At 72.2% G+C, this 56632-nt stretch carries 54 protein-coding genes (2 of these 54 only partly in view); 21 read left to right on the forward strand and 33 right to left on the reverse strand.

The window, feature by feature from the left end:
• Positions 1-735 carry the 5' portion of a phospho-sugar mutase gene (locus AC57BS_RS15940; RefSeq protein ID WP_496412414.1) on the reverse strand. Its footprint begins 930 nt before the window's first position, so the window shows 735 of its 1665 coding nt (coding positions 1-735); its start codon is at positions 733-735; the stop codon falls past the left edge of the window.
• A gap of 51 nt (positions 736-786) precedes the next feature.
• Between AC57BS_RS15940 and AC57BS_RS15945 the strand changes: the two genes are divergently transcribed.
• A complete protein-coding gene (locus AC57BS_RS15945) occupies positions 787-1158 on the forward strand; it encodes a VOC family protein (RefSeq protein ID WP_496412415.1) in 372 nt (123 codons plus the stop codon).
• A gap of 15 nt (positions 1159-1173) precedes the next feature.
• Here the strand turns inward: AC57BS_RS15945 and AC57BS_RS15950 are convergent, their stop codons facing one another.
• Complete coding sequence (locus AC57BS_RS15950) at positions 1174-2079, reverse strand: NYN domain-containing protein (protein ID WP_496412416.1); 906 nt, start codon at positions 2077-2079, stop codon at positions 1174-1176.
• Positions 2080-2231: 152 nt separating this feature from the next.
• On the opposite strand from AC57BS_RS15950, the gene AC57BS_RS15955 reads away from it, so the two are divergent.
• A complete protein-coding gene (locus tag AC57BS_RS15955; protein WP_496412417.1) occupies positions 2232-2876 on the forward strand; it encodes an MOSC domain-containing protein in 645 nt (214 codons plus the stop codon).
• 43 nt (positions 2877-2919) lie between these two features.
• Here AC57BS_RS15955 and tpx read toward each other — a convergent pair whose 3' ends face one another.
• Positions 2920-3417: a thiol peroxidase gene (gene tpx / locus AC57BS_RS15960; protein WP_496412418.1), complete on the reverse strand. Its 498-nt coding sequence runs from the start codon at positions 3415-3417 to the stop codon at positions 2920-2922.
• A gap of 39 nt (positions 3418-3456) precedes the next feature.
• Between tpx and AC57BS_RS15965 the strand changes: the two genes are divergently transcribed.
• Entirely contained in the window at positions 3457-4776 is a 1320-nt protein-coding gene (locus tag AC57BS_RS15965) for a DUF2252 domain-containing protein (RefSeq protein ID WP_496412419.1), read from the forward strand.
• Between the two features lie 37 nt (positions 4777-4813).
• On the opposite strand, the gene AC57BS_RS15970 is transcribed toward AC57BS_RS15965, so the two are convergent.
• The 6 genes from AC57BS_RS15970 to AC57BS_RS15995 form a co-directional block, all read right to left on the reverse strand.
• Entirely contained in the window at positions 4814-5848 is a 1035-nt protein-coding gene (locus tag AC57BS_RS15970) for an aldo/keto reductase (RefSeq protein WP_496412420.1), read from the reverse strand.
• A 42-nt stretch (positions 5849-5890) separates the two neighbouring features.
• The gene (locus AC57BS_RS15975; protein ID WP_496412421.1) at positions 5891-6265 is read right to left on the reverse strand and encodes a MerR family transcriptional regulator; all 375 of its coding nucleotides are present in this window, start codon (positions 6263-6265) and stop codon (positions 5891-5893) included.
• 59 nt (positions 6266-6324) lie between these two features.
• Entirely contained in the window at positions 6325-7122 is a 798-nt protein-coding gene (locus tag AC57BS_RS15980) for an NAD-dependent epimerase/dehydratase family protein (RefSeq protein WP_496412422.1), read from the reverse strand.
• Positions 7123-7132: 10 nt separating this feature from the next.
• Entirely contained in the window at positions 7133-7945 is an 813-nt protein-coding gene (locus AC57BS_RS15985; RefSeq protein ID WP_496412423.1) for a purine-nucleoside phosphorylase, read from the reverse strand.
• 19 nt (positions 7946-7964) lie between these two features.
• Complete coding sequence (locus tag AC57BS_RS15990) at positions 7965-9338, reverse strand: YncE family protein (RefSeq protein WP_496412424.1); 1374 nt, start codon at positions 9336-9338, stop codon at positions 7965-7967.
• Positions 9339-9426: 88 nt separating this feature from the next.
• Entirely contained in the window at positions 9427-9879 is a 453-nt protein-coding gene (locus AC57BS_RS15995) for a gamma-glutamylcyclotransferase family protein (protein WP_496412425.1), read from the reverse strand.
• 67 nt (positions 9880-9946) lie between these two features.
• On the opposite strand from AC57BS_RS15995, the gene lpdA reads away from it, so the two are divergent.
• Positions 9947-11347: a dihydrolipoyl dehydrogenase gene (lpdA, locus tag AC57BS_RS16000; protein WP_496412426.1), complete on the forward strand. Its 1401-nt coding sequence runs from the start codon at positions 9947-9949 to the stop codon at positions 11345-11347.
• Entirely contained in the window at positions 11347-12738 is a 1392-nt protein-coding gene (locus AC57BS_RS16005) for an NAD(P)H-quinone dehydrogenase (protein WP_496412427.1), read from the forward strand. Before lpdA ends, AC57BS_RS16005 begins: the two co-directional genes overlap by 1 nt.
• Here the strand turns inward: AC57BS_RS16005 and AC57BS_RS16010 are convergent.
• From AC57BS_RS16010 to AC57BS_RS16020, 3 genes are read right to left on the reverse strand one after another with little or no spacing between them, the layout of a single operon-like run.
• Positions 12674-13582 (reverse strand): DNA-formamidopyrimidine glycosylase family protein, encoded by a 909-nt coding sequence (locus AC57BS_RS16010; protein ID WP_496412428.1) that lies wholly within the window; start codon positions 13580-13582, stop codon positions 12674-12676. The two genes, AC57BS_RS16005 and AC57BS_RS16010, sit on opposite strands and share 65 nt — an antisense overlap.
• A gap of 33 nt (positions 13583-13615) precedes the next feature.
• A complete protein-coding gene (locus AC57BS_RS16015) occupies positions 13616-14272 on the reverse strand; it encodes a hypothetical protein (protein ID WP_496412429.1) in 657 nt (218 codons plus the stop codon).
• Between the two features lie 37 nt (positions 14273-14309).
• Positions 14310-15104 carry a hypothetical protein gene (locus AC57BS_RS16020; RefSeq protein ID WP_496412430.1) on the reverse strand — a complete coding sequence of 265 codons (795 nt, stop codon included), beginning with the start codon at positions 15102-15104 and terminating at the stop codon, positions 14310-14312.
• Between the two features lie 123 nt (positions 15105-15227).
• On the opposite strand from AC57BS_RS16020, the gene AC57BS_RS16025 reads away from it, so the two are divergent.
• Complete coding sequence (locus AC57BS_RS16025) at positions 15228-16460, forward strand: SpoIID/LytB domain-containing protein (protein ID WP_496412431.1); 1233 nt, start codon at positions 15228-15230, stop codon at positions 16458-16460.
• Positions 16457-17398 (forward strand): SGNH/GDSL hydrolase family protein, encoded by a 942-nt coding sequence (locus AC57BS_RS16030; protein WP_496412432.1) that lies wholly within the window; start codon positions 16457-16459, stop codon positions 17396-17398. Before AC57BS_RS16025 ends, AC57BS_RS16030 begins: the two co-directional genes overlap by 4 nt.
• A gap of 25 nt (positions 17399-17423) precedes the next feature.
• Here the strand turns inward: AC57BS_RS16030 and AC57BS_RS16035 are convergent, their stop codons facing one another.
• Complete coding sequence (locus AC57BS_RS16035) at positions 17424-20828, reverse strand: pyruvate carboxylase (protein ID WP_496412433.1); 3405 nt, start codon at positions 20826-20828, stop codon at positions 17424-17426.
• A gap of 54 nt (positions 20829-20882) precedes the next feature.
• A complete protein-coding gene (locus tag AC57BS_RS16040; RefSeq protein WP_496412434.1) occupies positions 20883-21824 on the reverse strand; it encodes an NAD-dependent epimerase/dehydratase family protein in 942 nt (313 codons plus the stop codon).
• 125 nt (positions 21825-21949) lie between these two features.
• On the opposite strand from AC57BS_RS16040, the gene AC57BS_RS16045 reads away from it, so the two are divergent.
• The gene (locus tag AC57BS_RS16045; RefSeq protein ID WP_496412435.1) at positions 21950-22660 is read left to right on the forward strand and encodes a TetR/AcrR family transcriptional regulator; all 711 of its coding nucleotides are present in this window, start codon (positions 21950-21952) and stop codon (positions 22658-22660) included.
• A 132-nt stretch (positions 22661-22792) separates the two neighbouring features.
• On the opposite strand, the gene AC57BS_RS16050 is transcribed toward AC57BS_RS16045, so the two are convergent.
• Positions 22793-23188 carry a DUF6841 family protein gene (locus AC57BS_RS16050; protein ID WP_496412436.1) on the reverse strand — a complete coding sequence of 132 codons (396 nt, stop codon included), beginning with the start codon at positions 23186-23188 and terminating at the stop codon, positions 22793-22795.
• Between the two features lie 265 nt (positions 23189-23453).
• Here AC57BS_RS16050 and AC57BS_RS16055 point away from each other — a divergent pair, with 265 nt between their 5' ends.
• Complete coding sequence (locus tag AC57BS_RS16055) at positions 23454-24212, forward strand: HpcH/HpaI aldolase family protein (RefSeq protein WP_496412437.1); 759 nt, start codon at positions 23454-23456, stop codon at positions 24210-24212.
• Between the two features lie 10 nt (positions 24213-24222).
• Here AC57BS_RS16055 and AC57BS_RS16060 read toward each other — a convergent pair whose 3' ends face one another.
• The 8 genes from AC57BS_RS16060 to AC57BS_RS16095 form a co-directional block, all read right to left on the reverse strand.
• Positions 24223-25917 carry an FAD-binding dehydrogenase gene (locus AC57BS_RS16060; RefSeq protein WP_496412438.1) on the reverse strand — a complete coding sequence of 565 codons (1695 nt, stop codon included), beginning with the start codon at positions 25915-25917 and terminating at the stop codon, positions 24223-24225.
• A complete protein-coding gene (locus AC57BS_RS16065; protein ID WP_496412439.1) occupies positions 25914-26546 on the reverse strand; it encodes a TetR/AcrR family transcriptional regulator in 633 nt (210 codons plus the stop codon). The genes AC57BS_RS16060 and AC57BS_RS16065 overlap by 4 nt, the downstream gene beginning before the upstream one ends.
• Before the next feature lie 32 nt (positions 26547-26578).
• Positions 26579-28564 carry a hypothetical protein gene (locus AC57BS_RS16070; RefSeq protein WP_496412440.1) on the reverse strand — a complete coding sequence of 662 codons (1986 nt, stop codon included), beginning with the start codon at positions 28562-28564 and terminating at the stop codon, positions 26579-26581.
• Positions 28565-28636: 72 nt separating this feature from the next.
• Complete coding sequence (locus AC57BS_RS16075) at positions 28637-30421, reverse strand: acetyl/propionyl/methylcrotonyl-CoA carboxylase subunit alpha (protein WP_496412441.1); 1785 nt, start codon at positions 30419-30421, stop codon at positions 28637-28639.
• A gap of 67 nt (positions 30422-30488) precedes the next feature.
• Entirely contained in the window at positions 30489-33050 is a 2562-nt protein-coding gene (locus AC57BS_RS16080) for an AMP-binding protein (protein WP_496412442.1), read from the reverse strand.
• On the reverse strand, positions 33047-34111 hold the full coding sequence (locus tag AC57BS_RS16085) for an ABC transporter ATP-binding protein (RefSeq protein WP_496412443.1): 1065 nt from the start codon (positions 34109-34111) through the stop codon (positions 33047-33049). The genes AC57BS_RS16080 and AC57BS_RS16085 overlap by 4 nt, the downstream gene beginning before the upstream one ends.
• On the reverse strand, positions 34108-35601 hold the full coding sequence (locus AC57BS_RS16090; protein WP_496412444.1) for an ABC transporter permease: 1494 nt from the start codon (positions 35599-35601) through the stop codon (positions 34108-34110). The genes AC57BS_RS16085 and AC57BS_RS16090 overlap by 4 nt, the downstream gene beginning before the upstream one ends.
• Before the next feature lie 83 nt (positions 35602-35684).
• Positions 35685-36713, reverse strand: a complete 1029-nt coding sequence (locus AC57BS_RS16095; RefSeq protein ID WP_496412445.1) for an iron ABC transporter substrate-binding protein — start codon at positions 36711-36713, stop codon at positions 35685-35687.
• 130 nt (positions 36714-36843) lie between these two features.
• Between AC57BS_RS16095 and AC57BS_RS16100 the strand changes: the two genes are divergently transcribed.
• Positions 36844-38043, forward strand: coding sequence for an acyl-CoA dehydrogenase family protein (locus AC57BS_RS16100; RefSeq protein ID WP_496412446.1), 1200 nt, complete (start codon positions 36844-36846; stop codon positions 38041-38043).
• A gap of 19 nt (positions 38044-38062) precedes the next feature.
• On the opposite strand, the gene AC57BS_RS16105 is transcribed toward AC57BS_RS16100, so the two are convergent.
• Positions 38063-38779 (reverse strand): hypothetical protein, encoded by a 717-nt coding sequence (locus AC57BS_RS16105; RefSeq protein WP_496412447.1) that lies wholly within the window; start codon positions 38777-38779, stop codon positions 38063-38065.
• 267 nt (positions 38780-39046) lie between these two features.
• Here AC57BS_RS16105 and AC57BS_RS16110 point away from each other — a divergent pair, with 267 nt between their 5' ends.
• Positions 39047-39307: a hypothetical protein gene (locus tag AC57BS_RS16110; protein ID WP_496412448.1), complete on the forward strand. Its 261-nt coding sequence runs from the start codon at positions 39047-39049 to the stop codon at positions 39305-39307.
• 76 nt (positions 39308-39383) lie between these two features.
• Here AC57BS_RS16110 and AC57BS_RS16115 read toward each other — a convergent pair whose 3' ends face one another.
• Together AC57BS_RS16115 and AC57BS_RS16120 are read right to left on the reverse strand one after the other, a co-directional pair.
• On the reverse strand, positions 39384-39719 hold the full coding sequence (locus AC57BS_RS16115) for a YnfA family protein (RefSeq protein WP_496412449.1): 336 nt from the start codon (positions 39717-39719) through the stop codon (positions 39384-39386).
• A gap of 29 nt (positions 39720-39748) precedes the next feature.
• The gene (locus AC57BS_RS16120; RefSeq protein WP_496412450.1) at positions 39749-41095 is read right to left on the reverse strand and encodes an HNH endonuclease; all 1347 of its coding nucleotides are present in this window, start codon (positions 41093-41095) and stop codon (positions 39749-39751) included.
• Positions 41096-41310: 215 nt separating this feature from the next.
• Here AC57BS_RS16120 and AC57BS_RS16125 point away from each other — a divergent pair, with 215 nt between their 5' ends.
• From AC57BS_RS16125 to AC57BS_RS16140, 4 genes are all read left to right on the forward strand, one after another.
• Positions 41311-42639: a sensor histidine kinase gene (locus AC57BS_RS16125; RefSeq protein WP_496412451.1), complete on the forward strand. Its 1329-nt coding sequence runs from the start codon at positions 41311-41313 to the stop codon at positions 42637-42639.
• Positions 42639-43307 (forward strand): response regulator, encoded by a 669-nt coding sequence (locus tag AC57BS_RS16130; RefSeq protein WP_496412452.1) that lies wholly within the window; start codon positions 42639-42641, stop codon positions 43305-43307. The genes AC57BS_RS16125 and AC57BS_RS16130 overlap by 1 nt, the downstream gene beginning before the upstream one ends.
• A gap of 80 nt (positions 43308-43387) precedes the next feature.
• Positions 43388-44269: an ABC transporter ATP-binding protein gene (locus AC57BS_RS16135; protein WP_496412453.1), complete on the forward strand. Its 882-nt coding sequence runs from the start codon at positions 43388-43390 to the stop codon at positions 44267-44269.
• Positions 44266-45459 (forward strand): ABC transporter permease, encoded by a 1194-nt coding sequence (locus AC57BS_RS16140; protein ID WP_496412454.1) that lies wholly within the window; start codon positions 44266-44268, stop codon positions 45457-45459. The genes AC57BS_RS16135 and AC57BS_RS16140 overlap by 4 nt, the downstream gene beginning before the upstream one ends.
• Before the next feature lie 19 nt (positions 45460-45478).
• On the opposite strand, the gene AC57BS_RS16145 is transcribed toward AC57BS_RS16140, so the two are convergent.
• The 7 genes from AC57BS_RS16145 to AC57BS_RS16175 all read right to left on the reverse strand — a co-directional run bounded on the left by AC57BS_RS16145 (position 45479) and on the right by AC57BS_RS16175 (position 51970).
• Entirely contained in the window at positions 45479-45937 is a 459-nt protein-coding gene (locus AC57BS_RS16145) for a VTT domain-containing protein (RefSeq protein ID WP_496412455.1), read from the reverse strand.
• Positions 45937-46587, reverse strand: coding sequence for a CDP-alcohol phosphatidyltransferase family protein (locus AC57BS_RS16150; RefSeq protein WP_496412456.1), 651 nt, complete (start codon positions 46585-46587; stop codon positions 45937-45939). Before AC57BS_RS16150 ends, AC57BS_RS16145 begins: the two co-directional genes overlap by 1 nt.
• An 11-nt stretch (positions 46588-46598) precedes the next feature.
• Complete coding sequence (locus tag AC57BS_RS16155) at positions 46599-47204, reverse strand: Maf family protein (protein ID WP_496412457.1); 606 nt, start codon at positions 47202-47204, stop codon at positions 46599-46601.
• Entirely contained in the window at positions 47201-48916 is a 1716-nt protein-coding gene (locus AC57BS_RS16160) for a DUF885 domain-containing protein (protein WP_496412458.1), read from the reverse strand. The genes AC57BS_RS16155 and AC57BS_RS16160 overlap by 4 nt, the downstream gene beginning before the upstream one ends.
• Positions 48917-48975: 59 nt before the next feature.
• Positions 48976-49980: a hypothetical protein gene (locus AC57BS_RS16165; RefSeq protein WP_496412459.1), complete on the reverse strand. Its 1005-nt coding sequence runs from the start codon at positions 49978-49980 to the stop codon at positions 48976-48978.
• A gap of 134 nt (positions 49981-50114) precedes the next feature.
• Positions 50115-50309, reverse strand: a complete 195-nt coding sequence (locus AC57BS_RS16170) for an acyl-CoA carboxylase subunit epsilon (protein ID WP_496412460.1) — start codon at positions 50307-50309, stop codon at positions 50115-50117.
• A 77-nt stretch (positions 50310-50386) separates the two neighbouring features.
• Positions 50387-51970, reverse strand: a complete 1584-nt coding sequence (locus AC57BS_RS16175) for an acyl-CoA carboxylase subunit beta (RefSeq protein WP_496412755.1) — start codon at positions 51968-51970, stop codon at positions 50387-50389.
• Between the two features lie 123 nt (positions 51971-52093).
• On the opposite strand from AC57BS_RS16175, the gene AC57BS_RS16180 reads away from it, so the two are divergent.
• The 6 genes from AC57BS_RS16180 to purE all read left to right on the forward strand — a co-directional run.
• Entirely contained in the window at positions 52094-52891 is a 798-nt protein-coding gene (locus tag AC57BS_RS16180) for a biotin--[acetyl-CoA-carboxylase] ligase (RefSeq protein WP_496412461.1), read from the forward strand.
• A gap of 55 nt (positions 52892-52946) precedes the next feature.
• The gene (locus tag AC57BS_RS16185) at positions 52947-53450 is read left to right on the forward strand and encodes a PH domain-containing protein (RefSeq protein WP_496412462.1); all 504 of its coding nucleotides are present in this window, start codon (positions 52947-52949) and stop codon (positions 53448-53450) included.
• A complete protein-coding gene (locus tag AC57BS_RS16190) occupies positions 53440-54459 on the forward strand; it encodes an adenylate/guanylate cyclase domain-containing protein (RefSeq protein WP_496412463.1) in 1020 nt (339 codons plus the stop codon). Before AC57BS_RS16185 ends, AC57BS_RS16190 begins: the two co-directional genes overlap by 11 nt.
• A gap of 89 nt (positions 54460-54548) precedes the next feature.
• On the forward strand, positions 54549-54866 hold the full coding sequence (locus AC57BS_RS16195) for a winged helix-turn-helix domain-containing protein (RefSeq protein ID WP_496412464.1): 318 nt from the start codon (positions 54549-54551) through the stop codon (positions 54864-54866).
• A gap of 26 nt (positions 54867-54892) precedes the next feature.
• Positions 54893-56062 (forward strand): 5-(carboxyamino)imidazole ribonucleotide synthase, encoded by a 1170-nt coding sequence (locus AC57BS_RS16200; protein ID WP_496412465.1) that lies wholly within the window; start codon positions 54893-54895, stop codon positions 56060-56062.
• Positions 56063-56093: 31 nt separating this feature from the next.
• Positions 56094-56632: the 5' portion of a 5-(carboxyamino)imidazole ribonucleotide mutase gene (gene purE, locus AC57BS_RS16205; RefSeq protein WP_496412466.1), read on the forward strand. It continues 4 nt past the right edge of the window; 539 of the gene's 543 nt are visible here — the first part of the coding sequence; the start codon lies at positions 56094-56096; the stop codon falls past the right edge of the window.

Raw genomic sequence — 56632 nt, forward strand, 5'->3', positions numbered from 1 at the left:
GGTCTCCAGCACCTGCGCGACCGTCGTGCCGCCGACGCCGTGCAGCGGCGTGTAGACGATCCGGAGGTCGCGCGGCCCGTCCTCGGCCAGACCCGCGACGGTGTCGAGGTAGTTGTCGACGATGTCCTCGCCGACGACCTTGCCGGCGTTGCCCCGGGGCAGGTCCGCGAGCGCGCCCACGGCGGCGATCCGCTCGGCGATCTCGACGTCGGCCGGCGGCACGATCTGGCTGCCGTCGCCGAGGTAGACCTTGTAGCCGTTGTCCTGGGGCGGGTTGTGGCTCGCGGTGACCATGACACCGGCGGCGCAGCCGAGCTCGCGGATCGCGAAGGCGAGCAGCGGCGTGGGGAGCGTGCGCGGCATGACGAGGGCCTTGAAGCCGGCGCCCGTCATGATCTCGGCGGTGTCGCGGGCGAACACGTCGGAGTTGTGGCGGGCGTCGAAGCCGATCACGACCGATCCACCGCTGTGGCCGGTGTCCTTCAGGTACGCCGCGAGCCCGGCCGCCGCGCGGGTGACCACGACGCGGTTCATCCGGTTCGGGCCCGCGCCCAAGGCGCCGCGCAGGCCCGCCGTGCCGAACTCGAGCGTCCCGGCGAACCGGTCGGCGAGGTCGGTGCCCTCGCCGCGCTCGGCGGCGGCGACGACCGCCTCCAGCTCGGCGCGGGTCTGGTCGTCGGGGTCCTCGGCTGCCCACGCGCGGGCGCGCTCCAGCAGCTGGTGGTCGGCGGTCATGGGCGCACGCTATCGGGCTCCACTGTCGGTGGGCGCTGTCAGGATCTGCCCATGATCGATCACCTGGGCATCAACTGCACCGACCTGCCGCGGGCCGCGGCGTTCTACGACCGCGTGCTGGGGGTGCTGGGTCACCGCCGGGTCATGGACGTCGGCGTCGCCATCGGCTACGGCACCGACGGGCCCGACTTCTGGATCAGCACCTTCGAGGGCATCGGGCCCAACCGCGAGGTCCACGTGGCCTTCACGGCGCCCGACGCGGTGACGGTCCGCGCCTGGCACGCGGAAGCCGTGGCCGCCGGGGCCGAGTCGCTCCACGAGCCGCGGCTGTGGCCGGAGTACCACCCCGCCTACTACGGCGCGTTCGTCCGCGACACCGAGGGCAACAACATCGAGGCGGTCTGCCACACCGGCGACAGCTGAGGATCGGCCCCTCGCCTAACGCAGGCGCAGGAGTTGTCCGTTCTGCACCATCTTCGACTCGACGTGCTTCGCTCGTGAGGTCACGAACTCGCGGAAGGTGGAGAAGCCGAGTGTCTCTTCCTTGAACGCAGGGTTCAGCCGCTGCATCTGGCTCTTCACGCCGGCGGCGTAGACCCATTCGTCCTCGCTCTTCTGTAGTCCGAGCTTGATGGCGCGTACCAACAGCTCAGTGGCCTGCTTCAGCTCGCGGGACTCGGGGGACGAGGCTTTCTTGGCAGGTGACTTCTTGGCCGCAGCCGTCTTCGCGGGCGCAGCTTTCTTGGCGGGGCTAGGTGTGTGCTCCACAGGCGCGGGAGAGCCCGGCGCCGTCAGCCCGGGCAGCCTCTCGTACTCGGCGAACTCGTCGCAGGCACTGACCAGCGCTGGGCTGGTGGAGCCGGCCACGCCGATCCCGACGACGTACCGGCCGAGCCGCTTGGACCGTTGAGCCAAGGGAATGTAGTCGGAGTCGCCGGCGACCAGAGCGACATGCGTGATCTGGGGATGACGCGTCAGATCTTCGACAGCGTCCACAGCCAGCCGGATGTCGGCACCGTTCTTGGTGCCCGAGGCCGGGAAGAGCTGGACGAGGTCGACCGCGCGATCGACCAGGTCGTGGCGATAGGCGGCATTCGCGGGTACGGACCAGTCGGCGTACGCCCGCGTCATCGCGACGATGCCGAAAGAGGTGGCGTAGTCGATGATCGCGCCGAGGTCCACCTTGGCGGCCGCGAGCCTGGCGCTGACGGGATCATCGCCACCGGTCGTCATGTCGTGCGCGCGGGCATCGTCCTTGCGCCAAGCGCCCTTGCCGTGGACGTGGTCGTATCGCGAGATCACCACGTTGTCGAAGTCGATGTAGACAGCCACCCGTTCCGTCATGGGTCGACAGTAGGGCCCATACGACTCACGCCTCAGAAGATCGCGGAAGATCCGAGTCACCAGGTGACTCCGTTCTTCCACGATCTTCGACTGCGGCGCGGCAGGCAGATATCCCCGCGCGCACGCCCCACTCGCGCGGCTAGCGTTGCCGCGTGATCGCGACCGTCCTGTCCGTCAACGCGGGCTCCCTGGCCCGGGTCGAGGGACTCAAGCGCCCGAGCGGCATCCGCAAGCACCCGGTCGACCGCATCGAGGTGCGCGACCCCGGACCCAAGCGCGGGGGGCTCGGCAGCGGCGTGGTGGGCGACGAGATCTACAGCCGCAAGCACCACGGCGGCGACACCCAGGCGGTGTACGCCGTGGCGCGCGAGGAGCTCGACCGGTGGGGGCGTGAGCTCGGGCGCGAGCTCGGCAACGGCATGTTCGGCGAGAACCTCACCACCTCGGGGCTCGACGTCGACGGCGCCGAGGTGGGCGAGCAGTGGCGGGTCGGGACTGCCCTGCTGGAGGTGTGCGGGCCCCGGGTGCCGTGCGCGACCTTCGCCGCCCACATGCGGGAGCCGCGCTGGGTGCGGCGCTTCGCCGACCACGGGCGCACCGGTGCCTACCTCGCGGTCCGCGAGGCCGGCGTGATCGAGACCGACGACCCGATCGAGGTGGTGCACCGCCCGCGGCACGGGTTGACGGTGCCGATGTTCTTCCGCGCCTGCATGGGCGACCGGGACCTCGCGAACGTCTTCCTCGACGCAGGCGTGCTGCCCGAGGCCGAGCACGAGTGGCTCGCGTCGCGGCGCTGACCGCGCGGCGGCTCACTCGCGCCCGGAGCCCCGGGCGTAGAGGTCAGGAGAGGGCGGCCACCGCGGCGTCGTAGTCGGGCTCGGTGCCGATGGCGTCGGTCAGCTGCGTGTAGAGGACCTTGTGGTCGGCGTCGAGGACGACGACGGCGCGCGCCAGCATGCCCTGCCAGCCGCCGTCGGCCATCGCGACGCCGTAGTCCTCGCCGAAGGAGGAGCGGAACGCGGAGCCGACGAGCACGTCGTCGATGCCCTCGGCGCCGCAGAAGCGGGCCTGGGCGAGGGGCAGGTCGACCGAGACGTTGACGACCGCGGTGTTGTCGAGGCTTCCCGCGAGCTCGTTGAACTTCCGCACGCTCGCCTGGCAGACGCCGGTGTCGATGCTCGGGAAGATGTTGAGCACCACCCGCTTGCCGGAGACGTCGGCGTCGGTGAGCGCGCCGAACTTCTGGTCGACCAGCTCGAAGCCGGGTGCCTGGGATCCGACCGCGGGGAGCTCGCCCACGGTGCTGACGGTGTTGGGGCCGAGTTGTGTGGTTGCCATGGCCACAACCTACTGGGCGGGGAGTCCTAGAGTGCCCGCATGGCCACTGCGCGAACCGCCGCCCGGACCGATGTGATCATCGACGTGCTGCAGGACGCGTTCGCGCCACTGATGCGGGCCGACCCCGCGGCGTTCCGGGCGAAGTACCGCAAGATGGCTCGCGACCCGCTCGCGTTCTACCGGGGGTCGGCCTGCCTGTTCTACTGCGACGTCACCGGCGAGGCCGACGAGTGGGCGGACCACGGGGCCGATCGCATCTGGATCCAGGGCGACCTGCACGTGGAGAACTTCGGCACCTACCTCAACTCCGACGGCCGGCTGATCTTCGACGTCAACGACTTCGACGAGGCCTACGTCGGCCGCTTCACCTGGGACCTCCAGCGGTTCGCCGCGAGCCTGGCGCTGCTCGGCTGGCAGAAGGCGCTCCCCGAGGACGCGATCCGCAAGCTCATCGCCCGCTACGGCCGCTCCTACCTCGCCCAGGTCAACCACTACACGGGCACGGACGACGACGAGGAGTTCGAGATCCGGCTCGACACCGCGCACGGTCCGGTCCTCAGTGCCCTGGAGTCGGCCCGCAGCATGCGGCGCGCCGACCTGCTCGACGACGTCACGTCGATCCAGCGCGGCACCAGGAAGTTCACCGAGGACGGGACGACCCGGCGGCTCTCGCGCACCGAGCGCTCGAAGGTGGTGGCCGCCTTCCGGGCCTACCTCGAGACCATCCCCGAGTCGAAGAGGTTCGACCGCGCACTCTTCTACGAGCTGCGCGACGTCGTGGGCAAGTCCGGCTTCGGCATCGGCAGCGCGGGCCTCCCGGCGTACAACGTGCTGGTCGAGGGCTACAGCCAGGCGCTGGACAACGACGTGGTGCTGAGCATGAAGCAGGCCAACATCCCGGCGGTCAGCCGGTTCGTCGACACCACCGACGTCGACGCCTACTTCGAGCACGAGGGCCACCGCACCGCGGTCAGCCAGCGCGCCCTCCAGGTGCACACCGACCCGCTGCTCGGCCACACGAGCATCGACGGCGTCGGCTACGTCGTCTCGGAGGTCTCGCCCTACGAGGTCGACCTCGACTGGAGCGAGATCAACGAGCCGGACGACATGCGCAAGGTGGTCGACCTCCTCGGTCGCGCCACCGCCAAGATCCACTGCGCGTCCGACGAGGACAGCCACCAGGACCTCGTCGACTTCCAGGTCGAGGAGGCCATCGCCGCCTCGCTGGAGGGCCGGCGCAACGACTTCGTGACGTGGCTGTGCGACTGGGGCATCGACTACGCCGTACGGGTCCGCGACGACCACGCGCTGTTCGTCGACGCCTTCCGCGAGGGCCGGGTCGGGATCGCAGCCACGTAGACACCGTCCTGACCCCGCGGCGGTCAGGCGAGTCGCCTCAGGCGTCGATGTGCGACATGTCGCCGTACCGGTCGCCGGCCACGGCGTCGCGCGGCACCGCCTGCTCGAGGGCCCGCAGGTCCTCGGCCGTGAGCTCCACGGCGAGGGCGCCGACGTTCTCCTCGAGGTAGCGCACGCGCTTGGTCCCGGGGATGGGGACGACGTCCTCGCCCTGGGCGAGCACCCAGGCCAGCGCGAGCTGGCCGGGGGTGCAGCCCTTCGCGGCCGCGACCTCCCGTACCTGGTCGACCAGCGCGAGGTTGGCGTCGAGCGCCTCGCCCTGGAAGCGCGGGAAGTACGCCGAGCGACGGCGGTCGGCCGTCCCGTCCGCGCCGCCGTCGGCGCTGATCGCGCCGGTGAGCAGCCCACGGCCGAGCGGGGAGTAAGGCACCAGGCCGATGCCGAGCTCGCGGATGGTCGGCAGGATCTCGTCCTCGAGGTCGCGGGTGAAGAGCGAGTACTCCGTCTGGAGCGCGGTGATCGGGTGCACGCCGTGGGCCCTGCGGATCGTGGCGGCCGAGGCCTCGGAGAGCCCGAGGTGGCGCACCTTGCCGGCCTCGACGAGCTCGGCCATCGCGCCCACCGTCTCCTCGATCGGCACCGCCTTGTCGACGCGGTGCTGGTAGTAGAGGTCGATGTGGTCGACGCCGAGCCGCTGGAGGGAGGCGTCGCACGCGGAGCGGACGTAGTCGGGGCGGCCGTTGATGCCGACCATCGTCCCGTCGGGGAGCCGCTCGTTGCCGAACTTGGTGGCGAGCTGGACCTCGTCACGACGCCCGGCGACGGCCTTGCCGACGAGCTGCTCGTTGGTGAAGGGGCCGTACATGTCGGCGGTGTCGAGGAAGGTCACGCCGAGGTCGAGCGCGCGGTGGATGGTGTCGGTGCCGCCCTGCTCGTCGGGGGTGCCGTAGAACTCCGACATCCCCATGCAGCCGAGGCCGAGGGCCGAGACGGTGAGCGGGGAGGTGGTGCCGAGCGTGCGCTGCTGGCTGATCGGGCTGATCTGGCTGATCTGGGTGCTCTCGTTGGTCATGCCCACCACCACACTCCTTGGAGCGCGCTCGAAGTCAAGGCCTCACGCCGACTCGTCGAGCTTGTTCTCGTAGAGCGCGATCTTGTAGTCGATCGCGCGCAGGTGGGAGGTCACCTCGGCCAGCTGGCGCTCGACGACCTCGCGGTGGGCGAGGAGCAGGGCCAGGCGCGCGGACTCGTTGCCGTCGCCGTCGCGGACCAGCGCGGCGTAGCGGCGTACGTCGCGGATGGGCATGCCCGTGGACCGGAGCCGGGTCACCATCTCGATCCAGCGCAGGTCGTCGGCGGTGTAGCGACGGTGCCCCGACGGCGCGCGGTCGACCGCGTGGAGGAGCAGCCCGTCACGCTCGTAGTAGCGCAGCGTGTGGGCGGTGAGCCCGGTCCGCGCGGCGGCCTCGGCGATGCTCAGGCTGGTCATCCGTCCAGTGTCTGACTTGGAGTGCACTCCAAGTCAAGGGACGTCGAGGGGGGTGTGGATCAGTCGCCGAGCGCGGGCCGGTGGAACTGCGCCGTCGCGTAGGGACCGCCGACGAACTCGGCCTCCGCCGCGTCGTCGGGGCGGGGCTCGATGCGCCCGGCGTACGCCTCCGCGTCGTCCTGCGGCTCGTAGCCCAGGCGGCGCCCGGGCCCGAGGTCCCACCAGGCACGGGTGTTGGCGCTGATGCCGTGGAGGACGGCGAAGCCCGGCGCAGGCGCCGTGAGGGCCGCCTCGACCATCCGGACGCCGTCGCCGTGGGACAGCCAGGTGGAGAGCCCACGGAGGCTGGTCGGCTCCTCCAGGAACGAGCCGATCCGGCACGCCACGGCGTCGATGCCGTGCCGGTCGGCGAACAGGCGCATCAGCGCCTCGGCCGCGACCTTGGCGACGCCGTAGTAGGTGTCGGGCCGGGGAAGCGCGTCCTCGGTGAGCTCGCCGTCCGCGCGGGGTGTGCGGCCGACCGCGTGGTTGGAGGAGGCGTAGACGAGGCGGGGCACGTCGTGGGCCACCATCGCGTCGAGCAGCGCCGCCGTGGTGACCACGTGGGAGGTCAGCTCCTCGGGGAGCGACCGCTCCTCGGGGACGCCGGCGAGGTGCACGACGGCGTCGAGCCGCTCCGCGGCGAAGACCGCCTCGACGGCGTCCGCGTCTGCGCAGTCGACCTCGTGCCAGGCGAAGGTCGTGCCGTCGGGCGGCGGGACCAGGTCGAGCCCGACCACGTCGTGGCCCAGGCCCTCCAGGCCGACGGTGACCACCCGGCCGAGGCTGCCGGCGGCACCCGTGACCAGGACGCGCATCGTCGCGTCCTCAGATCTTCGCGACGACCTGGCTGAGCAGGCCGCCCATCCGGCTGGCCGCGGCCTTGCCGGCCTCGAGGACCTCCTCGTGGTTGAGCGGCTCGCCGCTCAGGCCCGCGGCGAGGTTGGTGACCAGGCTGATGCCGAGGATCTCCATGCCGGCCTCGCGGGCGGCGATGGCCTCGAGCGTGGTGCTCATGCCGACCAGGTGGCCGCCCAGGATGCCGGCCATCCGGACCTCGGCGGGCGTCTCGTAGTGGGGGCCGGGGAACTGGACGTAGACGCCCTCGTCGAGGGTCTCGTCGACCTCCTTGCACATCGCGCGCAGGCGCGGGCTGTAGAGGTCGGTGAGGTCGACGAAGTTGGCCCCGACGATCGGGCTGGTCCCGGTCAGGTTGATGTGGTCGGAGATCAGCACCGGCTGACCGGGCTGCCAGCCCTCCTTGAGACCGCCGCAGCCGTTGGTCAGCACGATCGCCGAGCAGCCGGCGGCAGCCGCCGTACGGATCGGGTGGACGACAGCGGCGACGCCCTTGCCCTCGTAGAAGTGGGTGCGCGAGAGGAAGACGAGCAGGTTGCGGTCGCCGTTCCTGATGGAGCGGATCTTGCCGCTGTGGCCGGCGACGGCAGCTGCGCTGAAGCCCGGCAGGTCCGTGGTGTCGATCTCCGCGGTCGCCTCGCCCAGGGCGTCGACGGCCGGCAGCCAGCCCGAGCCCAGGACCAGGGCGATGTCGTGGCGCTCGACGCCGGTCAGCTCGGCGAGCTTCTCGGCCGCGGAGGTCGCGGCGTCGTACGGGCTGGGGGCGTCGGTCGCGTGGTTCACGCCGCGAACTCTAGACCGCTCACCAGCCGGCGACGACAACGTCGCGGACCACCCCGTGGCGGACCCGCTGGGGGTGGTCGCCGACCTCCAGGTAGGCGATCTCCCTGCGACGGCGTACGTCCAGCACCGCCACCGCGTCGGACCCGCTGAGCGAGATCCAGCAGGTGCCGTTCGGGCCCTCGGTGGTCCAGTAGGGCTTGAGGTAGTCGTGTCCCGTCGTGGCCCGGTCGAAGATCCACCGCCGCGTCGTGCGGGAGTCCACCAGGGCGGCGTAGTCGTCCATGGTCCCGGCGACGCACAGGGTCCGGTCGTCCTCGCCGATGGAGAGCCCGTGGTGTGCGGAGTCGTTGACGTACTGCTCCAGCGGCATCGTCGGGACCCGGTTCGGCAGAGGTACGACGCGGGTGACCGCGCCCCGCCTCGGCTCGGGCCGCCCGCCGGAGGCGTACGTGACGGCGCCGTCGAGGTCGCTGGCGCGCGTGTCGAACTCGACGTAGCCGTGGAAGAACGACACCTGGAACCAGAGGAACCGCTCGTCGGGCCCGAGCGCCATCGGCCGCACCGCCGAGCTCATGCCGGGGTAGCCCGCCTCGGCCAGCTCCTTGCCCATGTCCCAGCGCTGCAGGACGCGGAAGTCGCGGTCTCGCACCACCTGGAACCACCGGTCGCCCTTGACCGGGTCCTCGAGCGGCGTGCCGCGGTCGCCGGGGGTGTAGACCCGGCCTATCGAGGCGTGGAAGATCCGGCGGCCGTCGTCGCTGTAGGTGTTCTCGTGCGGCGTCTCCCCGGACTCGAACGTGCGCAGCCGGTCACCCATGCGCGCCACGGTCCCGTCGGGGAGCGTCTGGCGGGCCATGGCGTACTCGACCACCTGCCGCGCCGTCGAGTCGCTCACCAGCAGACGGGCACCGTCGGGGGAGAGGCCCATGTGGTCGGTGCGGTGCCCGTCCATCTGCTGCTCGCGCACGATCGCCGTCGGGTCGCCCGCGGCCGCCTTGGCGATGTCGACCCAGACGACGTCGGCCAGGCTCGGGCGCGACACGGCCAGGTAGCGGCCGTTGCGCGTGGTGAACATGTCGTCGACGAGCTGGTCGTGTCCCTCGCCCGGTCCCTGCTGCACGGCCAGGTAGAACGCCAGCCGTTCCGGGTCGGAGCGGATCGCGGCCAGCTCCTCCTCGAGGTCGGGGACCAGGTCGATGCCGCGTCGCAGCACCTTCCGGGTCTCGGCATCCACGACCGTCGCGGTGCCGGCCCAGTTGTTCCCGACGAACATCACGCTCCTCTTGCCCCGCGTGTCCGCCGGCGACCCGTGCACGAGGGCGGACGCCTCGGACGCCCCGCCGACCTGCGAACCCGCGAGGAGGGAACCCACGATCAGGAGGGCGGCGGGCACGGACGGACGCAGGAGCGATCGGCGGCGCATGCAGGCTCAACGCACCAGCGGGCGCCAGGTCACTCGCGACCCGCTCGCGGGGAGCGGTTCAGAGGCCCGTGGACCGGCACGCGCGGCGGCGCAGAGCCGCCACGTAGTCCTCGGGCGCGCCGGCCGCCTCGGCGGAGTCGGACAGCACGCCCAGGTAGGACGCCGACGGCAGCCCGCCCTCGTACGCGTCGAGCACGTAGGCCCACACGACGAGCTCGCCGGTCATCGTCTGCACCCGCACCTTGGTCTTGCGGTAGAGGCCGGTGTCGGCGGCCTCCCAGCCGTCGAGCGCGCGCTCGTCCTCGGACGTGACGTCGTAGACGGCCACGAAGACCTGCTCGAACGGGTCCTGGACGATCGTCGAGAGCGCCCCGTCCCAGCCGTGCTCCTCGCCGCCGAAGGTCAGCCGCCACCCCGTCAGCCAGCCGGTGGAGTGGAGGATCGAGTGGGGGCAGCGCTCGCCCATGCGGGCGGGATCGAGGTTCGTCCCGTAGGCGGCGTACAGGGTCACGGACCACAGGGTATCGAGCCTCGACCTCGGGTGTTCGCGCGGCGACGTCGACAACTAGGGTGGGGGCGTGACCGACACGCACTTCGACACCCTCGTCCTCGGCGCCGGCCCCGGTGGCTACGTCGCCGCGATCCGCGCAGCCCAGCTCGGCCAGAAGGTGGCCGTGGTGGAGGAGAAGTACTGGGGAGGTGTCTGCCTCAACGTCGGGTGCATCCCCTCCAAGGCGCTGCTCAAGAACGCCGAGCTGGCGCACACGCTCCAGCACGAGAAGGCCAAGTTCGGCATCGAGGGCGACGCCACGATGGCGTTCGGTCCGACCCACAAGCGCAGCCGCGACGTGAGCGCCGGCATCGTCAAGGGCGTCCACTTCCTGATGAAGAAGAACAAGATCACCGAGATCGACGGCTGGGGCACGCTCACCAGCGCGACCGGGATCGACGTGGAGAAGGACGGGAACAAGTCGTCCTACACCTTCGACAACCTCATCATCGCCACCGGCGCGACCGTGCGGCTGGTCCCCGGCGTCGAGCTCAGCGAGAACGTCGTCACCTACGAGGAGCAGATCCTCACCGACCAGCTCCCCGAGTCGATCATCATCGGCGGCTCCGGCGCGATCGGCGTCGAGTTCGCCTACGTCATGGCCAACTTCGGCGTCGACGTCACGATCGTGGAGTTCCTCGACCGGATGGTGCCGACCGAGGACGCCGACATCTCCAAGGAGCTCGCCAAGCACTACAAGAAGCTGGGCGTGAAGGTGCTGACCTCCACCGCGGTCAAGAAGGTCGAGGACACCGGCTCGGGCGTGAAGGTCACCGTCGCCCCGGCCGCCGGGGGCGACGAGCAGGTGCTCGAGGCCGGCAAGTTCCTCGCCGCCTTCGGCTTCGCCCCGCGGGTGAAGGGCTACGGCCTCGAGAACATCGGGGTCAACGTCTCGGAGCGCGGCGCCGTCGAGATCGACGACTACGGCCGCACCAACGTCGACAACGTGTACGCCATCGGCGACTGCACCGGCAAGATGATGCTCGCCCACGTCGCCGAGGCCATGGGCGTCGTCGCGGCCGAGACCATCAACGGCGCCGAGACCATGCCGGTCGAGTTCGACTTCGTCCCGCGCGCGACCTACTGCAACCCCCAGGTCGCGTCGTTCGGCTACAGCGAGGCCCAGGCCAAGGAGAAGGGCTACGACGTCAAGACGGCGTCCTTCCCCTTCACCGCCAACGGCAAGGCCATGGGGCTCGGGGAGCCGGTCGGCTTCGTCAAGGTCGTCGCCGACGCCGAGCACAACGAGATCATCGGCGCCCACATGATCGGCCCCAACGTGACCGAGCTGCTGCCAGTGCTGACCCTGGCCCAGAAGTGGGACCTCACCGCCGACGAGGTGGCCCGCAACGTCTTCGCCCACCCGACCCTCGGTGAGGCCGTCAAGGAGGCCGTCCACGGCATCGCCGGCCACATGATCAACTTCTGATGGCAGACCACATCGTCATCATCGGCGGCGGCCCGGGCGGCTACGAGGCGGCCCACGTGGCCGCCCAGCTCGGCGCCGAGGTCACGGTCGTCGACACCGACGGCGTGGGTGGCTCGGCGGTCCTCACCGACTGCGTGCCGAGCAAGACGCTCATCGCCACCTCGGAGCTGATGACCGAGATGTCGACCGCGCAGGAGCTCGGGGTCAACTTCCACGACCTCCAGGGCGACGCGGCGACGGCGATCAGCGTCGACCTGGCCCGGGTCAACGCCCGCGTCAAGCAGCTCGCTGCGGACCAGTCGTCCGACATCGCGGCGCGCCTCGACCGCGACGGCGTACGCGTCGTCACCGGCCGCGGCCGCCTCGGGCCGGACCTCACCGTCGTGGCGACCACCGCCGACGGGGAGGAGGTGCTGCAGGCCGACGCGATCATCGTCGCGACCGGCGCCGCACCCCGTACGCTCCCCAGCGCCCAGCCCGACGGCGAGCGGATCCTCACCTGGGAGCAGGTCTACGACCTGACCGAGGTGCCGGAGAAGCTCATCGTGGTCGGCTCGGGCGTCACCGGCGCCGAGTTCGCCAGCGCCTACCTCGCACTCGGCATCGACGTCACCCTCGTCAGCAGCCGCGACCGGGTGCTGCCCGGCGAGGACGCCGACGCCTCCGCGGTGCTCGAGGACGTGCTGACCCGCCGAGGCATGAACGTGCTCGGCCAGTCGCGCATGCAGTCGGTGACCCGCGAGGGCGACGAGGTGACGGTGACCCTCACCGACGACCGTACGGTCTCCGGCAGCCACTGCATCCTCGCGCTCGGCTCCGTCCCCAACACCGCCGACCTCGGGCTCGAGGAGGCCGGGGTCGCGGTCGACGACGGCGGCTTCATCACCGTCGACCGGGTCTCGCGCACCTCCGCGCGCGGGATCTATGCCGCGGGCGACTGCACGGGCGTGCTGATGCTGGCGTCGGTGGCCGCGATGCAGGGCCGCATCGCGATGTGGCACTTCCTCGGCGACGCGGTCGCGCCCCTGGACCTCAACAAGGTCTCCTCCAACGTCTTCACCTCGCCCGAGATCGCGACGGTCGGCTGGTCGCAGAACGCGGTCGATGCGGGGGAGATCACCGCCGAGGTCGTCACGCTCCCGCTGGCCGGCAACGCGCGCGCCAAGATGCAGGGCGTGCGCGACGGCTTCGTCAAGCTCTTCTGCCGTCCGGGCACCGGGATCGTCGTCGGGGGAGTGGTCGTCGGACCGCGGGCCTCCGAGCTGATCCACCCGGTGTCGATCGCGGTCGCGGAGTCGTTGACCGCCGACCAGCTCGCCCAGGCGTTCACCGTCTATCCGTCGATGAGCGGGTCGGTCGCCGAGGCCGCCCGGCGCCTGCACCGCGTCTGAGCCCCGGCCCGGACCCGGCCCTGGTCTCCGGACCCGGCCCCGGCTGGCACGCGGGGCACCACCACGTGCGCCGGTTGGCGGCGTCGCCCGGCACCTCGGCCTGCACGCTGACCGGTCCGCGGCAGCGCCGGCAGCCTTGCCGCTGGCGCCCGGTCACCCAGTGGTCGTCGCCCTTGACCGGTGAACCGGTCGTCACCTGGTAGGCACCCGGCACCGTCGCCGAGTGCCGCAGCATCGTCGCCGCGCGCTCGACCAGCCGCTCGACGTCGACCTCTCCGATCGGGGTCCACGGGCTGACCCCGGTGAGGAAGGCGAGCTCGTTGGCCCAGAGGTTGCCAAGGCCGGCCATCGCGCGCTGGTCGAGCAGGGCGCTGACCAGTGGGGTCGTCGGCGACCCGAGCAGGCGGCGGACCGCCTCGGCCGCGTCCCAGTCCTCGCGCAGCGGGTCGGGCCCGAGGTGGCCGACGAGGTCGTGCTCGCGGTCGGTGGGCACCAGGGCGAGGTCGTGCAGGCGGATGCCGTGCACCGTGCGGCCGTCGTCGAGCCCGAGCACCAGCCGCACGTGCGGGACCACCTTGCCGGGGAGCCGCTTGCCGGGCGCGAGGGTCGACCACGACCCGTCCATGCGCAGGTGGCTGTGCAACGTGGCCGCGGGCGAGCCGCTCGTGCCGGAGAGCCGCGTCAGCAGGTGCTTGCCGTGGGTGTCGTGGCCGAGCACCTCGCGGCCCGAGACGTCGCGGGTGGCGAGCGCAGGCGTACGGAAGTCGGAGCGCACGAGCGTGTGCCCCACGAGCTGGCGGTCCAGCCGGCGGGCGAGCTTCCAGACGCTGTCTCCCTCGGGCACCCGGCCAGTGTCACAGGCGGGTGCGACACCGGCTCAGCCGAAGGGACCCTTGATCCCGCTGGCGCCGTCGGTCGTCTGCTTGAGGTAGGCCGCGGCCAGGTTCTGCTGGCCGTGCACCCCGTGGGACGAGCCCCTCGCGAGCTGCACCCCGGCGTCGATGGCGCCGTCGATCCCGCTGGAGAGGTGCCACGGCACCCAGCGGTCCCCGACGCGGACGAGCCGCTCGATCGGGGCCTCCCCGGCCGCCAGCCGGCGGGCATCGGCCGCGCAGACGGGAACGGTCCGCGGCGCTCCGGACGGCGGGGTCCACTCGACGTCCTGCATCGACGGACCGTGGCGCGGGTCGAAGAAGCACGGCTCGCGGCGCTCCGGCAACGGCTCACCGTCACGCACGGCGATGACCGCGGCGCGGTGGTAGCGGGCGTCGGCGACGACCTGCTCGACAGCGACGACGTCCTCGGCGGTCGTGCTCGCCGCCAGCAGGTGCGTGGCCTGGTCGTAGTGCTCGAGCGCCCGCTTGTAGTGGTCGCGTGCGACGTGGTCGAGCTCGTCGCCGAGAGTGTCGACGTGCAGGTCCGCGAGCTGCTCGCCGAGGACGGTGACGTCCTCGTCCATCAGCCGCCGTGCCACGCGCCAGCGGTCCTTCTCGGCGAGCTCGGCCTCGCGCCTGCGTCGTCGTCCCCCGAACATGAGCCGGAGTCTGCCACGGCCGCGGGCCGTGCGGGGGTCAGTCGCCGCCGCCCCCGCCGCCTCCGTCGCCTGCACCGCCGCCGTCGCCCCCGCCGCCCCAGCCGTCGCCGCCGTAGCCCGTGTAGTCGTGGCCGCCGATCACGCCGCCGCCGTCCCACGCACCGGGGTCGCTCCACGCGGCGGCGAGCGGCAGCTGCGCACCTGTGGTGCCCGGCACCGCCCCGGCGTACGCCATGGTGAGCCGCTCGGCCTCGATCCGGCCGTCCTCGACCAGCTCGGCGTACCAGCCGCCGGCCCACGCGGCGTACAACGGCCCGGAGGCGTACCACGCCACCCGCCGGTCGCCCAGGCGGACCAGCCGGGTCTCCGGCTGGTCGCCGGCGGCGAGGCGCTCCGCGTCGCGGAAGCACACCGGCACCTCCCGGGGCACCCCACCGGGCGGCGCCCACTCGACGTCCCGGCTCGCCGGCCCGTGCGCCGGGTCGAAGAAGCAGGGCGGTCGTCGGACGGGACGGTCGTCGCCCGCCTGGGCAGCGAGCACGCAGGCGTGGGAGAACCGGCCGTCGGCCAGAGTGCGGGTGACGCCCGTGACGTCGGCGGCGGTGGTGGCGCGTGACAACGCCGCCTTGGCGTCCTCGTAGGCGTCGAGCGCGCGCTGGTAGTCGCCCCGCATCCCCTCGTCCAGCTCGGTGGTGAGGGTGTCGAGGTGCAGGGAGGTGAGCTCCTCGCCGAACCGGGTGACGTCCTCGTCGGCCGCGCGGCGCACGTGGCGGAAGGCGTCGCGCTCGGCGAGCTCCGCGTCGTGCCGCTGCCTGCGCCGCTTCCCCAGCATCCACTCATGGTGCCACCGATCCAGCGGTCCGGGCCCGGGGCATCCGGACCACCTGTACGCTCGGAGATTCTGCTCCGCCTGTTCCACCGTCCTGTTCTGTCGTCCTCGGGGGGAAGACACACCGTGACCCACGCCCGCTACCGCTCGCTGCTCGCGCTCGCCGCGGGAGCGCTGCTGCTGCCCGTCCTGCCCGCGACCTCCGCGGCGGCCGCCGAGCCGCGTCGCGCGGTCGAGACCTGGAGCACCCCCGGCAGCACCGCGATCACGATCACCGGGCACGGGTTCGGGCACGGCCACGGTCTCTCCCAGTACGGCGCCCTGGGCGCAGCGGGGCAGGGCGCGACGTGGCAGCAGATCAACGAGTTCTACTACCCCGGCACGACGTGGGGGACGATCGGCGGCAAGATCCGCGTGCTGATCACCGCCGACACCGGTCGCGACGTCCAGGTCGTTGCCGAGCGTGGCCTGAAGGTCACCAGCCTGGCCCGCCAGCGCACCTGGCGACTCCCGGACGTCGCCGCGAAGAAGTGGCGGCTGGTCGCCGCGGGCGATGACACCTTGGTGCAGCTCGCCAAGCGGGGCCGCTGGAAGACCTGGAAGAAGGTCCCGGGCGAGGCTGAGTTCTCCTCGGCCGACCGGGTGCTGACCCTCGTCCTGCGCGGCGCCCGCCGCGACTACCGCGGCACCCTCCAGTCCGTCGCGCCCCGCTCCGGCAAGCGCCAGACGGTCAACAAGCTCAGCATGGAGGCCTACCTCCGCGGGGTCGTGCCCCAGGAGGTGCCCGCGCTCTGGGAGCCCGACGCGGTGAGCGCGCAGTCGGTGGCCGCCCGCACCTACGCCGCGTTCGAGCGCCAGCAGCGCAAGGGCGAGCGCTACGACCTCTGCGACACCACGCAGTGCCAGGTCTACGGCGGCGTCGACGTCGAGCACCCGGCCGCGACCGAGGCGATCAAGGCGACCGCCAAGCAGGGCCTCTACTACGACGGCCGCCCCGCCTTCACCCAGTTCTCCGCCAGCAACGGCGGCTTCTCCTCGGCCGGGTCGATGCCCTACCTCGTCGCGCAGGCCGACCCCTACGACGGCCTCGCCAACCCCAAGTACTCCACCTGGACCACGACGATCGACGACACCCAGGTCGAGAAGCAGTGGCCCGGGATGGGCGACCTGACGGGCATCGAGGTGGTCGCCCGCGACGGCAACGGCGAGTGGGGCGGCCGCGTCACCGAGATGGCGTTCGTCTTCACCGGTGGCCGGGTCGCCGTCGACGGCGACACCGTGCGCTCCTACTTCGGCCTCTACTCCGACTGGTTCACCTTCGGCGTGACCCCGCGACAGAAGGGACCGGCTCGCCAGTGACCCACAGGCTCCGCGTCGCCGCGGCCGTGGCCGCCCTCGTGCTCGGCGCCTCCGCGTGCGAGTCCGGCCAGGCCGCCGACGGCACCGTCGACCTGCCCGACCCGGTCGTGGAGACCGGGGCGACGTCCTCGATCGACTACGTCGCGCTGGGTGACTCGTTCTCCGCGGGACCGTTCATCGGGACGATGCGCGCCGACCCGCAGGGGTGCGCCCGCTCCAAGGACAACTACCCGGCCTTCGTCGCCGACTGGCTCGACGTCGCCACCTACACCGACGTGACCTGCTCGGCCGCCACGACGTCCGACCTCTACGAGCGGATGGTGATGTTCGACGGCAACACCACCCGCCCCCAGCTCGACGCCGTCACCGCGGAGACCGACCTGGTGACGATCGGCATGGGCGGCAACGACTTCGGCATCTACGACTCGCTGATCCAGTGCCAGCGGGGCACCGCGTCGGCGTGCCCGGTCAGCCAGCTGCGCGCCGACGCCGGCAAGGTGGCCGACCGGATCCGGCAGGCGGTGCGCCGCATCCTCGCGGTCGCGCCCGACGCCGAGGTCCTCGTGGTCGGCTATCCCGACATCCTGCCGACCGAGGGCACGTGCGGGGCCGTCGGCGTCCCCGCCGAGGTGCTCGGCCCGGTCGCCGAGGTCGCGGACCTCCTCAACGCGTCGCTGCGCCGTGGCGCGCAGGCGGCGGGAGCGTCGTACGTCGACATGGCGGCGGTGTCCGACGGCCACGACGTCTGCGCCAAGGGACGCGCGTGGGTCAACGGCCCGCGGCTCCGCGTGGGCGTGGCGGCGCCGTTCCACCCCAAGGTCAACGGCATGCGCGCCGTCGCCGTCGAGGTGTTCCGCGAGGTGACGGGCGAGGAGCCCGACGAGGTCACCGAGTACGCCGAGCCCGACCCGGACGCGGTCGTCCTCAACGCGAGCTGAGGGGCCTGACCAGCTCAGTCGGCGCTCAGCCGATCACCAGCACCAGGTCGCCGCCCTCGACGGCCTGCGTGGAGGGGACGGCGAGCCGGGTGACGGTGCCTGCGACCGGCGCGGTGATGGAGGCCTCCATCTTCATCGCCTCGATCGTCGCCACGGTCTGGCCCGCCTCGACCGCGTCACCCTCGGCGACGGTCACGGTCACGGCGCCGTCGTAGGGCGCGGCGACGTGGCCGCTGTTGGCCGGGTCGGCCTTCTCGGTCGAGGCGACGTCGGCCGAGATGCTGCGGTCGCGGACCTGGACGGGCCGCATCTGGCCATCGACGGTCGCCATCACGTTGCGGAAGCCGCGCTCGTCGGGCTCGCTGATCGCCTCGAGGGCGAAGAGCATCTCGCGGCCCTCACGGACCTGCACGCGGTGCTCCTCGCCGCGGCGCAAGCCGTAGAGGTAGTCGATCGTGGAGACTGCGGAGAGGTCGCCGTACGCCTCGCGCGACTCGAGGAAGGCCGCGGTGGGTCCGGGGAAGAGCAGTTCGTTGAGCGTCGCCCGCCGGTCGGAGGCGAGGCTGGCCCGCTGCTCGTCGGTGAGGCTCTCGGTCGGCTGCTTCCAGGTCCGGCCGGCGAGCGCCTTGGTGCGGAACGGCTCGGGCCAGCCGCCGGGCGGGTCGCCGAGCTCGCCGTTGAGGAAGCCGATCACCGAGTCCGGCACGTCGTACGACGCCGGGTCGGCCTCGAACTCGGCCGGGTCGGCGCCGGCGGCGACCAGTGCGAGGGCGAGGTCGCCGACCACCTTGGACGACGGCGTCACCTTGACGACGTTGCCGAGGATGTCGTTGGCCGCGGCGTACATGTCCTCGACCTGCTCGAACTTCTCCCCGAGACCCAGCGCGATCGCCTGCTGGCGCAGGTTGGAGAGCTGGCCGCCGGGGATCTCGTGGCGGTAGACCCGCCCTGTGGGCGACGGCAGGCCCGACTCGAAGGGCTTGTAGACGCGGCGGACGGCCTCCCAGTAGGGCTCCATCGCGTTGACCGCGGCCAGCGACAGGCCGGTCTCGCGCTCCGAGTGGTCCGTCGCGGACACCAGCGCCGACAGCGGGGGCTGCGAGGTGGTGCCGGCCATCGAGGCGCACGCGGCGTCGACGGCGTCGACCCCGGCGTCGATGGCCGCGAGCAGCGTGGCGAGCTGGCCACCGGGGGTGTCGTGGGTGTGGAGGTGGACCGGGAGGTCGAAGCGCTCGCGCAGCGCGGTGACCAGGGTGCGCGCGGCGGGCGCGCGGAGCAGCCCGGCCATGTCCTTGATCGCGAGCACGTGGGCGCCGGCCTCGACGATCTGGTCGGCGAGACGGAGGTAGTAGTCGAGCGTGTAGAGCTTCTCGCCGGGCGAGGACAGGTCGCCGGTGTAGCAGAGCGCGACCTCGGCGACCGACGTGCCGGTGGCGCGCACGGCGTCGATGGCAGGACGCATCTGGGAGACGTCGTTGAGGGCGTCGAAGATGCGGAAGACGTCGATGCCGGTCTCGGCCGCCTCCTGCACGAAGGCCTCGGTGACCTGCGTCGGGTACGGCGTGTAGCCGACGGTGTTGCGGCCGCGCAGCAGCATCTGCAGGCCGATGTTGGGGATCGCCTCGCGCAGCGCCGCCAGCCGCTCCCACGGGTCCTCGGCCAGGAAGCGCAGCGCCACGTCGTACGTCGCGCCGCCCCAGCACTCGACCGACCACAGCTGCGGGGTGGTGCGGGCGACGTGGTCGGCGACCGCGAGCAGGTCGCGGGTGCGTACGCGTGTGGCGAGCAGGGACTGGTGGGCGTCGCGGAAGGTGGTGTCGGTGACGGCGACGTCCTTCTGGGCGCGCAGCCGTCGGGCGAACTCCTCGGGCCCGATGTCGCGGAGCAGCTGCCGGGTGCCGGCGGGCGCCGGCTGCGACCGGTCGAGCTCGGGCAGCTTGCTCGCAGGGGACACGGAGACCGGGGCGGCACCGTGCGGCTGGTTGACGGTGACGTCGGCGAGGTAGGCGAGCAGCTTGGTGGCGCGGTCGCGGCCGAGCTGGGCCTTGAGGAGGGAGGGGTGGTCCTCGATGAAGGACGTGGTGACGCCACCGGCCGCGAAGTCGGGGTCGGCGAGCACGGCCTGGAGGAAGCCGACGTTGGTGGAGACGCCGCGGATGCGGAACTCCAGCAGCGCGCGGCGGGCCTTCTGCACCGCGGCCTCGAAGGTGCGGCCGCGACAGGTGAGCTTGGCGAGCATCGAGTCGAAGTGCGGGCTGATCTCGGCGCCGCTGTAGGTGGTGCCGCCGTCGAGGCGTACGCCCGGGCCGCCGGGGGAGCGGTAGGTCGTGATCTTGCCGGTGTCGGGGCGGAAGCCGTTGGCCGGGTCCTCGGTGGTGATCCGGCACTGGAGGGCGAAGCCGCGCGGCTGCACGGAGTCCTGGGTGAGGTCGAGGTCGGCGAGGGTGGCCCCGGCGGCGATGAGCATCTGCGACTGCACGAGGTCGACGGCGGTGACCTCCTCGGTCACCGTGTGCTCGACCTGGATGCGCGGGTTCATCTCGATGAAGACGTACTTGCCGGTGGGGTCGAGCAGGAACTCCACGGTGCCGGCGTTCTTGTAGCCGATCTCGCGGGCGAACCGGACCGCGTCGGCGCACATGCGGTCGCGCAGCTCGGGGTCCAGGTTGGGCGCGGGGGCGATCTCGACGACCTTCTGGTGGCGTCGCTGCACCGAGCAGTCGCGCTCGTAGAGGTGGATCACCCCGTCATCCGAGCCCTCGGAGCCGGTGCCGCTCGTTCCATCGGCGAGGATCTGCACCTCGATGTGGCGCGGGTCCACGACGGCCTGCTCGATGAAGACGGTCGGGTCGCCGAAGGCGCCGTCGGCCTCGCGCATGCAGGTCTCGATCGCGTCGCGCAGGTCGGCACGGTCGTCGACCCTGCGCATGCCGCGACCGCCGCCGCCGGCGACGGCCTTCACGAAGAGCGGGGCCTCGATCTGCTCCGCGGCCGCGAGCAGCTCCTCGACGTCCGTCGACGGGGGCACGGACTCCAGCACCGGCACGCCGGCGGCCTTGGCGGCGGCGATGGCGCGTGCCTTGTTGCCGGTGAGCGTCAGCACCTCGGCGCTGGGGCCGATGAAGGTGATGCCGTTGGCGGCGCACGCCTCGGCGAGCGCGGGGTTCTCCGAGAGGAAGCCGTAGCCGGGGTAGATCGCGTCGGCACCGCACTTCACGGCGACCGCGACGATGGCCTCGGGGTCGAGGTAGGCCCGGACGGGGTGGCCCTCCTCGCCGATCTGGTAGGCCTCCTCGGCCTTCATCCGGTGCTCGGACCCGCGGTCCTCGTGGGGGAACACGGCCACCGTGCGCGCGCCGATCTCGCGTGCTGCACGGAAGGCCCGGACTGCGATCTCGCCACGGTTGGCGACGAGCACCTTGGAGAACATGGTGGAACGCTATCGAGTGGCGGCTGTGACGTGGGTTACTCGTCCGTACGCCGGTCAGGCGGCGGCGCGCTCCTGCGCCCGCCACCACTCGACAGTCGTGACCAGCCCATCGGCCATCGGGGTGGGCGACAGCCCGAGGCGCTCCTCGCTGGCGCTCGAGTCCATGACGAACGGTGCGGTGAACATGTAGGACGTCTCGGCGAGCTCGCGCATCTCCCGGGACACCACGCCCGACGCGCGCAGCACCCACGGCGGGATCGCGGAGGTGCGCGGCACCGCTACGCCCCCTGCGGCCGCCACCATCTCGACGAGGCGCTGCTGGGTGACCGGAGCGGCCGTGGGCGCGTGCAGGAACGAGTTCCACAGGTCGTCGCGGGCGGCGGCGGTGATCATCGCGGCGGCGAGATCGGGGACGTAGGTGAAGGAGTGCGGCTGCGCGAGGCTGCCCAGGACGCGCATGGTCCTCCCGGCGAGCACGGTCGGGACCATCCGCTCGCCGGCGTGCGCGTTGCGGACCGCGGGGCCGTAGAAGTCGGAGGCCGCGACGCTGACCGTCGGGGTCGCCGACGCGTCGCGCTGGGCCAGGAGCTCGGTGCGTACGCCGAGCTTGCCCGTCGTCGCAGTGCGCGGCAGGTCCTCGGTGATGGTGCCGTCGACCGGACCGTAGGAGTAGAGGCTCTCGGGGAAGACGACGACGGCGCCGACCCGCCCGGCCGCGTCGAGGACGGCCTTCTCCGCGCGGGGCAGCTCCTCGCGCCAGATCCGGGCGTCGTACGCCGAGCCGTGGATGCAGTGGTGGACCGCGACCGCGTCGGCGAAGGCCTCGGTGAGCGCGTCCGGGTGGGAGACGTCGACGCGGCGGCGGTCGATCAGCGGGTGGTCGGGCCCGCTGCCGGAGCGGGTCAGCAGTCGCACCTGCTGGCCGGAGTCGGCGAGCTGCTGGGCGACGGTCGAGCCGACGGGGCCGGCTCCGGTGACGACGTGGACGGTGGTCATGCGATCTCCTGGAAGACTGGGAGAGCGGTGCTCTCGTTTCGTCCAGCATGGCGTGCCGAGGTGGATAAAGCAAGAGCGCCGCTCTCTTTCGTCATCCCTGCTCGCTGTCGTGCAAGGATGGCGGGATGACCGACTCCACCCCGCACCTCACCCCGCGCGCCCGCGCCCGCCAGCAGACGATGCGCGACATCGTCCGTATCGGCCGCGAGCACCTGGCGACGGAGGGGGCCGCGGCCCTCTCGCTGCGCGCGGTCGCCCGTGACCTCGGGCTGGTCTCGTCGGCGGTCTACCGCTATGTCGCGAGCCGTGACGAGCTGCTCACGCTGCTCGTGGTCGACGGCTACGACGAGCTCGGCGACGCCGTGGACGCCGCGCTCGCGCAGGTCGACGCGTCCGACCACGCGGAGCGGATGCGGGTGATCGGCCGCGCGGTGCGCGCCTGGGCACTCGCCGAACCCGCGACGTACGCCCTGCTCTTCGGCAGCCCCGTCCCGGGCTACGAGGCGCCGGCCGAGCAGACCACCGGTCCCGGCACTCGCGTCGTCGTACGCCTCGTGGAGGTCTGGGAGGACGCCTGGCGTGCGGGTGCTGCGACGGTGGGCGACGCGCCGCTCGCACCGCGCCGGCTGTCCCGCGACCTGGCGCGGATCCGCGGCCAGCTGGGGATCACGGCCCCCGACGCCCTGATCGCCCGCGGGCTCTTCGCGTGGGCGGCGCTCTTCGGGTGTGTGTCCTTCGAGGTGTTCGGGCAGTACGGCGCCGACACGTTCAGCGAGTCAAAGGACATCTTCGAGCAGCACCTCGACGCACTGGTCCACGCTGTCGGGCTGGAGTAGCGCCCCTTCCGCGTCCCGGGGCGGACGTCATGGCAGGTGGTCGCCCTGACGGCCGCCGCCCATGACGTCGGCGACGTACGTCATGGCGGTCGGTCGTCCTGGTTGCCCACCGCCATGACGCTGTGGTGCGAATCAGGGTGAGTGCAGGACCAGCGTGGAGATGCGGATGCCCTCGGGCTCGCGAGTGATGACGTAGGTGACCGACATCTGGTTGATCTCAGTGCCGTCCGCACGCTGGCGTGAGAACGCGACGCGATGCACTGCTGTGGTGCGGTTCAAGATCGCCATGTCACTGGTCAGTGTCTCGGTGTGGCTGTATCCCGCAGCAGACATGGCGTCCGCCTGGCTTTGCAGCCAGGCCGTGACCTCGTCCACGGTCCCCAGCGAGACGATGAAGTCGTCGGTCGTCAAGAGGAACGGGACGCCGTAGTACGGAACTACATCGCCGGGCCGGGACTCACCGCGACCCAGCGCAGCGAACGCGGACAGGTACTGCGCGAACCAGTCTCGAACGTCGCTCTCCTCCACGCTCCGGACCCTAGTGCGCGACGTCACTGACAACCAGCGCCCGAATCTGCCCGCTGATGATGCGCCCACAAGCCGAGTTGAGGACGTTGACGTGGAAGACCAGGACTCGGACGGGGCGCATCGGCCTGGTGGTTCGCCAGCTCGCTCTGGACACCGCTCGGTCGACCGAGGAACCTGAAGAAGGGCACACGGCGCGAGCACCGTGTCGAAGCAACCGGCCTCGGGGTCGCGTGCGCCAACAGCGGTCCGAGTGCGAGGAGCGACCATGACGAGCATCGGTGAGCGCTTGAGGACGGAGGGGCCGCCTCTCGCGGCCTTCGTCAATCTCATCCCCTCGCCCGTTGTCACGCAGGCACTGGCGGCGGCAGGGGCCGATGTGGTGATGATCGACCAGGAACACGGCCCCATCGGGCCGGAGAGCATGCACGCGATGATCGCCAGCACAGCTGGGACGTCGTGCTCACCGTGGGTCCGGGTCTCCCGTTCCGACGAAGCCTCGGTGAAGATAGCGCTCGACGCCGGAGCCGAAGGAATCGTCTTTCCCCTGGTGAGCACGGCAGAGTCCGCCGCCGCATGCGTCGCGCTCACCCGATACCCACCCCGAGGGACGCGAGGATGGGGTCCCTTCGTCGCCCACTCCCGTTGGGGAGTGGAGCTGTTCGACTACCTGGACCAGCGAGGGCATGCGACGGCCTGCACGATCCTGGTCGAGACCCGCAGCGCCATCGAGAACATCGAGAAGCTCTGCCAGGTCGAGGGGATCGACTGCATGACCATCGCCCCGTTCGACCTGTCGACCGAGCTCGGTGTCTCGGGCCGCCTGGACGCGCCCGAGGTGGTCGAGGCGGTCAAGCACGCGGAGGACCTGATCCTCGAGGCTGGCATCCCACTCGGCGGAGCCGCTTTCACCGAGACCCAGACGCACGCGCTGCTGGCAAGGGGATACCGGCTCCTGTGGCACAACTTCGACGTGCTGATGCTGAAGCAGCTCGTGCGGCAGGCGGCTGGGTGGAGATCCTCCTGACCTGCATCGATCAGCGGGCCAGTGCTCGCCCCACCGCCCGCCCGGAGAAGATGCAGCCGCCGAGGAACGTGCCCTCCAGCGCGTTGTAGCCGTGCACGCCGCCACCGCCGAAGCCCGCGACCTCGCCCGCGGCGTACAGGCCGGGGATGCGCGAGCCGTCGGCGGCCACGCACTGCCCGTCGAGGTCGGTCTCGAGCCCGCCGAGCGTCTTGCGGGAGAGGATGTTGAGGCGTACGGCGATGAGCGGGCCGTGGGTCGGGTCGAGGATCTTGTGGGGCTTCGCGACCCGGATCAACTTGTCCGTACGGCTGCGGCGGGCGTTGTGGATCGCCATCACCTGGACGTCCTTGGTGAAGGCGTTGTCGAGCTCGCGGTCGCGGGCCACGATGTGTCGCTCGAGGTCCTCGACGTCGAGCTTAGGTCCGCGGGCGATCTCGTTCATGCCGGTCACCAGGTCGGCGAGGTCGTCGGCCACGATGAAGTCGACACCGTGCTCCTTGAACGCTTCGACCGGACCGGGAGCGCCCTTGGCGAGCCGGGTCTTGGCGAGGAACTTCACGTCCTTGCCGGTGATGTCGGGGTTCTGCTCGGAGCCGGAGAGGGCGAACTCCTTCTCGATGATCGATTGGGTCAGCACGAACCACGAGTAGTCGTGGCCGGTCGCCAGGATCTGCTTCATCGCGCCGATCGAGTCCGCGCCGGGCACGCCCGACATGCCCTCGAGCCGCTTGCCGGTGGCGTCGAACCACATCGACGACGGGCCGGGCAGGATCCGGATCGCGTGGTCGGGCCAGACCGGGTCCCAGTTGTGGATGCCCTCGGTGTAGGCCCACATCCGGTCGCGGTTGACCATCGTGGCACCGGCGGTCTCGGCGATGCCCTGCATGCGGCCGTCGACGTGCGCAGGCACACCGGAGATCAGGTGCTCGGGGGCCGGCCCGACGCGCTCGGTCGGCCAGCTGCGGCGCATCAGCTCGTGGTTGTGGCCGATGCCGCCGCTGGTGACCACGACCGCTACGGCGCGATGCTCGAAGTCGCCGGTCGCCTCGCGGGAGGACTTCACGCCGCGCGCGGAGTCGTCGTCGGCCAGCACGGTGCCGCGCACGCCCACCACCGCGCCGTCCTCGACGAGGAGCTCGTCGACCCGGTGGCGGAACGCGAAGCGTACGAGCCCGTCGGCCTCCGCCGCCTGGACCGGCTCGGCGAAGATCCGTACGACCTCGGGGCCGGTGCCCCAGGTGAGGTGGAAGCGGGGCACTGAGTTGCCGTGGCCGGTGGCCCGGCCGTCGCCGCGCTCGGCCCACCCGACGAACGGCAGCGAGCGCAGGCCGAGGGCGCGGAGGTAGTCGCGCTTCTCCTCGTGGGCGAAGCGGACGTACGCCTGCGCCCACTGCTGCGGCCAGAAGTCCTCGCCGCGACCGGGCCCGTCGGTGCCGTCGCCGAGGCGGTCGAACTGCGCCGAGCCCTGCCAGTCCTGCCAGGCGAGCTCGGGGGAGTCGGTGATGCCCATCCGGCGCTGCTCGGGGCTGTCGACGAACAGCAGTCCGCCGAGCGACCACCAGGCCTGGCCGCCGAGGTTGTGGTGGTTCTCCTGGTCGAGGACCAGCACCCGCTTGCCCGCGAGGGCGAGCTCGTGGGTGGCGACGAGGCCGGCCAGGCCGGCGCCGACGACCATGACGTCGGGGGTGAAGGTGGGCTCGCTCATCGCGTCTCCTGCTCGGGGTAGTGGCTGACGACCATCTCGGCGAGCAGGCGCAGGGCCCCCTCGACCGTACGGCCGGGGGCGGCGCTGGGGTCGGGGTCGAGGGCGGAGAAGGCCAGCCCGTCGAGCATGTTGATCACGATGCTGAGCACGGCGGGGAGGTCCTCGGCGGGCAGCCGGTCGCCCCAGAGGTCCGCGGCCGCGGCGAGCACCTGCGCCTGCAGCGACTCGCGGGCCGGCAGGAGGGCCGTACGCAGGTCGGCGTCCGAGCGGGCGGCGACGAGCAGCTCGCGCCAGGTCTGGTTGGCGGGGGAGAGGACGACGGTGCGCAGGTGCGCGAGCACGGCGGCGACGTCGTCGACGGTGTCCACGTCTGACCCGACCGTCGTGCGGAACTCCTCCACGTTGCGGACCGCGACGTGCTCCGCGGTCGCGACGAGCAGGGCCTGTCGGGTCGGGAAGTGGCGGAACAGCGCGCCCTGGCTGACGCCCGCCTCCGCGCAGACGGCAGCGGTCGACGTGGCGGCGTACCCGCGCTCCGTCAGGCAGCGCACCGTCGCGTCGAGGAGGGCGGTGATGGTCGTTTCGCGGCGCTGCGCCTGCGTACGGCGGGTGGGTCCGGTGTCGATCACACCGGCATCCTCACATAAAAAGTGAGTACTTGCTATCTAAGTGTGGCGATCCGCGCGCCCCTCGCGTCGACCCGGACGGGTGCGGACCTGAGAACCTCGCCGTCGATCCGCGCCACGAGGCGGAACCGCCGGACCGGTCGCCGCGGCACGTCGAGGCGCCACCGAACCCTGCCGGAAGGTGAGAAGCGCCGCACGGCGACCTTGGCCCAGCCGGCTGGGGACCTGCGCTGGAGGACCGCTCGGGCACCGGCCGCCCAGTCGCCGGCCCGTCCGTCGAACCTCACCTCGCGCCTGGAGAGGCGGGCGGCGCGGAGCTCGACCGCGCGAGGCATCGGCGTGGGCGCGGTGCCGCTGGTGGGGGGTGGGGGTGGCGGAACGGGTGTGGTCGGGGCCGTGGTCGGTTCGGTCGGCGCCGGCGTCGGCGTCGGCGTTGGTGTGGGCGTCGGCGACGGTGTGGGGTCGAGGGTCGGCTCCGGGGACGTGGGCGCTGACGTGGTGGCCGGGATCGTGACCGTGCGGACGGGGCTCAGGTTGCCCGACGTGTCCTCGGTGAAGACGGTCAGCGTGTAGGGCAGCCAGGTCGGGAAGCCGGTCACGAGGGTCGAGGTGCGGCGGCCGTCGTAGACCAGGCGTCCCTCGGTGACCGCCTGCGTGCCGCTGGCACCGAGGATGACCGTGTCCACCCAGTCGGCGTCAGTGGGGTTGGCCCACGTCAGCTGGACGGCGGGCCCCGCCGGGCCAGCGGCCAGGCCCGAGACCGGGGCGGGCGGTGTCGTGTCGGGCGTCGGAGCGTCAGGGTCGACGGCCCGCCAGGAGACCTCGCCGCGCAGCGCGGGTGTCCCGCCCTCGCAGTGCTGCTCGAACGAGATCCGGAAGGCCGTCAGGTAGCCGTTGTCGTACGTCGCCTCGTGCACGGTGAACTGCCCGGTGAGCGTGTTGCAGCCGCGACCGCTGCCGCTGACGCTCAGTCCCGCATTGCCCGAGTTGAACGGGTAGCGGGTGGCGCCGGTGTAGGTGCGGCCCGGCAGCAGTATCTGTCCCTGCGGAGCCTCGAAGCTGGCCGACCACCAGTCGTCGGCGTGGTCCGCGCTCATCCAGGCGTAGGTCTCGGTGCCGCCGCCGCCCAACCGGGCGCCCTGCTGTGGCGTGTAGGCATAGGAACGGCCGCCGCTGATGTAGTCGCCCGTGTCGCCCGACATCTGCCACGCCGTCCGCCCGCTGATGCCGATGCCGGACAGGCTGATCTCGCGGAGGTTGCCGCGGCCGTCCGAGATCTCCAGCAGCCCGAGCCGGGGGCCGGCGCGGCCAGGGGTGAATCCGACGTGGACGGTGCACGTCGCACCGGGCGCGAGGGACGCCGGGCACCCGTTGCTGATCACCGTGAAGTCGTCGCCGCCGGCGACGACGGTGCTCGTCACCGAGGCCGGGGTGTCGCCGTTGTTCGCCACCCTGACGGGATAGGGGCGCACCGGGACCCCCGGGTGCTCCGAGGGCCAGCCGATGATGCCGGCCTCGACGCCGAGCGGGCTGTCGGCCTCGCCGTACCCCAACCTGATCTCGCCGAAGACCGCAGGGTCGCCACCCTCGCAGTGCTGCTCGTAGAAGATCCACAGCCGGTCCGGGGCGATGTCGAGGACGGTGAAGGATCCGGTCAGCTCGTTGCACCCTCGGCCGTCGCCGGACACGTCGAGGCCGGGCTCGCCGACCTCCTGGAAGGGGTAGCGGGTGGCGCCGGGGTAGCGGCCGGGCGCGAGGGTCCGCCCCGCCGGCGCGACGAAGTCGAAGGTGAAGGGGCCGGCCGCAAGATGGACCGAGGTCTGGCTCGCCCAGAAGGAGAAGGTGCCGCGGTAGGCGCGTGAGACGCCGCCGCCCACCCAGTCCCCGGACTCACTGACCATGGTCACGTGGCCCGGCAGCGACTGCTCCTCGGCGTGGCCGGCCGGGGAGACCGCCAGGATCGGGAACCAGGCACCCAGCAACGCGAGGACGACCAGGCCGGCTCGACGACGTACGGACATGGGCGCCCCCGCGACATGGGCCGGTACGAGCGCCGGCAGTGGCGTCAAGTTACACCTGACGGCGTGGCTGCGTCAGCCCTTGATCTCGCAGATCACCGCACCGTTGGTGACCGTGGCACCGACCTCGGCCTGGAGGCCGGTGACGGTGCCGGCCTTGTGGGCCTTGAGGGGCTGCTCCATCTTCATCGCCTCCATGACGACGACGGTGTCGCCCTCGGCGACCTCCTGGCCCTCCTCCACGACCACCTTGACGATCGTGCCCTGCATGGGCGAGGTGACCGAGTCGCCGGAGGCCGCGGCGCCCGCCTTCTTGGCCGACCGCTTGGACTTCTTGGCGCCTGCGGCACCACCGTTGGCGCCGCCGATCGCGAGCCCGCCGAGCCCGGCGGGCAGGACGACCTCGAGCCGGCGGCCGCCGACCTCGACGGTGACCTTCTGCCGCTCGCCCGGCTCGTCGGCCTCGGCCGTGTCGCCGGAGTAGGGCTCGATCTGGTTGTCGAACTCGGTCTCGATCCACTGGGTGTAGACGGTGAACTCACCCTCGCCGGACGGCGTGGAGGCGCCCACGTAGGCCGGGTCGCGGACGACCGCGCGGTGGAACGGGATCACGGTCGGCATGCCGTCGACGACGAACTCGTCGAGCGCGCGGCGCGAGCGCTCGAGCGCCTGGGTGCGGTCGCGGCCGGTGACGATGAGCTTGGCGATGAGGGAGTCGAACGAGCCGGGGATGGTCTCGCCCTGGTCGTAGCCGCCGTCGAGGCGTACGCCGGGACCGGCGGGCGCGTGCCAGCGGGTGAGGGTGCCCGGCGCGGGCATGAAGTTGCGGCCGCCGTCCTCGGCGTTGATGCGGTACTCGATGGAGTGGCCGCGGATCTCGGGGTCGTCGTAGCCGAGCTCCTCGCCGGCGGCGATGCGGAACATCTCGCGCACGAGGTCGAGGCCGGTGACCTCCTCGGAGACGCAGTGCTCGACCTGCAGCCGGGTGTTGACCTCGAGGAAGGAGATGGTGCCGTCCTGCGCGACGAGGAACTCGCAGGTGCCGGCGCCGTAGTAGCCGGCCTCCTTGAGGATCCGCTTTGACGACTCGTAGAGCTCGGTGAGCTGCTCGTCGGTGAGGAACGGAGCCGGGGCCTCCTCGACGAGCTTCTGGTTGCGGCGCTGCAGCGAGCAGTCGCGGGTGGAGACGACGACGACGTTGCCGTGCTGGTCGGCCAGGCACTGGGTCTCGACGTGGCGCGGCTTGTCGAGGAACTTCTCCACCAGGCACTCGCCGCGACCGAACGCGGTGACGGCCTCGCGGACCGCGGACTCGTAGGCGTCGGGGATCTCCTCGAGCGTGCGGGCGACCTTGAGGCCGCGACCGCCACCGCCGAAGACCGCCTTGATCGCGACGGGCAGGCCGTTGGCCTTCGCGAACTCCACCACCTCGTCGGCATCGGCGACCGGGTCCTTGGTGCCCGGCGCGAGCGGGGCGTTGGCCTTGTCGGCGATGTGCTTGGCCTTGGCCTTGTCGCCGAGCGCCTCGATCGCGGCCGGCGGGGGGCCGATCCAGATCAGCCCGGCGTCCATGACGGCCTGCGCGAAGTCCGCGTTCTCGGCGAGGAAGCCGTAGCCCGGGTGCACGGAGTCCGCGCCGGACTTCTCGGCGATCGCGATGATCTTCGCGATGTCGAGGTAGGACTCGGCGGGCGTGGCGCCGCCGAGGGAGTGCGCCTCGTCCGCGAGGCGTACGAAGAGGGCGTCGCGGTCGGGGTCGGCGTAGACCGCGACGGAGCCGATGCCGGCGTCCTTGCAGGCACGGACGACGCGGACGGCGATCTCGCCGCGGTTGGCGATGAGGACCTTCTTCAAGCTCACGCGAGGACTCCTGGCGGTGCAGTGGGCTGGGCGGCGAGGGGAAGCTGGGGGCGTACCGCTCGGCAGGCTACCGCGCCCCGAGCACGGCGCGACCGACAGCCTGATGCACCGGACGCACGATGCGCGAGTAGGTGATCCCGACTGTGAGGGACGCCACAAGGGCGAGCCACTGGTGGCCGGCGTCCTCGAGCGGCGGGTAGACCTGCCAGTGGGTGAGGTAGATGAACAGGCTCGCCCCGGCGAGCACGCCCGCAGCCCGCGCGAGCGGCGCCGGCACGGTCACGTGCGGCACCCAGAGCATCAGCAGGAACCCGCCCAGCACGATGACCTCACGGTGCGGCTGGCCGAAGAAGCCGACGGTCATCACGACCGCCAGCGCGGTGACCAACCACCGCTCGCGGGTCGTGGTCGCACGCGCCCCGGCCCAGCCGAGGGCGAAGAAGAAGGCGACGACGAGGATCGTGTAGCGCTCGGTGGCGCCGGCGCGCCAGCCCACCTCGGCGAGACGGGCGAGGGTGGCGACAGCGAGCACGCCGAGGGCGAAGCGGAACGGCGTACGCCTCTCGAGGCGGTGCAGCACCGGCAGGGTCGTGACGGCGAGGGCCGCGACCGTGAGCCACACGAGCGACTCGAGGAACCACAGCTGCCACTGGTCGTCCCACTCCGAGCCGTTGACCACCTCGCGGACGAAGAGCACGGTCGCGAGGTCGTAGGTGCCGAGCAGGAGCGCGACCCCGCCCACCCAGAGCACCGAGGGCACGAGGAGCTGCGCGAGGCCGGACAGGCCGTGGCGCAGGCGGGTACGCGCGTCGCCCGTCGCCGAGAGCTGGAACCGGGCGAAGTTGAAGCCGGCGAGCGCGAGCAGCAGGTGCGCTCCGCCCTCGAGCGCGACGAGGTCGACGTGGCTGGTCACCACGAAGAGGATGGCGAGCGCCCGCAGCCCGACGGTCGTGTCGAGGCGCGACCGGCGTCCCGGCCTGCGGTCGCTGCCGGCGGCACCGTCCTGCGCCAGGCGCTCGAGGTCGCCGATGGCGCGCGTGTGCCAGCCGGCGGGCAGCCCTCCGGGGAAGTGCTGGGCGAGCCGCGTGGAGAGCTCGACGTAGGACAGCGAGTCGCCGCCGAGGTCGACGAACGAGTCGGTGTCGGCGGCGTCGGGCCTCCCGAGCACGCGGACGAAGTCGGAGCGGACGGAGCCGTTGCGGACCGCGGCGGTGTCGGACTGGCCGGCCTGCTCCTCGGCCAGCGCGGCCAGCTCCGCCAGCGCGGAGTAGTCGGGCTTGCCTGAGGAGGTGTGCGGGACCTGCGGCACGACGGTGACCCTCACGGCGTGAAGAGGTACGCCGCAGCGGTCGGCCACGAGCGTCCGCGCGGCGCCGCTCCCGCGACCGCTGGTGACGAACGCGTGCACCGCGTGGTCGGTGGCGACGACCCGGGCGCGCCGGTCGACCTCGGCGCGCAGGTGCTGCTCGACGGCGTCGAGGTCGATGCGGAGCCCGAACACCTTGCCGCGACGGCTGCGGCGGCCGACCACCTCGAAGAGCCCGTCGCGCTGCTGCGCGAGGTCGCCGGTGCGCAGCTCGGTGGTGACCCGGCCGAGCGCCAGGTCGGCCGGGGTCGTGGCATAGCCGAGCATCACGTTGGGGCCGGAGTAGACGAGCTCGCCCACGCCGGGCCGCTGGTCCGCGGCCTCGTCGAGGTGGAGGCGCCCGCCGGGGATCGCGACGCCGATCGAGCCCGGGTGGTCCTCGGCGAGGTGGGGCGGCAGCCACGCCATCCGGGCCGTCGCCTCGGTGGCGCCGTACATCACGACGAGGTCCCACCCGCGGGTGCGGCCGAGCCGGCTCCAGCGGCGTACGTCGTCCGGGGCGAGCCGGCCGCCGGCCTGGGTCACCTGGCGCAGGGTGGGGAGGTCGCGGTCCTCGAAGCCGCTGGCGGCCAGGAGGTCGAAGGTGTGGGGGACGCCGGCGAGGGTGGTCGCGCCGGTGCGGGCGAAGAGGTCCCAGAAGCACTCGTCGACGACACTCAGGTCGGTCAGCGCCACGCTGGCGCCCGCGACGAGGTGCGAGTGCAGCACCGACAAGCCGTAGCAGTAGTGCAGCGGCAGGGCCGTGATCGCCCGGTCGGCCGGGGTGAGGTCGAGGTAGTCGGCGATGGCGGCGGCGTTGCTGGCGACGTTGGCGTGCGAGAGCCGCACCAGCTTGGGCGACCCGGTCGTGCCCGACGTGCTGAGCAGCAGCGCGAGGTCGGGGTGCAGCTCGTGGGCGCTGAGCGGGCGGCGTACGTCGTCGGGTGCGGCCGTGGTGCACACGACGTCCGGGTCGTAGGCGGCGATCGTCGCGTCGCGCTGGTCGGGACGGCCGTCGGGCACGACGAGTGCGACGTGGCCGTGCTGGAGCGCGGCGAGGTAGGCGACGAGCGAGTCCAGGTCGTTGGCGCCCTCGACCAGCACCAGGCGCCGGGCCCGGCCCCAGGTCGCCGCGCGGTCGGCGACCCGGCGTGCGAGGTCGGCGTGGCTGAGGACGGTGCCGTCGGCCACGACCGCGGGGGCGTCGCCGAACCGGGCGTGGTCGAGGACCGGTCCGACGGTTGTCGCGGTCCGGAGCTCCGGCTGGGGGGACGTGAGGGTCACGGCGCCCCCGCCGGCCGGTAGGCGCGCACCAGCCCGGTCACGCGGAGGTGGACCGTGTCGCCGGCCACGGGGTGGCGTACGCCGGCCATCCGGGCCAGCACGGGCGTGCCGTCGTCGAGGCGCACCTGGACCGCGCAGTCGTGGCCGTAGTAGCTGACCTCCTCGACCGAGCCGCGCACCCCCTCGGCGTGCGTGAGGTCGACGTAGACCTGCTCGGGCCGGATCATCAGCGCGACGGGACCGGTGGCCGCCTCGGACAGCACGACCTCGCCGAGCGCGCACGTGGCGCGGGCGTCGGTGGCGGTGCCGGGCAGCACCACGGCGCGGCCGACGAACTCCGCCACCTGCGGGTCGCTCGGTGAGAGGTAGACCTCGGCCGGCGGTGCCGACTGCACGAGCCGGCCGCCGCGCATCACGGCGACCTGGTCGGCGAGGGAGAGCGCCTCGTTCTGGTCGTGGGTGACCAGCAGCGCGGTCGTGCCGGTCGCCGCCAGCGCCCGGCGTACGGCGATGGCGGTCGTGCCGCGCAGGCTCGCGTCGAGCGAGGAGAACGGCTCGTCGAGGAGCACGACGGCAGGCTGCGGTGCGAGCGAGCGGGCGAGCGCGACCCGCTGCTGCTGCCCGCCGGAGAGCTCGTCGGGGCGGCGGCCGGCGAAGTGTGCGGGGAGCTCGACGAGGTCGAGCATCTCGGCCACGCGGTCACGACCCTCCTGGCCGCCGCGAGCATGCCCCGGCAGCCCGAAGGCGATGTTGGCGGCGACGTCGAGGTGCGGGAACAGCGCTCCCTCCTGCGGGACGTAGCCGACGTGGCGCCCCTGCGGCGGGACCGGGCGTACGCCGTCGCCGGCGACCGTGGTGTCGCCGAAGGCGATGCTGCCCGCGTCGGGCACGAGGAAGCCGGCGATGAGGCGCAGCAGGGTGGTCTTGCCGCAGCCGGAGGGTCCGAGCACCGTGGTGAACGAGCCGTGCGGCACGTGGAGCGTGACGTCGTCGACGGCCCGGGTAGCGGTCGGGCCGGTGCCGAAGGACTTGGTGACGCCGGTGATGCTGAGCGAGCTCATGCCGGAACCCTCTCGGTGTGGGCAGCGGGGCTGTCGGCGCGCATCAGCAGCACCGTGGCGGGGATCGAGACCAGCACGAGCAGCAGGGCGTACGGGGCGGCGGCGCCGTAGCGGAGCTCGGACGAGGCCGACCAGAACTCGGTCGCCAGGGTGCTCGTGCCGATCGGCGAGAGCATCAGGGTGGCCGTCAGCTCGGTGGAGATCGCGAGGAAGACCAGGGCCGCGCCGGCACCGAGGCTCGGCGCGATGAGCGGCAGGGTGACCCGCCGGGCGGTGGCGAGCGGACCCAGGCCGAGGCTGTGGGAGACGTCGTCGAGCACCACCGGTGCCTGCTCGAGCCCGGCGCGCACGGTCACCACGGCGCGGGGCAGGAAGAGGATGGCGTAGGCGGCGACGAGCAGTCCGGCGGTCTGGTAGACGACCGGGACCAGGCGCAGCGAGGCCACCACGAGGGCGAGGCCGACCACGATGCCCGGCAGCGCGTTGGCGACGTAGGTGCTGCGCTCGATCACGGTGCTCGCCCAGCCACGGTGGCGTACGGCGAGCCAGACGACCGGGATCGCGGCCAACGTGGTGACGACCGCGCCGGCGAGGGCGAGGGCGAGGGTGGCGGCGAGCGCCTCGGTGAGCTCGGCCACCGGGAACTCCGTCGAGGTGCCGGCGACGAGCCAGCGCAGCAGGGAGAACGCTGGCACGCCGAGGGCGAGGACGACGACGGTGCCGACCGTCGCCAGCAGGGGCAGGCGCCAGGGGCCGAGAGCGAGCGGGACGGCGGCCCGGGCGGCGCCGCGACCGACGCGGGCGTACCTCCGGTCGCCGCGCAGGCGCAGGTCGGCCAGCAGCAGGACCAGGCACAGCAGCACCAAGACGCCGGCCATGGCGGTCGCCGCTGCGCCGTTGAAGGTCGAGCCGTACTGGTCGTAGATCGCGGTGGTGAACGTCGGGAACCGCAGCAGCGACAGCGCGCCGAACTCGGCGAGCAGGTGCAGGCCCACGAGCAGGGCGCCGCCGAGCAGGGCGGGCCGCAGCTGCGGCAGCACGACGGTGCGGAAGGTGCGGGCGCGCGAGTGGCCGAGCGAGAACGCCGTCTCCTCCAGCGCCGGGTCGAGACGGCGCAGCATCGCCACGACGGGGAGGTAGACGAGCGGGTAGTAGGACAGCGTGACGACGGCGAACGCGCCGCCGAACCCGTTGATGCCGCGGTCGAGGGAGACCCAGGCGTAGCCGTTGACGAAGGCGGGCACCGCGAGCGGGGCGACCAGCAGGCCGTGCCACAGGCGTCGTCCCGGCAGGTCGGTGCGCTCGACGAGGACGGCGAGCGCGACGCCGAGCACGGCGGTCGCCGCCATGCATGCGAGCGCAAGCGTGATCGTGTTGCGCAGCAGCTCGGCGATCCGCGGCCGGGCCAGGAGCTGCCAGAGGTCGACGGGGCCGATCGCCACGACGTAGGAGGCCACGTAGGCCAGCGGCACCAGCGCCAGAACGGCCACGGCCGCCCCCGCCACCAGGAGCAGCGGCGGGGTGCGGCGGTCGGACCCGGTGGCTGTCCGGGCCGTGGGGGTCGTGGTCGTGGTCAGAGCAGGCCTGCCGCGGTCATCAGCTCGGTCACCTGCGGGCCGTTGAGGTTGGCCACGTCGACCGCCGGCGGCTCGAGCTCGTCGAAGGGCTTGACCTCGGGGTCGAGGCTGGCGTCGGGGTTGAGGGGGTACTCGAGCGCGTACGACTCCGCCATCGCCTGCTGCGCCTCGGTGCCGGTGAGCCAGGTGACGAACTCCTCCGCGGCCTCCGTGTTCTCGCTGCTGGCGAGGATGCCGGCGCCGGAGATGCTGAGGAAGGCGCCGGGGTCCTGGTCGCCGAAGAAGTGGAGCGCGGAGGTGTCGGAGTCGGTGCCGTTCTCCTGGCGGTCGCGGTACCAGTAGTAGTGGTAGGCGATGCCGGCGTCGACCTCACCGGAGTCGACCGACTGCATGACGACGAGGTTGTTCTGCACGATCACGCCGTTGGCCTCGAGCCCGGCGAGCCACTCCGCCGTGGCCTCCTCGCCTTCGAGCTCGAGGACGGCGGACACGATCGCCTGGAAGTCGGCGCCGGTGGGGGAGAAGGCGACGCGGCCCTGCCACTCGGGGTCGGCGAAGTCGAGGATCGAGGCGGGCATGTCGGCCTCGGTCATGGTGTCGGTGTTGTACATCGCGACGGTGGAGCGGGCCAGGAAGCCGGTCCACGTGCGGTCCGCGGGGACGTACTCGTCCGGGATGGTGGCGGTCGCGGACTCGGGCAGCTCGGCGAACAGGCCGGCGTTGTCGACGATGCTCATCGCGGGGGAGTTCTCGGTGAGGAAGACGTCGGCGGGGGAGTCCTCGCCCTCCTCGGTGATCTGGTTCGCCATCTCGAGGTCCTTGCCGTGGCGGAGCTCGACGTCGAGGCCGGACTCCTCCTCGAAGAGCGGGATGATCTCGTCGAGCAGCTGCTCGTGCTGGGCGTTGTAGACCACCAGGTCGGGAGAGCCGAAGACGCCGCAGCCCGACAGGGCGGAGGCGGCGAGGAGGCTGCCGGCGAGGGCGACAGCCGTACGGGAGGTGGCGCGGCGCGGGGGAGTCGTCACGAGGGTGTCCTTACTTTGCTTAGGCTCGCCTAACTCTAGACCCGTCCGGCCGCCGTGGGGGAATCGAGCCCGTGATGCTGGTCTCACCGGGGTTAGCGATCGCTAACCTGCTGGCGCTAGCATGCGAGGCATGACCTTCGAGCTGTCCCCCGAGCACGAGCAGTTCCGCCGCAGCGTCCGTGACTTCGCCGAGGCCGAGATCGCGCCGCACGCCGCGCAGTGGGACCGCGACCACCACTTCCCGACCGACGTCGTGCAGAAGATGGGCGCGCTCGGGCTCATGGGACTGACCGCGCCGGAGGAGTTCGGCGGCGCCGGGATGGCCGGCGAGGACGGGGGCTTCACCTCGCTGTGCCTGGCGATCGAGGAGGTCGGCCGCGTCGACCAGTCGATGGGCATCACGCTCGAGGCAGCGGTGGGCCTGGGCATCAACCCGATCCTCACCTTCGGCACGGACGAGCAGAAGAAGACCTGGCTGCCCGACCTGGTCGCCGGCGACGCGATCGCGGGCTTCGGCCTCACCGAGCCGGGTGCCGGCTCCGACGCCGGCGCGACGAAGACGAAGGCGGTCCTCGAGAACGGCGAGTGGGTCGTCAACGGCGCCAAGCAGTTCATCACCAACTCCGGCTCCTCCATCACCTCGCTGGTGACGGTGACCGCGCGCACCGGCGAGCGGGCCGACGGCCGACCGGAGATCTCGACGATCATCGTGCCCGCGGGCACGCCCGGCTTCACCGCCGAGAAGGCCTACGACAAGCTCGGCTGGCACGCCTCCGACACCCACCCGCTGTCCTTCGACGACGCCCGCGTGCCCGAGGGCAACCTGCTCGGCGAGCGCGGTCGCGGCTACGCGCAGTTCCTCGCCACGCTCGACGACGGCCGGGTCGCGATCGCTGCCCTCGCGGTCGGCTGCATCCAGGCCTGCCTCGACATGTCCGTGCAGTACGCCGGCGAGCGGCAGACCTTCGGCGGGCCCATCGGTCGCAAGCAGGGTCTCGCCTTCCAGGTCTCCGACCTGCAGGTGATGCTCGACGCCTCGCGGCTGCTGACCTACAAGGCGGCCGCGATGAAGGACGCGATGGACGCCGGCTCCTCGTCGGTGTCGATGGCCGCCTTCAAGCAGGCCGCGGCCGTCGCCAAGCTGTACGCCACGGAGTCCGCGGTGACCGCGACCCGCATCGCGACGCAGGTCTTCGGCGGCTACGGCTTCATGGAGGAGTACCCGGTCACCCGGTTCTACCGCGACGCCAAGGTCCTCGAGATCGGTGAGGGCACCTCCGAGGTGCAGCGGATGCTGATCGCGCGGGGGCTCGGGCTGCCGGTCGAGTGAGCCGGCGTCCCGTCGCCCGTCACGACGAGGTGGTGCTCGCCAGCGCCTCCTGGAGGGCGGCCTCCAGGGCAGCTTCCAGCTCCGCGTCCGCCTCCAGGCCGGGCATGCCGACGCCGACGGAGGTGAAGGTGCCGTCGACGCAGGCCTGCCCCGACGCGGCCTGGGGATCCTTGTCGCTCGGGATGTAGGTGATGGCGTAGTCCGACCCTGCGGGGACGTCGCCCTGCAGCTCGAGCATGTCGGTGAAGAGTCCGCAGGCTCGCTCGGAAGGGATCGTCCTCCCGCTCTCGATCATCTGCGTCGCCTCCTCGAGCCGGCGCCGGAGCCCGGGGTCACCGAGAGCATCCGCCGCCTCGATCTGGTCCGCCAGGGCGGGGAGGGCGCGGGCCCACTCGCCTGCCGGCACCTGGGCCACCTGCACGCCCACGCCGTCGAGGCGCCCGTAGATGCAGGAGGGGAGGTCCGATCCGGGGACGGTCGCCTCCTGTCCCTGCAGCTCCTCGCCCGCCAGCTCGCGGATCGTGGCCGCAGTGAGGAGAGCGCACGGGCCCGTGGCGTCCGGCGTCGAAGTCGGGGTGGAGGTCGGGGTGGAGGTCGGGGTGGACGATTGCTCGCTCGCCGACGACGACGACGACGGATCAGCGTGCTCCGCGTCGTCGCCGGACGACCGCCCAGAACCGGCGCAGGCGGCCGAGAAGGCCACGAGGAGACTGACGGCGCCGAGACGGAGCTTCATGGAGCGACCCTACGTCCGCGGCCGGACGAGCGGGCGCAGCGTGGCCTCATGCCTCCGCGAGGGCGCGCACCGAGGGGCTGGTCGGCCAGCGACCTCCTGGGATCATTGCGTCCGGCGATGTGTGAAGACCTTCGGTCCCCGTGATGGGCTCGAGCCCGCCAACGACGACCCCGCTGCAGTCCTCGCAGGCTCGGTCGATCGGCTCGTCGCAGCGGTATCAGCTGCCTGGCCAGTACATCTGCGACCGGTGTGCGCCACACTCAAGTCATGAGCCTCAGTGGTGACATCCGGACGGCCGCCCGCCGCGTGTCGTGGAAGGTCTTCGGTGCGGGTGCCGCCCTTGCCCTCTTCGCTTCTTGCGCCGTCGTCGCCCTGGCGACGCGCAGCTTGCCCCCCGTGCTGGCGCTCCTGGTCGGCGGCTCGGTGGTGGTGTTTCTCGCGGGCCTCACCCTGGACGCCCTCAAGGCACCTTTCGACCGCGCCCCTGGCGCACGGGTCGGGTCCGGCTCGCGCGGCGGCTGGATCTGACTGACGCGCACATCGGCTGCCGGTTTCATTGACGCAGACCGGTGCCTGGCGAGGCTCGGTCCAGGCGGGTCGGGACTCAGGCTGGCCGCGGGGCGTACATGATCACCGCGACGCCGACGAGGCAGATCAGCGCGCCAGTGATGTCGTAGCGGTCCGGGCGGAAGCCGTCCACGGCCATGCCCCAGGCGAGTGAGCCGGCGACGAAGACACCGCCGTACGCCGCCAGGATCCGTCCGAAGTTCGCGTCCGGCTGCAGTGTGGCGACGAAGCCGTAGAGGCCCAGCGCGATCACGCCAGCGCCGATCCACAGCCACCCCCGGTGCTCGCGCACGCCCTGCCACACCAGCCAGGCACCCCCGATCTCGGCCAGCGCGGCGAGGGCGAACAGGACGAGTGACTTCGCGATCGTCATGGGCGGAGTGTGGCAGCCGCGGCACGCGGTCAGCCGGCGAGGACGTAGTCGATCGTCAGGACCGGGAGGTCACGCCGCGTGACCGTCGCGATCGGCGGCGGCCTGGTGGTGCGGGAGTGGCCGGTCGGTGTCGTGGTGGTCACGGTGCCGCCCGGCCCGGGTCTGGCTCGCCAGCGAGGTGCTTCCTTGGCGTAGTTGCAGGCCTCGCACAATCCCTGCCCGTTCGTGGCGGACGTGGCTCCATCGGCCCCGTGTCGAACCACATGGTCGACGTGGCGGATCGGAGCATCGCACCACGGCGTACGGCAGAGCTGGTCACGCAGCTTGATGAGGCGGGCGAGGCCGGCAGGGAAGAGACGAGCGCGACTGTCCATCGCGACGAGCTCGCCCGTGGTCGGCGAGGCATAGAGCCGACGGAGCCAGAGCTCCTCGCCGGCGCCGAGGGCCCTGGCGACGATCTCGCGGGCCAGCTCGGCCGGGATCGGGCCGAAGCCGGCGAGGCGAGCCTCGTCGTCGGCCGTGCCGAGGAGCGCTTCGTGGGACATCACGAGGTTGAGGTCGACGGGGCGGGTGGAGCGACCCGAGCACGAGGTGTCGTCATCACCGTCCGCGATCTCCGAGCCCAGGGCGCGCCGAACCAGCTCGTCGGCCATCACCTGGCCCTTGGTGCGCGGATCGCCCTGCGCGACAGCACTCTCGGCGTCGCGGGTGAGGGCGGCGAACGCAGCGACGCCGGCCGCCACGGGCAGCAGGGCGGACAGCCAGACCATCGTGTCGGGAGCGGGGCGGATCGAGACGCGGCGCTCGGACTCGGCCTTGCGCCGGCGGGCCGTTACTGCCTCCGCGTCCAGCCGCGCTGCCTCGGACTGCGCGCGACCCACGACCTCTCGGTCGCTCATCGCCTCGAAAGCGTCGTGGTCAGAGGCCAACATCTCGTCGATGGCCAACCGGTGCTCGAGGGACAGGCAAGCGGTCTCGCGCGCCACCACGGTCGCGCGCCACTCGGTGACGCGACCGGCCCGCCACGCCGCCCACGTGTGCGGCAGCTCGGTCCGCACGACCCGTGCCAGACCGAGGTGGCGCTGGCCGCGGTGCGGCGACTCGCGGCGTGCCCGAGCCACCATCGATCCGACGCCCTGGCCGCGGCGGGCGGCCGGGACGCCGAGGGCGTCGTGGTCCGCCTCGACCGACTCTGCCAGATCTGCAGCGTGCGCTGCCTGCGCCGCGGTGGCAGTGCAGACCAGCTCCTCGAGCGCGCGGATGAGGTCGACCCGCCCCACGTCGTCGAGTCCGCTCGACGCGTCGAGCGACACCTGCACCTCGCGCCGCATCGCCGCGATCGCGGCTGCGGTGAGAGGGGCTTGGGTGCCGGACATGCGACCACTCAATCAGGGGGCACCGACAGTCACCGGGCGGCCTGTGGACAGTCGGGCGAAGGGGGCCGGTGTGGACGATTGGTGGCTACCTGTGGTCCGTCGCAGTGCCGTCGGACCCAGCGCAGGCGCTCCTTCGAGCGGCGCGGGAACGGCACCCCTCGCATCTCCTCCTCCCGACGGATCCGCCGGCACCCACCTCGCCCTACCCTCGCCCCATGTCCAGCACGAGCCAGCGCGTCCTCACGTGGTTCGGCGTCGACGACACCTGGGAGCGCCCGCGGCCACCGATCGGCCGCCAGGACGTGGTGCTCGCCGCGAGCGTCGAGGCGATCAGCCTGCTGGCCCTCGAGCTCGTGCGGAGTGCCGGCGGCCTCGACCGCACCGACGTCCCGGTGTGGACCCAGTGGCTGGCGGTGTCGTCCGGCGCCGTCCTGCTGCTCGGCCGCAGGCGGTGGCCGCTGGTCGTGGCGAGCCTGGCCGCGCTGCACATGTTCGTCGCGGGCGTGAGCATGCCCGAGGTGATGGGCCAGATGTCGCTGCAGATCGTCTACTTCGTGGCGCTCCTGTCGGGCGTGGCCTGGGCGCGTGACCGTCGCGCGATGGCGGTCGTCGTCGGCACCATCGTGCTCTTCATGTTCGCCTGGATCGGCTGGCAGTTCGCCGCCGGCTCGGCCCTCCAGGAGTGGCTCGACGAGGAGGAGTCGCCCGAGCGCCTCGGCCTCTTCCCGCCGATCCCGGCCGCGGTCGCGATCACCCTGCTGGTCAACGCCCTCTACTTCGGCGGTGCCATCGTCGGCGGGGGCGTGTCCTGGCGCGCCGCCCGGCAACGCCTGCGGCTCCAGGAGCAGGCCACGACCATCGCCGCCCAGGCCGGTCGCCTGCGCGAGCAGGCCGTCGTCGACGAACGCCTCCGCATCGCCCGCGAGCTGCACGACGTGGTCGCCCACGGCGTGTCCGCGATGGGCATCCAGGCCGGAGCCGCACGCCGGGTCCTCGACCGCGACCCGGACGCCGCGCGTACGGCCCTGTCGCACGTCGAGGACGCCTCCCGCGACGCGGTCACCCAGATGCGGCGGCTGCTCGGCACGCTGCGCGAGGGCGCCGGGGACGGCGAGGGCGACGGCACGGGGGCGCGTACGACCGACGCCGGCATCGGCGACCTGCCCGAGCTCGTCGACGGGGTCCGCGGGCACGGGCTCGCGGTCCACCTCGACGTGGTCGAGGCGCAGCCCGGTGCGACCGGGCGCCTCCCGCGCGGCATCGGGCTCGCGGTCTACCGCACGGTGCAGGAGGCCCTCACCAACGTGGGCCGTCACAGCACCGCCGACACGGTCTCCGTGGTGGTGCGCGTCGACGAGTCCGCGGCGTACGCCGAGGTCGAGGTGGTCGACAACGGCCGGCCCCGCCACGGGACCTCCGGCAGCGGGCTGGGGCAGCTCGGCATCCGCGAGCGTGCCGCGACCCACGACGGCCAGGTCGACATCGGCCCGCGCGTCACCGGCGGCTACCGCGTGCGGGTGCGCTACCCGCTCGGGGCGTCGTGATGGAGGCGCCGCTCAGGGTCCTGCTCGTCGACGACCACGCGATGGTCCGCTCGGGCTTCGCGATGGTGCTCTCGGTCGAGGACGACGTCGAGGTCGTCGGAGAAGCCGCCGACGGGCTCCAGGCCCTCGAGGCCGCACGCGCCACGCGACCCGACGTGGTGCTGATGGACGTCCAGATGCCCCGCATGGACGGCATCGAGGCCACCCGCCACCTCGTCGCCGAGGACCTCGGGCACGTCGTCATCCTGACCACCTTCGACCGCGACGACTACCTCTTCGACGCCCTGCGGGCAGGCGCCAGCGGCTTCCTGCTCAAGAACGCCGGCCCCGAGCAGCTCCTCGACGCCGTACGCGCCGCCGGTCGCGGCCACGCGCTGCTCGCGCCGGAGGTGACCCGGCGCGTCATCGCGAGGATGGCGGGTGGACCGACGCCGGTCCCTCGCACCGAACCCGACGAGCTGGCGCGACTCACCGCACGCGAGCGCGAGGTGCTCGTGCTCCTGGGTCGTGGGCGCTCCAACGGCGAGATCGCCGCCGAGCTCGTGCTGGGCGAGGCGACGGTGAAGACCCACGTCTCCAACGTCCTCGCCAAGCTCCACCTGCGCGACCGGGTGCAGGCGGTCGTCTGGGCGTACGAGGCCGGCCTCATCCTCCCGACGGAGGAGTGAGCGGCCCCTCGCCGGCTCCACCCGGAGGTTCCGTCGCGCGGGGGATCCGGTGACGCGCGTGCGTCACTAGCGTCGTCGCCATGCTGGAGATCCGGGAGCTGACCAGGCGGTTCGGTGACAACACCGCCGTGGACCACGTGTCGTTCGAGGTGCCGGCCGGTCAGATGACCGGCTTCGTCGGCGGCAACGGCGCGGGCAAGACGACGACCATGCGCATGGTCATGGGCGTGCTCGGCATCGACGAGGGGGAGGTGCTGTGGCAGGGCCGGCCGATCACCCGGCTGGACCGCCGCACGTTCGGCTACATGCCCGAGGAGCGCGGTCTCTACCCCAAGCAGCCGATCCTCGACCAGCTCGTCTACATCGCTCAGCTCAAGGGTCTGGGGCGCGTCGCGGCGCGGACCCAGGTGAGCGAGCTGCTGGAGCGGTTCGGCCTCGGCGGGCGGACCAAGGACCACCTGGAGAAGCTGTCGCTGGGCAACCAGCAGCGGGTGCAGATCATCGCCTCGGTGCTGCCCAGGCCGGCCGCGCTGGTCCTCGACGAGCCGTTCTCGGGGCTGGACCCGATCGCGGTCGACTCGATGGTCGACCTGCTGCGGGAGCACACGAGCGACGGGATCCCCGTCCTCTTCTCCAGCCACCAGCTCGACCTTGTCGAGCGCCTGTGCGACCGCCTGGTCGTGCTGGCCCACGGACGCCGGGTCGCCGCCGGGACGGTGACGGAGCTGCGCGACGCGGGGGTGCCGCGCTTCCGTCTCGTCCTCGGCGGCGACGCCGGTTGGGTGCGTGACCAGCGGGGGCTCGAGGTCCTCGACCTCGACGGGGCGACCGCGCTGGTCGAGGTCCGTCAGGAGGGCGCCGAGCAGCACCTCGTCGCCGAGGCCACGAGCCGCGGCGACGTCCACGAGTTCGTCCGGGTCCGCCCGGCACTCAGCGAGATCTACCGGGAGGCCACCGCATGAGCACCGACCAGGACGCCGGCAGGAACACCGACCCCGCGTGGCTCCTCGTCACCCGCCGCGAGGTCGTCTCGCGGATCACCGACAAGTCGTTCCTGCTGGGCACCGCGTTCATGGTCGTGCTGATCGCGGGCTTCATCGGCTTCTCGGCCTGGCAGGAGGAGCGCACCGAGCGGATCACCCTCGCCGCCACGCCCGACGCGGTCGCGATGGCCGGGGCGATCGCCGAGGCCGCACCCGAGGTCGACGACACGGTCGAGGTCACGGTCCTCGAGACGGACGACGAGGCCGCCGCCGAGACCGCGCTGCGCGAGGACGAGGCCGATGCCTGGCTGCACCCCACCGACGACGGCTGGCAGCTGACGTCGGAGTCGAGCGAGCAGGACGCGCTGACCGCCGTCGCCCGCGCCGTCGTACGCCAGCAGGTCCTCGCCGACAACGCCGCGAGCGCGGGCACCTCCGTGGAGGCGCTCGAGGCCGGCAGCACGGTCACCACCGACTTCCTGCGCGGTGACGCCGAGCGGGCCGGCGTCGCCGAGGCCGTCGGCTTCGTGTTCGTCTTCCTGTTCTACTTCGCCGCGCTGGTCTTCGGCATGCAGCTGGCCTCCTCGGTGATCGAGGAGAAGCAGAGCCGCATCGTGGAGATCATCGCCGCAGCGATCCCGCTGCGGCACCTGCTGGCCGGCAAGGTCCTGGGCAACACCGCCCTGGCGATGATCCAGCTCCTGGTCTACCTCGCGGTGGGGCTGGTCGGGATGTCGTTCACGCCCTACAAGTCGTACGTGCCGGCGCTGTCCGGCCCGACGGCCTGGTTCATCGGGTTCTTCTTCGCCGGCTTCGTCGCACTGGCCTGCCTGTGGGCCGTCGCGGGCTCGCTCGCCTCCCGCACGGAGGACCTCCAGGCGACCTCGACCCCGCTGACGATGCTGATGCTCGTGATGTTCTTCGGCGGCGTCTCGCTCGACGGCCGCGCCCAGGTGATCGCGTCGTACGTCCCGCCGGTCTCGGCGGTCGTGATGCCCAAGCGGATCCTCGCCGGCGGCGTGGAGTGGTGGGAGCCGCTGCTCGCCCTGGGCCTGCTGGCCGTCTTCGCCGCCGTCACCGTCCGGATCGGCGAGCGCCTCTACCGCCGCGCGCTGCTGCAGACCGGTGGTCGGGTCAGCCTCCGCCAGGCCTGGGCCGCCGCCGAGTAGCCCCCGGCAGACGGGGACCTCAGAACAGGTCGACCAGCGACGAGGTCCCCGTCACCACGGCCCAGAACCGCAGCCCGCGGCCCAGCAGGCCGGTCACCATGAAGATCCAGAACGGGACGCCCAGGGTGCCGGCCAGCACGGCGGTCACGGCGTACGGCGGGATGCCGGTGCTCGCCGACACGAAGAGCAGGCCGGCGGTGAACCAGGGGCGGCCCTCGGCGCGTGCGTGCCACGTCTCGAGCGACGCCCTCGCCTTCGGCTTCTGCAGCTGGCGGTGCACCCACGGTGCGCGGTCGAGGTTCATGCCGCCCCAGTACCAGATGATCTTGCCCAGCATCTGGCCGACCGTGGCCGCGACGATCAGCCCCCACATGTGGTGCGGCGCCTGGGTGACGGCCACCGCGAGGATGGCCTCGATGTTGATCAGCGGGAGCAGGGCGGAGCCTATCGACGCGCCCAGCACGCTCCAGAAGAGCATCAGCCGACGGCTCCGGGCACGGGCAGTCCGATCCGCACCAGTCGGTGGAGTGACACGCACTTGAGGACCAGCAGGGCCGAGGCGATCGCCAGCCCCACCCACATCCAGCCGGTCACGAGCAGCAGCACGGCGAAGAGCGCGCTGTTGACGGCCTTGGCGGGCTTGGACCAGTTCCACAGCCAGATCGGCCGGTCGACGACGAAGAAGTAGTTGGGGCTGCGCACCGGCCACGCCAGGAACGCGATCGACAGGAAGAAGTCGACCACCATGAACTCGGCGAGATAGACGAAGATCGCGGGCGACAGGTCGGGCTGGAGCCACGCGAGACCGATGTAGAACGCTGCTGCGTTGAAGCGGTCGCACATGATGTCGAGGACCGCGCCGATCCGGGTCTCGCAGTCGCGGACCCGCGCGTAGAACCCGTCGAGCATGTCGCCGACCCAGTAGACGCCGAGTGCGACGACGAGCAGGGTCAGGCTCTGCTCGTAGGCCGCGGTCGCAGCCAGGACCACGGAGACAATGGTGCGGACCGCCGTGATCACCGTCGCGCCCGTCAGCAGCCGCTCGACGCGTACGCCGTAGAGGTTGTCCGGATCGGCCACCGGCTGCGCCGACCAACCCCCCTGCCCGCCCTGCTCCCCGCTCCCCACGGTGCGTGATGCTAGCGGGTCGCCGACCACAGGTCGGGCCACGCGTGGCCGAGCTCGAGGACGAGCTCGCGCAGCAGCGGCAGGCTGACCCCGACCACGTTGTGGTGGTCTCCCTCGATCCCGCGGATGAACGCGCCCCCGAACCCGTCGATCGTGAAGGCGCCCGCGACGTGCAGCGGCTCGCCCGTGGCGACGTACGCCTCGATCTCGTCGTCGCCGACGTCGGCGAAGTGGACGGCGGTCGACCCCGTGGCCGCCGCGACCCGTCCCGTGGCGGTGTCGCGGAGGCTGTGCCCGCTGTGCAGCACACCCGTACGCCCGCGCATCGCCTGCCAGCGCCGCCGTGCCTCGTCCGGGTCGCGGGGCTTGCCGAGCGCCTCGCCGTCGAGCTCGAGCACCGAGTCGCAGCCCAGGACGAGCGAGCCGGGCGGCACGTCGTCGCGCGCGGCGACCGCGGCGCACTTGAGCTCGGCGAGCTGGAGCGCGAGCTCGGCCGGAGGGAGGTCGCTCACCTGCGACTCGTCGACGCCGCTGACGACCACGGTCGGGTCGAGCCCAGCGGCCCGCAGCGTCGCGAGCCGCGCAGGTGAGGCCGAGGCGAGGACGAGCGTCGTCACATCCGCTCCAGGGCGGCGCGCAGCGGGTCGAGGCCGAGCGAGCCGAGGTCGAGCGCGGCCCGGTGGAACGCCTTGAGGTCGAAGTCGTCGCCCTGCCGCTCCTGCACACCGGCACGGGCCTCGAGCCAGATCCGCTCGCCGACCTTGTAGGACGGCGCCTGCCCGGGTAGGCCGAGGTAGCGCTTGACCTCGAACTGGATGAACTCGTCGTCCATCCGGCAGTGCAGCCGCATGAACTCCAGGCCCAGCTCGGGCGTCCAGGTCTCACCGGGGTGGAAGGGGGCGCCGTGGGCGCCGAGGCGGTTGTCCTCGGGGATCCTCAGCTCGAGGTGCATGCCGATGTCGACGATGACGCGCGCCGCGCGCAGCGACTGCGCGTCGAGCATCCCGAGGAGGTCGGCAGGGTCGTCGAGGAAGCCGAGCTCCTCCATCAGCCGCTCGGCGTACAACGCCCAGCCCTCGCCGTGGCCGCTGCACCAGCACATCAGTCGCTGCCACCGGTTGAGGGTGTCGCGGCGGTAGGCGGTCTGCGCCACCTGCAGGTGGTGGCCGGGGACGCCCTCGTGGAAGACGGTGGTGACCTCGCGCCAGGGGTGGAAGTCGTCGATGCCGTCGGGCACCGACCACCACATCCGGCCCGGGCGCTCGAAGTCCTCCGACGGCCCGGTGTAGTAGATGCCGCCGTCGTTGGTGGGCGCGAGCATGCACTCGATGCGGCGGATCGGCTCCGGGATGTCGAAGTGCACGTCGGCCATGGCGGCGACCGTGCGGTCGGCGAGCTGCTGCATCCAGTCGCGGAACGCCTCGCGGCCGTGCACCACGCGCTCGGGGTCGGCGTCGAGGTGCGCGACGGCCGCGTCGACGTCGGCCCCGGGGACGATCCGCTCGGCGGTGGCGGCCATGAGGTCGAAGAGCCGCTGGAGCTCGGCCCAGCCCCAGGCGTACGTCTCGTCGAGGTCGACCCCGGCGCCGAGGAAGTAGCGGCTCGCGAGGGCGTACACCTCGCGGCCCACGCCTTCCTTCTCCCTGCCCTGCGGCTCGAGCTCGTCGCTGAGGAACAGCCCGAACGCCGCCGTCGCGGCGCTCGCGGCACCCGCGAGGGCGCGGAGCCCGGCTCCGTCGACGGACGTGTCACCGGCACCGAGCCGGTCGGCGAGACCGAGGTAGAAGTCGCCCGCCTCGCCGGTCTGGCCGGTCCAGCGACGTACCTGCTCGGCCACCTCGGCGTACTGCCGGGCCGCGACGACGTTGCCCTTGCGGGCCTCGTCGGCGAGCGTGACGCGCAGCCCCTCGAGGGCGGCTGGCACGCCGGCGAGGCGGGACGCGATCGCCGCGACCGCCTCCTCGCCCTCGGTCGGCATCAGGTCGAAGACGCCCCGGATCTCGTGCAGCGGGCTCCACAGCACCGACATCCGCGACCGGTTCACCCCGGCCTCCTCCAGCTCGATCTCGAGGCGGGTGCGTTCCAGGAACGCGTCCTTCGCCGCGGCCTCGCGGTCGTCGACAGGTGTGGCGGCCTCGACGGCGGCGACGGCCGCCCGCGCCAGGGCCAGCCGGGCGTCGAAGCCCGCGGGGGAGAAGTCCGTGAGCTCGTGCTCGTGGCCGCTGACGCCGATCGAGGTCGCCGTCAGCGGGTCGAGTGCGCAGTAGTCGTCGACGTAGGCGTCGCAGAGGGCGTCGATGGTGCGGTCGGTCGTCGAGGCGTCGGTCACGCGGCGACCCTAGCCCCGCGCCGGTGGCGGTCCTCCGCCGACAGTGGAGCGCGCGGCCGCTAGGTCCGGTCGTACGCTCCACTGTCGCCGATCTGGCACGTGGGTCCGCATGGGCGCACGCGTTGCTGCCACCCGCGCTGCCGCAGCACCTCACCCACGATGGCCGCCAGCCGGCACGGGTCGAGGACCTGCGCCCACCCGGGCCGGAGCGTGACGTGGTCGCTGAGCGACGCGTCGAGGTCGCGCTGGAGGTCGGACCAGCGGTCGGTCGCGTCGCGGTGGCCGAAGGCGCCGTCGAGCTCGACGAGCGTGCGCTGGTCGCCGTAGCGCACGTCGCGGCACACGAGGCCCGATGCGGTGCGCTGGCGGAGCTGGCGCTGCCCCGAGGGCAGTCCGTGCGCGCGCTCGACGTCACGCAGGTATCGCCGCTCGAGGACCGACCGCGTGCCGGCCGCGACGTCGGTGAGCACCTCGGCGAGCAGGGCCCGCTGCCTGAGCCGGGGGAGGTCGGCGATCGTCTCCACCAGTCGGTCGGCGGTCGTGAAGCCCTGGTGCACGGCGTCGGAGAGCAGCGCGACGGCTCCTGCCTCGTCGCGCGCGGACGCCGCCTTGAGGAGGGCGAAGTCGAACGTGGCTCGGGGCGGACGGCGGTGGTCCTGCACCCACCGCGCAAGGTCGGCGACGCGCTCGAGCACGACCCCGTCCGGCGGGCGGATCCGTCGCTCTCTCCCGACCACGAGGTGTATCGGTCGGCTGCCGCTGGTCGTCGGCGCCCGGTCCCTCGTCATCCCGTGCGCGTCGAGCGCCGACTCACGGTGGAGCGCGGCGGGTGCGCAGGCAAGAACCGCAGCCCACTCGAGCTGGCGGCGGGACGGCCGGCCGGTGTGCGAGACGTAGACCTGCCGATGCACCTCGACCAGCTCCCGACGCGCGAGCATGCGGCGTACGTCGTTGCGCGAGGCGCCGACCGACACCAGCTGGTGCCGCGCCACCACGCCGTCTTGGTCACGCAGCAGCCGGCGCAGGGCCGCGTGGTCGAGCGTGCTGGTCGCGCGGGTCGGCATCCCCCGACCATGACGGGGCCGTCCGTGCTCGCACCACCACCCGGGCGGCATCTGTGGACAGGAGGACTCGACAGTGGAGCGCGCGGCCGCTAGGTCCGGCCGTACGCTCCACTGTCGGCGCGTGGACGCGGGCGCTAGCGCGGCAGGCCGCTGGCCCGCCAGGCGCCGGGACCGCTGCGGTGGGTCTGGCGCACCCCGCGGGCGGGGTGGTTCCAGACGGGTCGTGGCCGCCTCGGCGGCTCGCCCGTGCCGGAGCCCAGGGCCGAGAAGACCGCGACGAGTGCCGCGATCTCCTCGGGGGTGGCGTCGGGGTTGACGACACGCAACACCGGCTCGGAGCTCGCTGCGCGCGCACCGTCCGTCGGTTCCGACGAAGCAGGGCTCACTTCGTTCGCCGCTTCATCGGTCACAGCGGGATGTTCCCGTGCTTCTTGGCCGGCAGGGTCTCCCGCTTGGTGCGCAGCAGCCGCAGGGCGCGGACGACCTCGATGCGGGTCTCGTGGGGCGCGATGACGGCGTCGATGTAGCCGCGCTCGGCCGCGATGTAGGGGTTGGCGAGTGTGGTCTCGTACTCGTCGATGAGCTCGGCGCGTCGGGCCTCGACGTCCCCGCCGTCCTCCGCGACCTTCTTGAGGGTCTTGCGGTGCAGGATGTTGGCGGCTCCCTGGGCGCCCATCACCGCGATCTGGGCGGTGGGCCAGGCGACGTTGATGTCGGCGCCGAGGTGCTTGGAGCCCATCACGTCGTAGGCGCCGCCGTAGGCCTTGCGGGTGATCACGGTGATCAGCGGGACGGTCGCCTCGGCGTAGGCGTAGATGAGCTTGGCACCGCGGCGGATGATGCCGTCCCACTCCTGGTCGGTGCCGGGCAGGAAGCCGGGCACGTCGACGAAGGTCAGGACCGGGAGGTTGAAGGCGTCGCAGAACCGGACGAACCGCGCGGCCTTCTCGGAGGCGTCGATGTCGAGGGTGCCGGCGAACTGCATCGGCTGGTTGGCCACGACTCCGACGGACTGGCCCTCGACGCGGCCGAAGCCGACGATGATGTTGGGCGCGAACAGCTCCTGGACCTCGAGGAACTCCTCGTCGTCCACGACGGCGGTGATCACGTCGTGCATGTCGTAGGGCTGGTTCGGGGAGTCCGGGATGATCGTGTCGAGCGACCGGTCGAGGTCGGTGACCTCCATGTCGGGTGCCTCGTCGAGGACGGGGGCCGGGTCGAGGTTGTTCTGCGGGAGGTAGGACAGCATCGCCTTGACGTAGTCGATGGCGTCCTCCTCGTCGGAGGCCATGTAGTGGGCGTTGCCCGACTTGGTGTTGTGCGTGCGCGCGCCACCGAGGTCCTCCATCGTGACGTCCTCGCCGGTGACGGTCTTGATGACGTCGGGACCGGTGATGAACATCGCGGAGGTCTTGTCGACCATGACCGTGAAGTCGGTGACCGCGGGGGAGTAGACGTGGCCGCCGGCGCAGTTGCCCATGATCAGGCTGATCTGCGGGATCACGCCGGAGGCGTGGACGTTGCGGCGGAAGATCTCGCCGTAGAGGCCGAGGGAGACCACGCCCTCCTGGATGCGGGCGCCGGCGCCCTCGTTGATGCCGATGATCGGGCAGCCGGTCTTGATCGCGAGGTCCATGACCTTGGTGATCTTCTCGCCGTAGACCTCGCCCAGCGAGCCGCCGAAGACGGTGAAGTCCTGGCTGAACACGCACACCATGCGGCCGTTGACCTCGCCGTAGCCGGTGACGACACCGTCGCCGTAGGGGCGGGTCTTCTCGAGGCCGAACGCGGTCGAGCGGTGCCGGGCGAGCTCGTCGAGCTCGACGAAGGTGCCCTCGTCGAAGAGCATCTCGATGCGCTCGCGGGCGGTGCGGCGGCCCTTGGCGTGCTGCTTCTCGATCGCCTTGTCCGACCCGGCGTGCACCGCCTCGTCGAGGCGACGCTCGAGGTCGGCGAGCTTGCCGGCGGTCGTGTGGATGTCGATGTCCATCTCCTGCGGGGGGACGTCGGTGCCTTCACCCGGCTGTGCGCTCACGCGGTGGCCTCCTGTGGCTGGGGTCGGTCGCCAGGGGCGTCGTGCCCCGGGCCCGGTCTCTGGGGCAATCTAGACCCCATGACGTCCAGCCCGGCACCTCGCCCACCCCTCGACCCCGGCCGGCTCGCGACGCCCGCGGGCTGGCGCGTGGAGGTGGTGGAGGCGACCCCCTCGACCAACGCCGCGCTCACCGAACGGGCCCGGGCGGGCGAGCAGCCCGGCCTGGTCCTGGTCACCGAGCACCAGACGGCCGGGCGCGGACGCCTCGACCGGGCGTGGGAGACGCCGGCCCGGTCGTCGCTGACGTTCTCGGTGCTGCTGCGACCCGACGTGCCCGCGACCTCCTGGTCGTGGCTGCCGCTCCTCACCGGGTACGCCGTGCAGGCCGCGCTCGCGGACCGGCTGCCCGACATCGCGCTGAAGTGGCCCAACGACGTGCTGGTCGACGACGGTTCCGGTGCGGGACGCAAGGTCTGCGGCATCCTGGTCGAGCGGGTCGAGGCCCCGGACGGTCCGATGGCGGTCGTCGGGGTCGGCGTCAACGTCGACCAGACCCTCGACGAGCTCCCGGTCGCGACCGCGACCTCGGTCTTCCTCGAGACCGGGGAGCCGGTCGAGCGGACGGGTCTGCTCGGCCAGGTGCTCGGCTCGCTGCACGGCCTCCAGGGCCTGCTCGACGACGTCGACTCCCTGCGCCGGGCGTACGCGCACGTCTGCGTCACCCTCGGCCGCACCGTCGACGTCCACCTGCCGGGCGGCGACGTACGCCGTGGCGAGGCCCTCGACATCGACGCCACCGGCGCGCTGGTGGTCGCGACCGACGACGGCGCGCTCACCGTGGCCGCCGGCGACGTGGTGCACGTCCGCTCCGCCTGATCGTCGCGGCGCGACCTGCCTAGAAGTCGGGTGCACCGGGTGACATGATCGGCGCGTGGCCTACCCGAGCAAGCTCCTCAACCCCGGAGAGCACGTCGTCGTCTCCACGCGGACGCACGCCAAGGCGCTGATCTTCCCGGGCCTCGGAGTGATCGTGGCGCTCGCCCTGGCCCTCTTCGTCACCGGCCTCGTCGACGACGGCGTCGTGCGGATCGCCGTGTGGGTGCTGTTCCTCGCGGTGGTCGTCTGGTTCCTCGTCGGGCCGTTCCTGCGGTGGGCGACGACGACCTACACGTTCACCAACCGCCGCTTCATCAAGCGCTCCGGCTTCATCTCGAAGGAGGGCCGCACGATCCCCCTCAACCGGATCAGCGGCGTGGACTTCGAGATCGGCGTCATCGACCGCATCTTCGGCTGCGGCACGTTGGTCGTCTCCGACGCCAGCACCGACGGCAGCGTCGAGCTCTACGACATCCCCGACGTCGAGAAGGTCCAGCTCCAGGTCTCCGACGAGCTCCACCGCCTCGCCAGCGGCGACCGCCGGGACGATGGCGCCTGACCGCAGGCGCCGCGGCGAGCTGCCCGACTCCGGCGCCGAGGGTGCGCCGGGCGAGCAGCTCGACCACGCGATCCTGCGCAGCACCCCGCAGTTCAACGCGCTCGAGGTGGCGGCCGAGACCGGGGTGACGATCGACCAGACGCGCCGGCTGTGGCGAGCCCTCGGCTTCCCGGAGTTCAGCGGGGAGAAGGCCTACACCGCCGCCGACATCGAGGCCGTCGCGACGGTGATGGGCTTCGTCGACTCGGGCGCGGTCGACTTCGACATGGCGGTCAACCTCACCCGGGGCGTGGGGCAGACCATGGCGCGGCTCGCCGACTGGGAGGTCTCCACGCTCGTCAGCCGGGTGGAGGAGATGGAGGCCGGTGAGGAGGCCACCGGCTCGCGCATCGGGTCGGCGAGGCGCCTCATCGACGAGGTCAACCCGCCCTTCGAGCGGCTCCTGGTCTACGCCTGGCGGCGCCACCTCGCAGCCGCGGTCGGCCGGATCGAGGCGATGGGCGCCAAGGACGAGGACCTCCACACGATCGACGTGACCGTCGGGTTCGCCGACCTGGTCTCGTTCACCGCGTTGTCCAACACCCTCGACCGCGACGAGATCGGCGACCTCGTCGAGGTCTTCGAGAGCCGGTGCCAGGACGTCGTGGCGCGCTACGGCGGACGCATCATCAAGAGCCTCGGCGACTCGGTCCTGTTCGTCACCAACACCGCCGAGGAGGCGGTCGGGGTGGCCGAGGGGATCATCAACGTGATCGGCCGCGACGCCAAGATGCCCGACGTACGCCTCGGCCTGGCCAGCGGCCCGGTCGTCCAGCGTCTCGGCGACATCTTCGGCCCGCCGGTCAACATGGCCGCCCGGCTCACGCAGGTCGCACGCCGCAACCGGCTGATCGTCGACCAGAACACCGCCGACCTGCTGCCGACGGAGGAGTGGGAGAACCGGCGGCTGCCGGCGCGTCCGGTCCGGGGGTTCGGCCTGGTGGAGCCCGTGGCCGTACGCCGGCGCTGAGCGCGTGGCGCCCGAGGTGGACCAGACCACTCGGGCATTTTTCGTCCATAAGGACCACCCGGGCCGCGTGCGGTCCTTACGTTCAGCGCGTGTTGGCTGTGCAAGACGTGCGACTGGACCCCGGCTCCCGACGGGTGTGGCGTGGCGAGCGTGAGATCACGCTCTCCCGCAAGGAGTTCCAGCTGCTGCATGCCCTGATGGCGCGTCCGGGCGACATCGTCACCCGCGGTGAGCTGATGGCCGACGTGTGGCAGACGTCGTTCTACACCAACTCCAAGACCATCGACGTCCACCTGGGCTGGCTGCGCCGCAAGCTCGGCGACGACCCGCGGAGCCCGACGCTGATCACCACGCACCGCGGGCGCGGCCTGCGCTTCGAGTCGTCGGCGGACACCGTCGCCAGCTGAGCCCAGGCCTTCTATAGGCTCGCGTCGTGTCCTCGACCGGTTCGCACCGTGCCCCCACGCTCGCCGTCGTCGGAGGAGGCCAGCTGGCCCGGATGATGGCCCAGCCCGCGATCGCGCTCGGCCTCCCGCTGCGCCTGCTCGCCGAGGCCGAGGGCGTCTCCGCGGCCCAGGTGATCCCCGACCACCTGGTCGGCGACTACACCGACCTGCCGACGCTGCGGAAGGTCACCGACGGCGCCGCGGTGGTCACCTTCGACCACGAGCACGTCCCGACCGACCACCTGCACGCGCTCGAGGCGGACGGCATCGCCGTACGCCCCGGGCCGGGCGCCCTCGTCCACGCCCAGGACAAGGCGGTGATGCGCCGTCGGCTCGCCGAGCTCGACGTGCCGTGCCCGCGCAACGCCGTGGTCACCTCGACCGCGGAGGTCGAGGCCTTCGGGCTGCCGTGCGTCCTGAAGACCACGCGTGGCGGCTACGACGGCAAGGGTGTGTGGGTGGTCCGCGCGCTCGACGAGGCGCAGGTCGCCTTCGACACCGCCGCGGCCGCCGGCGTCGAGGTGCTGGCCGAGGAGCTCGTCGACTTCCGGCGCGAGCTCTCCGCCCTCGTCGCCCGGGCGCCCAGTGGTCAGGCCGCGGCGTACCCGGTCGTCGCCTCGACCCAGCTCGACGGCATCTGCCACGAGGTCATCGCCCCGGCGCCCGACCTCGCGCCCGCCCTGTCCGGTCAGGCGCAGGAGATCGCCCTGCGGATCGCCGGTGCGCTCGACGTCACGGGCATCCTCGCCGTCGAGCTCTTCGAGACGACGGACGGCCGGATCCTGGTCAACGAGCTGGCCATGCGTCCCCACAACACCGGCCACTGGTCCCAGGACGGCGCCGTGACGTCCCAGTTCGAGAATCATCTGCGCGCCGTCATGGACCTCCCGCTGGGCTCGCCGGCCCCGCGCAGTCGCTGGACCGTGATGGTCAACATCCTCGGCGGACCCACCGACACCGGTCACCTCTACGACGGCCTGCCGCACGCGATGGCGCGCGACCCGCACCTGCGGGTGCACTTCTACGGCAAGGACCTCCGCCCGGGCCGGAAGGTCGGCCACGTCAACGCCTTCGGCGACGACCTGGACGACTGCCTCGAGCGTGCCCGGCACGCCGCGTCGTGGTTCCGCGGGGACCTGGGCGACGAGAGCGAATGACCAGAGCAACGAGGGACAGGTGGAGGACCGGATGAGCGAGACGCAGGGACAGCAGTCGGCCGTGAAGGTCGGCATCGTGATGGGCTCCGACTCCGACTGGCCGGTGATGCAGGCCGCCGGCGAGATCCTCACCGAGCTCGGTGTCGGGTGGGAGGCCGACGTCGTGTCCGCCCACCGGATGCCGACCGAGATGGTCGAGTGGGGCCGCCAGGCCCACACGCGCGGGCTGTCGGTGATCATCGCCGGCGCCGGGGGAGCGGCCCACCTCCCGGGGATGCTCGCCTCGGTGACGCCGCTGCCCGTGATCGGCGTCCCCGTCCCGCTGAAGTACCTCGACGGGATGGACTCCCTGCTGTCGATCGTGCAGATGCCCGGCGGCATCCCGGTCGCCACCGTCGCCATCGGCAACGCGAAGAACGCCGGCATCCTCGCGGCGAGGATCCTCGCCACCAGCGACCCCGCCCTCCAGCAGCGCCTCGTCGACTACCAGGCCGAGCTCGCCGAGACCGCGCACGCCAAGGGCGAGGTCGTACGCCGGGCGGCCGCGGGCGACAGCCGCCGGGTGGGCTT

Source organism: Nocardioides sp. BGA-UO-ETr-FS32, assembly GCF_059567905.1.

Coding starts and splice junctions, on each gene's coding strand:
- AC57BS_RS15945 (WP_496412415.1), top strand. CDS start 787: ATGATCGATCACCTGGGCATCAACTGCACCGACCTGCCGCGGGCCGCG.
- AC57BS_RS15950 (WP_496412416.1), bottom strand. CDS start 2,079: ATGACGGAACGGGTGGCTGTCTACATCGACTTCGACAACGTGGTGATC.
- tpx (WP_496412418.1), bottom strand. CDS start 3,417: ATGGCAACCACACAACTCGGCCCCAACACCGTCAGCACCGTGGGCGAG.
- AC57BS_RS15965 (WP_496412419.1), top strand. CDS start 3,457: ATGGCCACTGCGCGAACCGCCGCCCGGACCGATGTGATCATCGACGTG.
- AC57BS_RS15970 (WP_496412420.1), bottom strand. CDS start 5,848: ATGACCAACGAGAGCACCCAGATCAGCCAGATCAGCCCGATCAGCCAG.
- AC57BS_RS15975 (WP_496412421.1), bottom strand. CDS start 6,265: ATGACCAGCCTGAGCATCGCCGAGGCCGCCGCGCGGACCGGGCTCACC.
- AC57BS_RS15980 (WP_496412422.1), bottom strand. CDS start 7,122: ATGCGCGTCCTGGTCACGGGTGCCGCCGGCAGCCTCGGCCGGGTGGTC.
- AC57BS_RS16005 (WP_496412427.1), top strand. CDS start 11,347: ATGGCAGACCACATCGTCATCATCGGCGGCGGCCCGGGCGGCTACGAG.
- AC57BS_RS16015 (WP_496412429.1), bottom strand. CDS start 14,272: ATGTTCGGGGGACGACGACGCAGGCGCGAGGCCGAGCTCGCCGAGAAG.
- AC57BS_RS16020 (WP_496412430.1), bottom strand. CDS start 15,104: ATGCTGGGGAAGCGGCGCAGGCAGCGGCACGACGCGGAGCTCGCCGAG.
- AC57BS_RS16035 (WP_496412433.1), bottom strand. CDS start 20,828: ATGTTCTCCAAGGTGCTCGTCGCCAACCGTGGCGAGATCGCAGTCCGG.
- AC57BS_RS16040 (WP_496412434.1), bottom strand. CDS start 21,824: ATGACCACCGTCCACGTCGTCACCGGAGCCGGCCCCGTCGGCTCGACC.
- AC57BS_RS16045 (WP_496412435.1), top strand. CDS start 21,950: ATGACCGACTCCACCCCGCACCTCACCCCGCGCGCCCGCGCCCGCCAG.
- AC57BS_RS16055 (WP_496412437.1), top strand. CDS start 23,454: ATGACGAGCATCGGTGAGCGCTTGAGGACGGAGGGGCCGCCTCTCGCG.
- AC57BS_RS16060 (WP_496412438.1), bottom strand. CDS start 25,917: ATGAGCGAGCCCACCTTCACCCCCGACGTCATGGTCGTCGGCGCCGGC.
- AC57BS_RS16070 (WP_496412440.1), bottom strand. CDS start 28,564: ATGTCCGTACGTCGTCGAGCCGGCCTGGTCGTCCTCGCGTTGCTGGGT.
- AC57BS_RS16085 (WP_496412443.1), bottom strand. CDS start 34,111: ATGAGCTCGCTCAGCATCACCGGCGTCACCAAGTCCTTCGGCACCGGC.
- AC57BS_RS16100 (WP_496412446.1), top strand. CDS start 36,844: ATGACCTTCGAGCTGTCCCCCGAGCACGAGCAGTTCCGCCGCAGCGTC.
- AC57BS_RS16105 (WP_496412447.1), bottom strand. CDS start 38,779: ATGAAGCTCCGTCTCGGCGCCGTCAGTCTCCTCGTGGCCTTCTCGGCC.
- AC57BS_RS16110 (WP_496412448.1), top strand. CDS start 39,047: ATGAGCCTCAGTGGTGACATCCGGACGGCCGCCCGCCGCGTGTCGTGG.
- AC57BS_RS16115 (WP_496412449.1), bottom strand. CDS start 39,719: ATGACGATCGCGAAGTCACTCGTCCTGTTCGCCCTCGCCGCGCTGGCC.
- AC57BS_RS16120 (WP_496412450.1), bottom strand. CDS start 41,095: ATGTCCGGCACCCAAGCCCCTCTCACCGCAGCCGCGATCGCGGCGATG.
- AC57BS_RS16125 (WP_496412451.1), top strand. CDS start 41,311: ATGTCCAGCACGAGCCAGCGCGTCCTCACGTGGTTCGGCGTCGACGAC.
- AC57BS_RS16130 (WP_496412452.1), top strand. CDS start 42,639: ATGGAGGCGCCGCTCAGGGTCCTGCTCGTCGACGACCACGCGATGGTC.
- AC57BS_RS16135 (WP_496412453.1), top strand. CDS start 43,388: ATGCTGGAGATCCGGGAGCTGACCAGGCGGTTCGGTGACAACACCGCC.
- AC57BS_RS16140 (WP_496412454.1), top strand. CDS start 44,266: ATGAGCACCGACCAGGACGCCGGCAGGAACACCGACCCCGCGTGGCTC.
- AC57BS_RS16145 (WP_496412455.1), bottom strand. CDS start 45,937: ATGCTCTTCTGGAGCGTGCTGGGCGCGTCGATAGGCTCCGCCCTGCTC.
- AC57BS_RS16165 (WP_496412459.1), bottom strand. CDS start 49,980: ATGCCGACCCGCGCGACCAGCACGCTCGACCACGCGGCCCTGCGCCGG.
- AC57BS_RS16175 (WP_496412755.1), bottom strand. CDS start 51,970: ATGGACATCGACATCCACACGACCGCCGGCAAGCTCGCCGACCTCGAG.
- AC57BS_RS16180 (WP_496412461.1), top strand. CDS start 52,094: ATGACGTCCAGCCCGGCACCTCGCCCACCCCTCGACCCCGGCCGGCTC.
- AC57BS_RS16190 (WP_496412463.1), top strand. CDS start 53,440: ATGGCGCCTGACCGCAGGCGCCGCGGCGAGCTGCCCGACTCCGGCGCC.